Origin of the sequence: Streptomyces sp. NPDC052114, assembly GCF_040680155.1 — a bacterium.
Lineage (GTDB): Bacteria > Actinomycetota > Actinomycetes > Streptomycetales > Streptomycetaceae > Streptomyces.
The window spans coordinates 1-54193 of record NZ_JBFAWC010000026.1; the positions used below are offsets into that span (position 1 = coordinate 1).

A 54193-nucleotide genomic window follows, 5' to 3' on the forward strand; every position below is an offset into this window, starting at 1 on the left:
TACGAACGCAAGCCCGAACACTTCCTCGCGTTCACCGCCATCGCAGCAACCCTCATATGCCACCGCAGACTCACCAACTGAAATGACGTCTTAGGACCAAGCCTGTGCAGTCCACGTCGCGCTGTTAGTGCCGCGCTGAGAAGCAACGGCGAGGGCCAGGTGCTCGATCGCGCCCCAGGACTCCACGCACGGTCCGCCTGATCGGCTCCCCATGCGGCTGCAGATAGCTAGCCAACCCGTCCCGTTGAAGCAAGGCGTGCGCCGGTAGCAGCTACATCTCCTCGCGCTCCACGCAAATACAGCAACCATGGGGACAACTCCGGTTCGGACGTTTATGCTCACATACACAGAAACAGCAACGAGAGCGATGGGGCAGGGTAAATTGATCAAGAAGGTGCAATTCACTCGATTTAAGCAATTTGATCACGCATCCTTCGACTTCCGGCCATCGAACGTCACCTTCCTAGGGGGTGGAAATAATTCTGGTAAGTCATCCATACTGCACGGACTAGCGGTATGGGAGTTCTGTAAAATTGCTTCACTCATGGAACGAGGAGAAGATGCATTCCTCGCCGTGGCTGAAGGCCGGCAGGGGTTCGGGCTGGGGGACGACGAATTTTCACCCATCAATCTTCCCTCTTTGAAGCATCTGTGGACCAACCTAAAGACAGCAAAAAGTGACACAGACCCCGACGGTTACACGCTGAAGATCCGATGCGAGTGGGACGATTCAACCAAAGAGAAGCATCTCGAATTCGCCCTGTCGCTCGCAAATGACAGGCTCTTCATCAAGCCCGTTTCCAGTAATCTCCAAGCTGGAGATCACGTACCCACAGCTGCCCTACTTCCACCATTCGCCGGAATTTCTGCGCGCGAAGCTCGCATTGTTGGCGCTCTTCGACGTCGCAGGATTGGCGAAGGGCTAGCTGGAGCAGTCCTTCGAAATCTACTACTCGACATGTACCAGGCTAACCTTCGTGAGCGTGAACGCTTACGGGGAGGAAGGTCTAAAATCTCTGACAGCGACCTGCGACGGCTTCGCGAGACGGATCCGTGGGAGCTGCTCCAGGATGCACTCCGGAAGACATTCTCCGCCGAATTGATAATCGGCGACTTCCGTGAGGAGTACCACTCTTACATCAACGTGCAGGTTGCCAAGGGGGGCGTCGACGGGTACAAGCTCACCCGCTGGCCAAAGTACAACCCCAAGGATCTAATGGTGGAAGGTAGCGGATTCCTGCAATGGCTGAGCGTCTTCACCCTCGCCACAGCAGACGATGTTGACGTTCTACTCTTGGACGAGCCCGATGCCCACCTTCACCCAACTCTGCAAGCGCAGATGGTGGAGCAACTGGAAGTTCTGGCATCAAAGAAGAACAAACAGGTTCTGCTCGCCACACACTCAAGCGAGATCCTCAAGACCGTCGATCACCAGAAAATCTTCCAGGTCAGAAGAAATGGTGCAGGGTACCTCCAAGAAGACCATCAGAAAGTAGGGCTTCTTGCAGGAATCGGATCAGATTATGCACCAAAACTAGACCGCGTGCGCAGAAGCAAGAGGATCCTTTTCACTGAAGGCCCATCTGACCTTTCCGTTCTTGAGAATTTCGCACAAGTGCTCGGCATTGAATGGCATGCCGATTGGGTTCCGTGGCAGTCGACAGTCTCTCACAAAGATAGAAGTCACATATTTAGGGCGATTGGAGACGAAGTCTCAGGCTTGACTGCCTACAGCCTGAGAGACCGAGACGATGAGACTCTCGGGACTGTCGGACCCAACCTTGAAGACAAAGGGTTCACGCCCCCAGATAACTTTATGGCCAGAAAGTGGCGTAGACGGTACGTTGAAGGGTACTTGATATATCCGCGCGCCCTTGCCGAAGCGGCAGGACTGCCAGAGGACAACGTAGTGGATATACTTCGCGATGAATTCGGCATCGCAGTCGGTGAAACTTTCCGTCTAACGCACGCACCGTCAGCGATTTTGGATCTCCGCGCCAAAGAGATCCTCAAGAAACTCAACGTATCTGCCGCATCGGTAGCATCTTGCTTCCACGCAGATGAGGTGTGCGACGACATTGTGACTGTACTGAAGGAGCTGGATTCTCAGGCGAAGTAAACAATCCGGGTCGGTTGAGCGAGTTTGGGCTGGAGCTGCTTGGGGGCGAGTGATCATGGCCCCGTAAGCTTCCGGCGCGTCGGGCAGTCTGTGGACCTGCCCGGTAAAGCACGACGTTGGGGCCATGATCTTAGAGGCTCGCCCCAAAATGGCGGCCTAAAGCCGTGGAGCCGGCCGCCCCAGCCACGATGTACCCCTTCTTTGAGACCAGTTGGCCGCTAGCTCCCGTCGCGCGGCCTGGTGGACCGGGCCGGAGCGGGGCGGAGACAGGAGCGGCGGCCCGGGGAGCCGGGCCGCGCGCGGGGAGCGGAGCGCGCCGCCTTGAATCAGTAGAGAGAGTTGTAAGTCAGTCGGTCGCCTGGAAGCTGAAGTCGTCTGCACAGGCTATGAGTTCTGCCTCACTGTCGTCTGCGAGCGGCAGGAAGAGGACTGGGCGGATCGCCCATGCGATCCGTGTGCGGGCGCTGGTCATTGATGCTGTGCAGGGCTCGGCCGGAGCAGGGCTCTTCGCGTGTCGATGCGGCCCTCGTCGGCGCCCTCCCGAGTCTCGGTGGGTGCCCACTGGTTGAGTTCTCTCCCGATACTTCCCAGCGTCGTCGAGAGCCAGCCGTCCGCCTGTGCTGCCGACTGCGCCCCGAAGGCCGCCCTGCGTGCTCGTGCGCTGTCCCTGCCCTTGGGGCTCTGGCGTCCTCCGTCCAGCATTCGCACCAGAACCCGCGGGTGAGCTCTGCGGTCAGCATGAGAACTCTCCCAGTTGCGGACCCAAGAAGAGTTCCGCCGTGACCGTGTGGCCGGCGAGGCTGTCGTGGACTAACACCCGGTGTGCGAGAGCGCTCACGATGTCCAGGCCTCTGCCGTGCGTCTCCTCCTCGGCTGGGCGCTCGATCTCCGGAGCCGTCTCCGCGCCCCCGTCATCTGTGACCGAGACCGATACCACTCGCGGAGATATGGCCACCGCCAGGTGGAAGCTCCCCGACTCCTTGCCGCTCGCCGTGTGCAGGATCGCGTTCGCGCTCAGTTCGCTGACGATCAGTTCGGCGTCCTCAGCCAGGGGCGATCCCGCGAGGATGTCGCGGGTCCAGCGGCGGGCTCTGCTGACCTCTTCCGGGAAACCTGGGCAAGTGAGGCCCCAGACTCGGGCAGTGCTCGTATACTCGTGCATACAAGTTCCTTCGTGCTGGTGGGCCGCCATGTGCAGCGGGTTCGAGCTAGACGAGTTTCACGCCGTCGTGGGCGCGGATGGCCGGTGGGGATGCCGCGTCGAGTGCGTCCAGGACGCGGATCGCGTACGCCTCGTCGGCGAGTTCGGTGACTTCTTCGCGGGTGGCCCAGCGCAGAGCACGGGTCTCGGCGCCGGTCGTGGGCGTACCGTCGGCGGCTTCGCAGCGGAAGACCATGGAGACGATCAAGCCCGTCATGTTCTTGTAGATGCCGGTGAGGGTCGCGGGAAGCGCGATCTTGATGCCGGTCTCTTCGAGGACTTCGCGCTGCAGGGCCTCGGGGATGGTTTCCTCGCGTTCGAGGATGCCGCCCGGGGGTTCCCAATGGCCGTTGTCACGGCGCTTGATCAGAAGAGCCCGGTCCTGGTCGTCGACGATGACTCCGGCAACGCTCACGGAGTGCGGACGGTCAGTGCTCACAGTCCTCCTCGGCTCCCTGGGCGCGCCCTCGGATGGCTAGGCTCCACACCGTAGCAACGCGACTCATGCACTTGTCTAGATATCTAAAGGAGTACTCGTGAGCTCACTTCCGGGGCGGCTCGGCGCCGTGGACCCGACCAGTGATCGTGCGGTCTTCCGGCAGATCGCCGATCAGCTGCGCGAGGCCATCGACAGTGGGCGTTTCGCGGAGGGTGAGAAGCTGCCCTCGGAGGCCGAACTCGTCGATCACTACGGTGTCTCCCGGATGACCGTCCGGAACTCCTTCTCCGTACTTCAAGGTGAGGGCTTGGTCCATGCCGAGCACGGCAGGGGCGTCTTCGTGCGGACGCGGCCACCCGTGCGGCGGCTCGCCTCCGACCGCTTCGCCCGGCGCCACCGCGAACAGGGCAAGTCCGCGTTCATCGTCGAGGCCGACGCGGCAGGCGGCCACCCCGAGGTGGACAGCCTGGAGGTCAAAGAGGAGAAGGCCGACCAGGACATCGCCACCCGGCTCGGGTCCGTGCGAAGGGTGCTCGCTCGTCGGCGCCGGTATCTGCTCGACGGCCGGCCGGTCGAGTTCGCCAGCTCCTACCTCCCGCTCGACATCGCGCGCGGTACGCAGATCGCCGAGCCCAACCCCGGCCCCGGCGGCATCTACGCCCGCCTCGAAGAACTGGGTCACCACCTCGACCACTTCGAGGAGGAGATCCGTGCGCGGATGCCCTCGCCCGCTGAGGTGCGGACGCTGCGGCTGGCTTCCGGCGTGCCGGTCATCAGCCTGATCCGCACCGCATTCGACACCGGAGGGAGAGCCGTCGAGGTCTGCGACACCGTCATGGCCGCCGACGCCTACGTCCTGGCCTACCAGCTCCCGGCAACCTGACCCCAAGAGGCCACAAGAAGAGGCCCCCTACCTGCAGAGATCCGCAAGTAGGGGGCCAAAGAGCAACACGCCTGAGGCGTCGGGGCTACTTCTTCTTGCCCTGGTTCTTGACCGCCTCGATCGCCGCCTTCGCGGCCTCCGGGTCGAGGTAGGTGCCGCCCGGGTTGACCGGCTTGAAGTCGGCGTCCAGTTCGTACGAGAGCGGGATGCCCGTGGGGATGTTCAGGCCCGCGATGTCGGCGTCCGAGATGCCGTCCAGGTGCTTGACCAGGGCGCGGAGGCTGTTGCCGTGGGCGGCGACCAGGACCGTCTTGCCGGACTTGAGGTCCGGGACGATGCCGTCGTACCAGTACGGGAGCATGCGGACGACGACGTCCTTCAGGCACTCCGTCTGGGGGCGCAGCTCGGGCGGGAGCGTGGCGTAGCGCGGGTCGTCGAACTGGGAGTACTCGGCGTCGCGGTCCAGCGCCGGCGGCGGGGTGTCGTACGAGCGGCGCCACAGCATGAACTGCTCCTCGCCGAACTCGGCGAGCGTCTGGGCCTTGTCCTTGCCCTGAAGGGCGCCGTAGTGGCGCTCGTTCAGGCGCCAGCTGCGGTGGACCGGGATCCAGTGGCGGTCAGCCGATTCCAGGGCGAGCTGCGCGGTGCGGATGGCGCGCTTCTGGAGCGACGTGTGGACCACGTCGGGGAGCAGGCCGGCGTCCTTCAGCAGCTCACCGCCGCGGACCGCCTCCTTCTCGCCCTTCTCGTTGAGGTTGACGTCCACCCAGCCGGTGAACAGGTTCTTGGCGTTCCATTCGCTCTCGCCGTGGCGGAGGAGGATCAGCTTGTACGGTGCGTCGGCCATGACTCCGAGCGTAATCGAACCCCGGGGCGCCTCGCGCGCGCGGGCGCGGAGACAAGGGGGTGGGCGGCAGTTGACGGTTCTCGTCAATCGAGTGGCGGGGCGGGACCTCCGACCCGTAAGTTGCGCTTACTGGAAGAGACACTTACAACGTCACGTACACCCGGGGGAAAACCTATGCCGATCGCTGCCATGAGACGCGCCGTGCGCGAGAGCGTCTCCGGTCTCCCCCGCGCCTTCTGGTGGCTGTGGACGAGCACTCTGGTCAACCGGCTCGGGGCCTTCGTCGCGACTTTCATGGCCTTGTACCTGACCTTGGACAGGGGCTACTCGGCCTCGTACGCGGGGCTCGTGGCCGCCCTGCACGGGCTGGGCGGTGTCGTCTCCTCGCTCGGCGCCGGCGTGATGACCGACCGGCTCGGGCGGCGGCCCACGCTGCTCGTCTCGCAGGCCTCGACGGCCGTCTCGGTGGCGGTGCTCGGGTTCGTGGAGCACCCGATCGCCATCGCGGGCGTCGCCTTCCTCGTGGGCATGGCGAGCAACGCCTCCCGCCCCGCCGTGCAGGCGATGATGGCGGACATCGTGCGGCCCGAGGACCGGGTGCGGGCCTTCTCGCTCAACTACTGGGCCATCAACCTCGGCTTCGCGATCTCGTCGGCGGGCGCCGGCTTCATCGCCTCGTACAGCTATCGCGCCGGCTTCCTCATCGAGGCCGCCATGACGCTGGCCTGCGCGATCGTCGTCTTCGTGAAGCTGCCGGAGTCGCGGCCGGTGCGCACGGCCCTGGAGAAGGACGCCGAGCCTGCGGTCGGGCTCGGGACCGTGCTGCGGGACGGGCGGTTCATGGGTGTGGTGGGGCTGTCCTTCCTTGTTGCGCTGATCTTCCAGCAGGGGTCCGTGGGGCTGCCGGTCGCCATGGGCGAGGCGGGCTTCACGCCCGCCGACTACGGTCTCGCGATCGCCGTGAACGGCGTGCTGATCGTCGCCCTGCAGATCCCGGTCACGCGGTTCATCGAGCACCGGGATCCGCGCCGGCTGCTGGTCATCTCCTCGCTCATCGCCGGGTACGGCTTCGGGCTCACCGCGTTCGCCGGGTCGGTCGGGGTCTTCGCGCTGACGGTGTGCGTGTGGACGCTCGCCGAGATCGTCAACGCGCCGACGCAGACGGGCCTGGTCGTCCGCCTCTCCCCCACCCACGGGCGCGGGCGCTACCAGGGCATGTACACCATGTCGTGGTCCGTGGCCGCGCTGGTCGCCCCGCTGATGTCCGGTTTCATGATCGACCGGTTCGGGGCCGCGTGGCTGTGGGGGGCGTGCGCGGTGATCGGGACGGGGGCGGCGCTGGGGTACTGGGTGCTGATGCGGGGGCTGCCGGACGACTCCTCCGTCGCGGAGGCGGGGTCCGGAGCGGGGTCCGGGGCGGGGTCCGGGGCGGGGTCCGGGGCTGGGTCCGGGGCGCCGGCCGAGGTCAGCTCCGCAGAGACCGCTGCGCCTCGTGCAGATTCCGCGGGCGCACCGCGTCCGTAGTCCCGTACAGCTCCAGGCGCGCGTTCAGGTCGCCGGTGAAGTCGGGCACGTCGATCTGGTCGAACTCTCGGACGGTGTTGAGGCCGACGGTCGCGCTGGACGGGGCGAGGCCGTCGATCTTCATCAGGCCGGCGCGTTCGTTGGTGACGCGGATGTTCCAGTGGGTGAAGCGGGCTCCGAAGAGGGGGCCCGCGCTCGCGTCGCCGCCGTGGCGGCCGTTGTTGTCGACGGTGATGTCCGTCCGTACGTTCGCGAAGGGCATGCCGCGGTGGCTGTCGAACGTGCCCATCTCCATGCGGCCGCGTGACCAGACGTTGTGGGAGGAGAGTCCTTCGACGTTGATGCCGTGCAGCTGGGTGCCGACGGGGGCGGGAGTCGTGCGTTCCTCGATCACGAAGTCCTCGACGAGGTTGTCGTGCGAGCCCTCGCGGCAGAAGTACGGGTGGTGGGAGCCGCGGCCCGCCACGCGCGTGCGGCGCAGGGTGCAGGCGGAGGCGGCGACGAGTCCGAAGCCGTTGTCGACGTGGCGTACGACGACGTCGTCGGCCCAACAGTCGTACGCGCACTGGAAGGTGACGCCGTTGTGGCCCTTGTCCAGGAGGTGCGGGGACTGCGGGGTCTGGACGGCCTCCAGGGTGAGGCCCTCCACACCGGAGCCGGTCAGGGCGGTGACGTGGGTGGTGAGGCGGGGGTCCCATTCCGGGCGTACGTCGAGGGGCAGCGGCCGCTCGAAGGTGACCCTGCGCTTGTCGCGGGCGACGGCCGCGATCCGTACGGGCCACTCGTAGGGGACGTACGAGGTGAGCTTCGTCTTGTCGTCCCAGGTGTACGCGCGGGCGCCCGCGCCGTCGCCCGCCATGTGCTCCAGGAGCGTGTGACCTGCGTCGTCGGCGAGGCGCAGGAGGACGAGGTCGCCCTTGCGCAGGCGGGAGGCGTCGGCGACGGTCACCGACCAGGAGCCGCGGCGGGCGGGGCGGACGGCGGTGAGGGTCTCCCACGCGTCGCGCTTGTTGCCGGTCCAGCCCTCGAAGGGCCAGTCGCCGGCCTTGATGGCGGAGGTGAGGGAGTCCCAACGGGCCTGCGGGGCCAGCCAGATGAGGCCGCCGGCCCAGGACCAGCTGGACTTGTCGCCGCCGTAGCGGGAGCCGTAGGGGCCGATGAGTTCGGTGAGGTTCCTGGTGGCGAGGAGGGTGGTGCGGTCGCTGCCGGCGCCGCGGAGGACGACGTTGTCGTGGGCGACGCGGATGACGTCGTCGACGCGGTACGTGCCGGGCCGGAGGACGACGGTGCCGCCGCCTCGGCGGGCGGCTTCGGCGAGGGCCTCGTTGATGGCGGGGGCGGAATCGGTGTCGGTGCCGGGGCGGGCGCCGTGGTCGTGGGCGTCGATGAGGCGCTGGTGGCGGGGGAAGGGGTGCCGTCCCGTACGGAAGCCGGCTCTTCCGATGTAGGGGATCTGCGGGTGGGCGTAGGGGTTTGCGGTGAACTCTCGCCAGAGGGTGGGGGTTTGACGCGACCTCGTCGTGGCGGTGGCGGTGGGGGTGGCGGTGCCCCGGGTGCCGGTGGGGGCGGCCGTGGCGGTGCCGCCTGCGCCGGTGAGGGTGGCCGCGACGGCCGTCGCGACGGTGAGGAGGGTGCGTCGGGTGGGGTGCGCCATGGTTCCGTCGCCTTCCATGTGCATGGATGTGAACGAGGTTCATGTGTGCGATGGGCAGGGAGCATGCCATGGCGCTGCGCTGGGCGGAAGGGGTGGGGGGTCCTCTGTGTGGGGGTGGGTGCTTTCCCTGCGGGTTGGTGGGTGACGGTACTGGGCCGCCGCTGCGCGGCGGATGCTTCCCACCCACCCACCCGTTTGCCCCGCACCGAACCCCCGGAGTAGGGGCACGCAGGCGGGCTACCTACCCGACTGGGTCAGATGCGTGAACGCGTCCAGGTTGCGCGTGGATTCGCCGCGCGCGACGCGCCACTCGTACTCCTTGCGGATCGCCGACGCGAACCCCAGTTCCAGGAGCGTGTTGAAGGAGTCGTCCGAGGCGGAGAGCACCGAGCCGAGGAGGCGGTCCAGTTCCGCGGGCGTCACCGCGGCCAGCGGCAGCTTGCCGGCGAGGTAGATGTCGCCGAGGGAGTCGATCGCGTAACTCACCCCGTACAGGCGGAGGTTCCGCTCCAGGAGCCAGCGGTGCACCGCCTCGTGGTTCTCGTCGGGGTGGCGGATGACGAAGGCGTTCAGGGAGAGGGAGTGGTTGCCCACCTTCAGGGACAGCGTCGTGGAGAGCTTGCGCGTGCCCGGCAGCTTCACCACGTACGCGCCCGGCTCGGGCGACTCCCACTCCAGCTCGGCGTCGTCCAGCGTCCGCTCGATGATCGACGCGGTGTCGTCGCCCACCCGCGCCGTCCCCTCCGCCTGGTCCGCCTGGTCCGCCCGCTCAGCCATGGTGCGAGCGTACGTGACGGTGCGCGGCCCGGAAGTCGTGCATCGCCGCGGTGTAGACGTCCGCCGTCGCGGACGCCGCCGTGTCCCAGCCGAAGGACTCCGCGTGCCGCGCCGCCGCGGCCCCCATCCGGTCCACAAGCTGTGGACGGTCGGCGAATTCGCGCAGCACGCGCGCGTAGTGGGCCGGTTCGTGGTCGGGGACCAGGAAGCCGGTCACCTCGTCGCGCACGGCGACCGGCAGCCCGCCCACCGACGCCGCGAGGACCGGCGTGCCCGCCGCCTGCGCCTCGATGGCGACGAGGCCGAAGGACTCGCTGTAGGAGGGCATGACCAGGACGGACGCCGCCCTGAACCAGTCCGCGAGCTGCTCCTGGCCCACCGGCGGCTGGAAGCGGACCACATCGGAGATGCCGAGCTTCGCGGCCAGCTTCTGGAGGCCCTCGGGCTTGGCGAGCCCGCTGCCGCTCGGGCCGCCGACGATGGGGACGACGATGTTCGACCGCAGCGACGGGCGCTCCGCCAGCAGGACGGCGACCGCGCGCAGCAGGACGTCGGGGGCCTTCAGCGGCTGGATGCGGCCCGCGAAGATCGGGACGAGCGCGTCCTGCGGCAGGCCGAGCCGCCGCCGGGCCGCCGCGCGCCCGTCGGCGGGGCGGAAGCGGTCGAGGTTCACGCCCGGGTGGACGACGGCGACCTTCCCGGGGTCGGCCTCGTAGTGGCGTACGAGCTCGTCGGCCTCTTCGGAGGTGTTGGCGATGAGCCGGTCGGCGGCGCGCACGATCTGCGTCTCGCCGATCACGCGGGCGGCCGGCTCGGGGGTGTCGCCGTCGGCGAGCGCCGCGTTCTTGACCTTCGCCATGGTGTGCATGGCGTGGACGAGGGGGACGCCCCAGCGTTCGGCGGCGAGCCAGCCGACGTGGCCGGAGAGCCAGTAGTGGGAGTGGACCAGGTCGTAGTACCCGGGGCGGTGGCCCGCCCAGGCCTGCATCACGCCGTGCGTGAAGGCGCACAGCTGGGCCGGGAGCTCTTCCTTGGCGAGGCCTTCGTAGGGGCCCGCGTCCACGTGGCGCACGAGGACGCCGGGCGCCAGCTCCACGGCGGGCGGGAGCGCGCCGGTGGTGGCGCGCGTGAAGATCTCGACCTCGACGTTGATCGCCGCGAGGCGCTTGGCGAGCTCGACGATGTAGACGTTCATGCCGCCCGCGTCGCCCGTGCCGGGCTGGTGGAGCGGCGAGGTGTGCACGCTGAGCATGGCCACACGGCGCGGACGCCGGTGGGTCCCGGGGATACGGAGCCGTGAGGGTGCCGCCGGGGAGCGACGCCCGAGCCTGGACACGTACTGGCTCACGTGGCGGTCCTCCTTGCGTACGGGCATGACAACGGGGAGGGCGTACGGGTCCTCCAGAGGGGGAACACCGGAGGGCTCAGCTCCATTTCCGCTGTCGTGCCCCACTGACCCTTTTTGCCAAAGCGTTACTCCGTGCTCCTCGGCCGTCGCCCCCGCATACCCTTTCCTCATGGCCCCACGCACCGCCTCCCGCCCCGTGGGCACGGTGACGCGCGGGACCACGAACCCGAACCGGCTGCGCCGCATGGACCGCTGGATCGCCGCCGTCCACGGCGCCGCGCTCCGCCGCGCCGACGACCCCGTCGCCGTCGACCTCGGCTACGGCGCCTCCCCCTGGACCGCCGTCGAGCTGCTGCTCCGGCTGCGCACGGCGGCGCCCCGCGCGCGCGTGGTCGGCATCGAGATCGACCCGGCCCGGGTCGCCGCCGCCGCGCCCTACGCCCGCGAGGGGCTCGCCTTCCGGCACGGCGGCTTCGAGGTGCCGCTGCCGGGCAGTCCGGTGCTCATCCGGGCGGCGAACGTCCTGCGGCAGTACGACGAGGAGCAGGTCGCCGCCGTCTGGGAGCGGCTCCGCGCGCGCCTGGCCCCCGGCGGGCTGCTGGTCGAGGGCACCTGCGACGAGATCGGGCGGCGGCACGTGTGGGTGGCGCTCGGCCCGGAGGGGCCGCGCACGGTGACCTTCGCGACGCGCCTCGGCTCCCTGGAGCAGCCCTCCGACCTGGCCGAGCGACTGCCGAAGGCGCTGATCCACCGGAACGTGCCGGGCGAGCCGGTGCACGCGTTCCTGCGGGACTTCGACCGGGCCTGGGCGGCCGCGGCGCCGTACGCGTCGTACGGGGCGCGGCAGCGGTGGATCAGGGCGGTGCGGGACCTGAGCGCCGACTGGCCCGTGGCGGACGGGACTTCGCGGTGGCGGCAGGGGGAAGTGACGGTGCGGTGGGAGGCGCTGGCGCCGCGCGGGAGCTGACCTACGGCGCCATGACTCCGGCGTCATGCGGGAGCTGACTCCGGCGCCACGCGCAAGCTGGCTCCAGCCCCGCACGGGAGCCGACTCCGGCGCCGGCGCGCGAGCCGACTCCGGCCCCGCCCAGCCCCCTCCCCCGCCCGACAGGGTGAACACATGTGCCCGTGCCCACGCCGTGATCCCGGCCGCCCCGCGTGGAACGCATCGCTGTGACCTGCGGGGAACGATCCCCTCGTTCCGTACGTCACACAGGACGGGTGGGGAGATCGAAGTGTTGGCCGGGCTCTGTCGGATTGGGCGCGGTCATGGCACCATCCCGAGGGCGACCGCAAGTTACTGACGGTAAATCAGCTTTGGGGGTGGCGGAGCGTGACTGGCAAGCGATACTCGACGGCGACGGCCGTGGCGCTGATCTGCGCGGCGACGGTGCTGACCGCACCGGGGACGGCCTTCGCGAGCCCGCCGAGCGCTCCGGCGAGTCCCACGAAGCCACCGGCCGACCCGACTCCCCGTACGGACAAGTCCCTTGAGCAGGTCCGCAAGGAGATCGAGGAGCTCTACCACGACGCGGGCGTGGCCACCGACGCGTACAACGCCGCCGAGGAGAAGGCCGACAAGCAGTCCGAGCAGATCGTGAAGCTGGCCAAGGACATCGTCGAGGGCCAGGCGAAGGTCAAGAAGCTGAAGGCCCGCGCGGGCGCGGCGGCCCGCGCCCAGTACCGCGGCGGCGGCATGCCCGCCGAGGCCCGGCTAATGCTCAGCGAGGACCCGGGCCAGTTCCTGGACGGCGCCGGGCGCATACGGCAGGGCGAGAAGGCGACCAAGGGCCTGCTGACCGAGCTGGAGCGGACCCAGGACGACCTGCGGATCTACGCCAAGGACGCCACCGCGCGCTGGAAGAAGCTGGAGGCCAACCGCAAGGAGCGGGCCGCCTCCAAGAAGAGGATAAAGAAGAAGATCGCGGCCGCCGAGGCGCTGGAGTCCCGCCTGGAGAAGAAGGAGCGGGAGCGGCTGCGCAAGCTGGAGGAGGCGGCCGCCCTCAAGAAGCAGTCGGCGTGGGTGAGTTCGGGCGTGCTGAAGGACATCGGCGGCAAGGCGACGCCCGCGGGCAAGAAGGCCATCGAGTTCGCCACGGCCCAGATCGGCAAGCCGTACGTGTGGGGTGCCGAGGGCCCGGGTTCGTACGACTGCTCGGGGCTGACGTCCAAGGCCTGGGCCGCGGCGGGGAAGGGCATTCCGCGCACCTCGCAGGAGCAGTGGAAGCAGCTGCCGCGCGTCGACGTCAAGAACATGCGCCCCGGCGACCTGATCATCTACCACTCGGACGCGAGCCACGTCGGGCTGTACGTGGGCGACGGCGCCATCGTGCACGCGCCGCGCCCCGGCCGGGACGTGACGCTCGCGGGAGCGGGATCCATGCAGATCCTCGGGGTCGTACGGCCGGACAAGTAGTCCGTCCGTACGGCTGCCTCCGCGGCGGGCGGCCCCACGGGAAGGGCCGCCCGCGCGGGTGCGGGTGTGGTCCGCCCGCCCGGGTGCGGGTGTAACCCGTCCGCGCGGGCGGCGGGAGAGACCGTCCGCGCAGGTGCGGGTGTGACCCAGCGCACGCCCCCGCCCGGCGCTCAACCCTCACGACGTGATGTTCGTCATCCCTGGCGGGACCACGCCGTGCCCAAGTGCGTTCCTGGATGCGGCATATGACGGTGGCCGTTTTCCGTCCGGCATTCCAATGGAGGCACGGCTACCGCTAAGGTCCCCGTCGGTGCCGCGACGACCTGCGCGGCGCCATGCCCTCGGGGGGAGGGAAGGAACCAAGCGATGCCCGTACCCATACCGCGGCAGAGAGCGATCCCGGCCGCGGAAGGCGGTCAGGCTCACGCGGCGCCCCGACACGGGACGGCGGCGCCCGCCCATGACGCGGCCGCCCCAGACACGGCCGGCCAAGGCAACGGCGGCAGCAACGGCTCCGGACTCAGCCTGCTGGTGATCGAGGACGACCCGGCGGGCTCCCTGAGCGTGCCCGAGCTCCTCGACTCCGCGGGCAAGCCCATCCGCATCCGCACCGCCCGCAACCTCACCGAGGCCGAGCGGCTCCTCACCGACGACGTGCACTGCATCCTGCTCGACCTCGCCCTGACGGCCCCGGGCGCCGCCTCCGCGGCCGATGAGGCGGGCGCGGACGAGCTGGCCGCCCTCAGACACGTGCTGCGCCTCGCGCCCCGGCACGCCGTCCTCGCCCTCACCGCGAACGGCGACTCCGAGCGCGGCGCCGAGGCCGTACGCGTCGGCGCCCAGGACTATCTCTTCCGTGACGAGCTGGACGGACGCCTGCTGAGCCGCGCCATCCGGTACGCCGTGGAGCGCAAGCGCGCCGACGCGGCCCAGCGCCAGCTGACCGAGTCGCGGCTGCGCGCCCAGGAGAACGCCCGCCTGGAGCGCGGCCTGCTGCCGACACCGCTCCTGGAGGGCTCACCGCTGCGGTTCGCCGCCCGCTACCGCCCCGGCCGCTCCCGCGCGCTGCTCGGCGGCGACTTCTACGACACCGTGCGCACCCCCGACGGCTCCGTGCACGTCATGATCGGCGACGTGTGCGGCCACGGGCCCGACGAGGCGGCGCTCGGCGTGGAGCTGCGCATCGCCTGGCGGGCGCTGACCTTCGCGGGCCTGTGCGGCGACGAGCTGCTGTCCACGCTGCAGAAGGTCCTGGAGCACGAGCGCGCGGACGACGAGATCTTCGCGACGCTGTGCACGGTCGACATCGCGCCGGACGGCCGCAGGGCCGGACTGTGCCTGGCCGGGCACCCGTCGCCGCTGATCGCGCGCGAGGGGCGGCTCGCGGATCTGCTGCCGTACGAGGACAGCGGCCCGGCGCTCGGGTTGCTGCCGCGGGCCCGCTGGCCGCGCAAGCAGGTGGAGCTGGGCGGGACGTGGAGCCTGATGCTCTACACGGACGGCCTGATCGAGGGCCGTATCGGCCAGGGCAATCAGCGCCTGGGGCAGGAGGGCATGGTGGAGATGATCCGCCGCCAGATCGCCGCGGGGCTGCAGGGCGACGAGCTCCTGGAGGCCGCCGTGAACGAGGTCCGCGACCTCAACGGCGGGGACCTGACGGACGACGTGGCGGTCCTGCTGCTCGACCGGACGCCCGGGGGCCGCTGAGCGCCCCCGGGGCCGGGTCGCCGTGGGTCAGCGGCCGCCGTTGTACGGCCCGTACGGACCGTCGCTGCTGGAGCCGCCGCGACGGCCGCCGCCGCCACCGGTGATCTGCTGGATCGCCGGGCGCACGTCGACCATGTACACGATCGTCGCGACGAGGCCGATGATCGGCAGGAACGACAGGATCGGGAAGAGCAGGTTCACCACGAAGGCGAGCCCGAGGATGATCAGCCAGAACGGCTTGGTCTTCTTGTCCGCGGCACGATAGGCGTCCTCGCGCCGGACCGCGGCGTCGATGAGCGCGAATCCGCTGAAAACGATCAGGGCCAGCGACAGCAGCCACATGAAGTTCGCGAACCCCTGCATCAGCACAACGTCCACCACCAGTCTCGGACCATCGATTACGCGGCCACGGTACCCGCTACCCCGTCAACGGGGCGGGCACGCCGGGAGTGCCCGCCCCACTGTCCGCCTCGCGCCTACTTGGCGGGCGGCGTCGTCTTCTTCGCGGCCGGCTTGCGGGCCGTGGTCTTCTTCGTGGCCGGCTTCTTCGCCGGGGCGGCGGCCTTGGGCTCGGCGGCCGTCACGCTCTTGGGCTCCTGGGCCTCGCCGGCCGCGGGGGCGGTCTCCGGCTCGGCGTCGGGCTCGACGGTCTCGGCCAGGTCGAAGATCTCCTCGGCGGCCTCGCCGCGCCAGGACTTCACGGCCTGCTCGCCGTGCTCGGCCACCTCGTCGTACTTCTCGCGCGCCTTGACCGCGAGCTCGGCGGCCACGCCGACGCCGCGCAGGGCGAGGTCCTGGGCCGTCTCACCGAGCTTCTTCAGGTCGGTGTCGAGCGTGCCGATCACCTCGGTGACCTTCGCCTGGAGAGTCTCCTGCGCCTCCTTGGCGCGGGCGGTGGCCTTGTCCTGGACGGCCTTCGGGTCGGTGTTGCGCACCGCGTCGATGCGGGCCGGCGCCTCGGCGATCAGCTGCTCGACGAGGCCGGGCACCTTCTTCGCCTGCTGGAAGGCGAGGTCCGCGGACCCGGCGACGAAGTACGCGGGGGTGGGGTTGCTGAGGGTCTTGCGCAGGTCATCGGTGATGGCCATGAGGATGGTCCTCCCGGTTTCGCGTGAGCGTGGTCAGCTTGAGGGGTTCTGCTTCGGCTCGGCATCGCCGGCGTCGGCCGTGCGGGCGCCTTCGACGGCGGTGTCCTGCTCCGCGTACGACGAGGTCTCGAAGCCGTTCTCCTTGCGGAACGACTCGTAGATCTGCAACAGCACTTGTTTCTGGCGCTCGTTGATGGAGGGGTCGGCGAGGATGACGGCGCGCGTCTCCAGCTCGTCCCGCTCCTTCTCGTCGAGGATCCCGGCCCGTACGTACAGCGTCTCGGCGGAGATCCGCAGGGCCTTGGCGACCTGCTGCAGGACCTCCGCGCTCGGCTTGCGCAGGCCGCGCTCGATCTGGCTCAGATACGGATTGGACACCCCGGCGGCGTCGGCGAGCTGCCGCAGCGACAGCTGCGCGTTGCGCCGCTGCTCGCGCAGGTACTCACCGAGATTGCCGACGTTGAGTGATGCCATGCCTCGATGGTGCAGCACCCTTGCTAACTTTTGCAAGCGCCTGCTTGCAAAAGTGCGCCACGCCACTGACGCGGGGCCGCGGCTCCCCCGGCGACGGGCCGTCAACTCCCCTGTGCGGCATGCGGTCGCGCGGCGAACGAGGTGCGGTAGGCGCGCGGGCTGGTCGACAGGCGGGAGGCGAAGTGCTGGCGCATGGTGACCTCGCTGCCGAAGCCGGACCGGCGGGCGACCTCGGGCATGGACAGGTCGGTGCGCTCCAGGAGTTTCTGGGCCGCCGCGACGCGCTGGTCCAGGAGCCAGCGCAGCGGGGTGGTGCCGGTGGCCGCCGCGAAGTGCCGGGCGAAGGAGCGCGGCGACATGCCGGCGCGGGCGGCGAGCGCGGCCACCGTGAGCGGCTCGTCGAGACGGGCCAGGGCGAAGGCCCGCACCTCGGCCAGCGCGTCCGCGTCGCGGTCGGCCTGCGGGGTCGGCTGTTCGATGAACTGGGCCTGGGTACCGGTCCGGAAGGGCGCGGTGACCATGGAGCGGGCGATGGTCGCGGCGGCCTCCGCGCCGTGCGCGGCGCGCACCAGGTGCAGGCACAGGTCGATGCCGGCGGCGGTCCCCGCGGCCGTCCACAGATTGCCGTCCTCGACGAACAGGGCGTCCGGCTCGACCCGCACCCGCGGGTGCCGGGCCCGCAGCAGATCGGTCAGCGCCCAGTGGGTCAAGGCCCGGCGCCCGTCGAGCAGTCCCGCCTGGGCGAGCGTGAACGCGCCGCCGCACAGCGCGGCGATGGTGGTGCCCCGGGCGTGGGCGCGGCGCAGCGCCGCGAGGACGGGAGCGGGCGCCGGGGTGACGTGGTCGTCCAGGCCCGGCACGAGGATCAGTTCGGCGCGGGGCAGCCAGGCGAGGGTGCGGTCCGGCGTGAGCGCGAGCCCGCCGCGCATCGGCACCGGTCCGGGGCCCGCGGCCACCCGGCGCAGGTCGAAGGCCGGGACCCCGCGGTCGGTGCGGTCGGCGCCCCACACCTCGGTGATCACCGAGACGTCGAAGGCCCGGATGCCGGGGAAGGCGAGCAGGGCGACGCGGTGGGCCGGGGAGGGGCGGGTCATCCTGGCAGTAAACCATCGACCGCTGTCTTCCTGCCTTCTGTGCGGGCGCCCGCCCCGGCGGCAGGATCGTGGGCATGGAGATCACACAGAACGCGGCGCTGGTCGTGGTGGACGTGCAGAAGGGCTTCGACGAGGCGGAGTTCTGGGGCCCGCGCGACAACCCGGCCGCCGACGGGAACATCGCCTCGCTGATCGCGGCCTGGCAGGGCACGGACCGGCCGGTCGTCTTCGTACGGCACGACTCGGACAAGCCCGACTCGCCGCTGCGGCCCGGGTACGAGGGCAACGACTTCAAGGAGTACGTCGAGGAGCGGCGCGGCAAGGGCGGCGGCCCGGAGCTGCTCGTCACCAAGTCCGTGAACTCGGCGTTCTACGGCACCCCCGACCTCGACGGCTGGCTCAAGGCGGCGGGCATCACCCAGGTCGTCCTGGCCGGCATCCAGACCAACATGTGCGTGGAGACCACCGCCCGCATGGGCGGCAACCTCGGGTACGACGTGCTGGTCGCCCTCGACGCCACCCACACCTTCGACCTGACCGGACCGAACGGCTGGCGTCTGACGGCCGGCGAACTGGCCCGCGCGAGCGCCGTCTCGCTGCACGGCGGGGGCTTCGCCGAGGTGGTGACGACCGGCGAGCTGGTGGCCGCCGCCGGCGCCTGACGACTGGTCAGGGGTACCTCCGCCTCGTCACGCCTCGGACAGCTCGACCCGCGCCTCCTCGTGGGCCAGCGGCTGCGGCATCGGCAGGCCGCTCTTCGTGGACAGCTTCATCAGGTGGGCCCGTACCGCCGCCTCGCCGGGTTCGTAGGCGTCCTCCTTGAGGCGGCTGCTGTTGGTCCATTCGTGCACGCGGCCGTCGCAGACCGCGGCGGTGCCGCCGATCCCGTTCGTCCTGTCCCCCTGCGCCAGGGTGCTGCTGACGAACACCGGGCCGGGGGTGCCGTCGGGCAGGCAGCGGTAGGTGCCGGAGAGGGTGACGGTGCCGTCGTCGGCGACCGTGCCCGCGCCGTTCACCGTCAGGCCGTCGGCGGGGGCCCCGTGGGCGGCGGCGGGGACGGCGGCCCCGGCGAGCGTCAGGAGCAGGGCGGCGACGGCGCGATACGTGGTGGTCATGGCCCGACAACGATCTCCCGGAGGGAGGGGACACGGTACGCGGGACGGCACCGCGTCCGGGCTCCCGGGCGACGGCCCACGCGTACCCGCCCACCCGCGCACTCGCGTACCCGCCCACAAAGAGGCAAGCGCACCTTGACAATCCTCAACTGTCAAGGCGTACTTGCCCCATGACTCTTCCGGACCTGGACGATCTCATCGCGGAAGTCGACCGCCGGTGCGACAGCGCCCTTCGGGACGAGGGGCAGGAGCAGCCCGACTGGCTGGCGCTGCTGGCCGTCGCCGTGCGGGTCTCGGGGCACCTCCAGGCGCTCGCCGACGACTTGGTCGAGGACTACGTCGAGCACTGCCGGATGCACGGGGTCTCGTGGGCCGAGATCGGGGGCGCGCTCGGGGTGACCCGGCAGGCGGTCCAGCAGCGCTTCCACGCGCCGCACAAGCGCTACGGCCCCGAGACCATGTCCGACGAGCTGCGCCGGGCGATGGCCCACGTCAAGCAGGCCGCCGTGGGGCACCGCAACAACTACATCGGCACCGAGCACCTGTTGTGGGGGCTGACCGCCGAGGACAACGGCGCCACCCGCCTGCTGCGCGACGCCGGTGTCCCGCCGGAGGCCGTGCACCGCGCCGTCGGGGCCCGGCTGAGCACGGGCGCCTCCCAGGCCGCCGAGCGGATCGCCTGGACGCCCTACTCCCGCAAGGCGATGGCCCTCGCCGAGGCCCGCGCCGAGCGGAACGGCGCCGAGCGCATCGGCTGCGACGACCTCCTGTCCGGGCTCGTCCAGGTCGGCCGCGGCGTCGCTGCCGACGTCCTCACGGAGGCCGGGCTCGCCCCCGGCGCGACGGACGGTTGACCTTCACCTCGGGGGAAGCCACAGCATCGGTGGTGCCGGGCGAGGTGCCCGGCACGAGGGAGGAATCGGGCATGGGCCTGCTGACCATCGGGGCCTTCGCGAAGGCCTCGCGGCTCTCGCCGAAGGCACTGCGGCTGTACGACGAGCTCGGACTGCTGACCCCCGCCCGCGTCGACCCGGTCACCGGCTACCGCCACTACGCCCCGGAACAGCTCGACCGGGCCCGCCTGGTCGCCTGGCTGCGCCGCCTGGACATGCCGCTGGCCCGCATCCGCCGCGTCTGCGCCCTGGAGGCCGACGCGGCGGCGCAGGAGGTCCGCACGTTCTGGGCCCAGGTCGAGGCCGAGACCGCCGCACGGCGGGACCTGGCCACCTTCCTCGTCAGCCATCTGTCATGGAAGGACCCCGACATGTCCGCTGCCGACCACCGCCTGGCGATCCGCTGCGCCGCCCTGTCCGACGCCGGTCTCGTCCGCGCGAGCAACCAGGACACCGCCTACGCCGACTCCCGCCTCCTCGCCGTCGCCGACGGGTTCGGCCGCGGCGGGGCGCCGGCGAGCGCCGCCGCCGTCGACACCCTCAGGCGCCTGGAGCTCGACACCGACGGCCTCGGCCGCGTCCCCGCGGGCACGCTCCTCAACGTCCTCGAAGAAGTCGTCGCGGACGCGGGGCGCGCCGTGCGCTCGGCCGCGGGCCCCGCCCCGCGGGACGAGGCGGGCACGACGCTCACCGCCCTGCTCTGGACCGGATCGCAGCTGGCCCTCGTCCACATCGGCGACTCCCGCGCCTACCTCCTGCGCGAGGGCGAGTTCCGCCGGATCACCCACGACCACACGCTGGTGCAGTCCATGGTCGACGACGGCCGGCTCAGCCCCGAGGAGGCCTCCTCCCACCCCCAGCGGTCGCTGCTGACCCGGGCCCTCACCGACGGCGCCACCGCCGACCTGCGCCTGCACGACGCCCTGCCCGGGGACCGCTATCTGCTCTGCTCCGACGGCCTGTCCGCCGTCGTCCCCGACGACGGGCTGCGGCAGGTCGTCATGGCGGCCGACGACCCCGAGGAGGCCGTGCGCGAACTCGTCGAGCTGGCCAACCTCCGGGGCGGGCCCGACAACGTCAGCTGTGTGGTCGCCCACGTCGACCACGGGTAACCACTTTTTTGTGGGTACTTGGCGGATCGCGTTCCGGCGGCCAGTCTGGTGGGGACGACGGGGCGCCGGAGCGCGGAGAGGAACGGGATGACGATGCGTCAGGATGCTGATGGGCGTGGGGATTCCGGCTGGAACTCCACCAGCTTGTCCAGGCGCCGGTGCCCCCAGTCCGACAGCGGCTCCAGGGCCGTACAGAGGTCGCGGCCGAACTCCGTGAGGGAGTAGACGGTCTTCAGCGGACGCACGTCGTGCACCTCGCGGTGCACGAGGCCGTCCGCCTCCATCTCGCGCAGCGCCTGCGTCAGCACCTTCTCCGTCAGCCCCGGCAGCAGCCGGAGCAGCTCGCCGGGGCGGTGCGGGCCGCGCTCCAGCGGCCAGAGCAGCGCCGTCTTCCACTTGCCGTCGATCACGGCGATGGCCGCGGTCACGCCGCACACGTTCGGGTCCTGGGCACGGCTGCGCGTCATTCTCATCCCCTTTTATCGCCATTTATTCATGCCTGTACGGGAGTTGGAACATGTCCTCACCCACGGAACAGTCTGCCGTCACCGTCATCGGGCTCGGTCCCATGGGGCGCGCCCTCGCCGCCGCCTTCCTGGCCGCCGGGGTGCGCACCACCGTGTGGAACCGCACGCCCGGCCGTGACGCGGAGCTGGTCGAGCAGGGGGCCGTCAGCGCCCCCACGGCCGAAGCGGCCGTCTCCGCGAGCCCGTTGACGGTCGTCTGTGTCATCAACTACGACGCCTCGGACGCCGTCCTGCGCCGCGACGCGGTCACCGCCGCGCTCAAGGGCCGCACGGTCGTGAACCTCAGCGCCGACACCCCCGACCGGGCCAGGTCCGCCGGGGAGTGGGCCGACGCGCACGGCGTCCGGTACCTGGACGGCGCGATCATGACGCCGACCACGACCATCGGCACCCCGCACGGCGTGTTCCTGTACAGCGGCCCCGCCGGTCTGTACGAGGAGCACCGGCCCGTCCTCGACGCCCTGGGCGGCACCCCCACCCATCTCGGCGAGGACATCGGGCGGGCTGCGGCGTACGACATCGCGCTGCTCGACATCTTCTGGACGTCCATGACCGGCTACATGCACGCCCTCGCGCTCGCGAAGGCGGAGGGCATATCGGCGCGGGAGCTGGCGCCGTTCGCGTCCGGCATCGGCGCGATCCTCCCCGGGGCCTTCCAGGAGTCCGCGGTGGAGGTGGACAACGGCAGCCACTCCGGCGCGGAGAACCCGATCACCTCGGCGGCCTCGACGATGGCCCACGTCGTCCACGCCTCCGAGGCGCACGGCATCGACGCGGGCGTGATGCGCGCCGCCGAGGGCCTGGCCCGCCGCGTCATCGGGCAGGGCCACGGCGCGGACGGGCCGACCCGGATCGTGGAGCTGCTGGGCCGCCGCTGAGGGGTGTGCCCACGGGGCCCGTCACCCACGGGTCCCGGCGTCGGCGGCCTCGCTCAGGGTCGGGTAGTCGGTGTACCCCGCCGCCCCGCCCACGTACATCAGGCCCTTGTCCTGAAGGGGGTTGAGCGGTGCGCCGACGCGCATCCGCTCGACCAGGTCGGGGTTGGCGAGGAACGCGCGGCCCAGCGAGACGAGGTCCGCCCCGGCCGCGAGCAGCCGCTCGCCCGCGTGCCGGCCGCCGTCGGCGGGCAGCGGTCCGCCCCACCCGAGGACCGGGTTGGCGACGAGGGTGCCCGGCCAGCTCGCGCGGATCCGCCGGAAGAACGCGCTGTCGGGGTCGGCGAAGACGACGTGGAGGTAGGCGAGCGGGCCGCCGGGGATGCCCTTGAGGGCGTCGATCAGCTCCGGGTAGAGGGCGTCGGTGTCGCCCTCCTCGATGCCGTTGACGGTGAGGCCGGGTGCGATGCGTACGCCGACCCGCTCGGGTCCGATCGCGTCGGCGACCGCGCGGACGACCTCGACGACGAAGCGGACGCGGTGGGCGACCGGGCCGCCGTAGGCGTCGGTGCGGCGGTTGGTGTTCTTCGCGAGGAACTGGTGGAGGAGGTAGCCGTTGGCCGCGTGCACCTCGACCCCCTCGAAGCCCGCGTCGATCGCGCGGCGGGCGGCGGCCGCGAAGTCGGCGACGGTCGCGTCGATCTCCTCGACGGTCATCTCCCGCGGCTCGACAGCGGGTTGGTGGCCGCTCGGCGTGTGGATGGTGTCCGGCAGCGGCACCGGCGAGGGCGCGACCGGCGTCAGGCCACTGTTGTCGGGGTGCCCGACCCGGCCGCCGTGCTGCAGTTGCAGGAACATCCGGCCGCCCGCGGCGCGCACGGCGTCGGTGACCTGCCGCCAGCCCACGACGTGCGCGTCGTTGTGCATCGCGGTGATGTTGGCGTACGTCTGTCCGACCGCGTTGGGCGTCGACGCCTCGGCGACGATCAGCCCGGCGGAGGCGCGCTGGGCGTAGTAGGTGGCCATGACGGGCTGCGGGACGCCGTCGGCGGAGGCGCGGTTGCGGGTCATGGGGGCCATGACGAGGCGGTTGGGGAGGGGGAGGTCACCGAGGTGGGCGGGGTGGAGGAGGGGGGAGGTGGTGACGGTGGCGGGGGCGGCCCCGGTGGTGGTGGCGGTGGCGGGCGCTTCGGCGGTCGTGGTCATGACGTACTCCCTGTGCTGCGGTGCGGCGCTGCGTCCGCGTGCTCGGCTGACAGGGACGACTGTGCTCGCGAGCGCTTCGGAAGTGCTTCGGGACCGCTGACGGTGCGCTGACGGCGGGGCGGCCGGGCCCCTCCCCGATGGCTCCGCGCCACACCCCGCACCGCCCCGGTGTGGCCCCGGCCCACCTCGTCCGCCGTGGCGGGGAGCGCCCAGAATGGCGGCCCCCACACCCCCGCGGAGGTACTCATGACGTACGGAAGGTCCCTCACGAGAACCCTCAGGAAGACCCTCCCCCGCACGGCCGCCGCCTTCGCCCTCGTCCTCGGCGGCGCGGGCGGCGCCACCGCCGCCGTCCCCTCCCCCATCCCCGGTGAACTGACCGCCCACGACATCGGGTCGGCGTACGTCTCCGGCGTCTCGTCCGGCGGCTATCTCGCCGACCAGCTGCACGTCGCGCACTCCGCGACCTTCGACGGCGCGGGCATCTTCAGCGCCGGGGCGTACGACTGCGCGCAGGGCAGCGTCAACACCGCCCTGTATGCGTGCATGGACACGTACCTGCCGCGCAGGACCCCGGCCCAGCTGGAGCGGCTGACCCGGGACCGCGCGGACGCCGGCCGCGTCGACCCGGTGGCGAACCTGTCGGGCGACCCGGTCTGGCTGTACCACGGCGGCAACGACGGGACCGTCGACCGCGCGGTCAACGACGATCTCGCCGCGTACCACCGGGACTTCGGCGCGAACGTCTCCTACGACACGTCCTCGGCGGCGGGCCACGCCTGGGTCTCCCCGCTGGGCCAGGTGCCGTGCGCGAGCACCGCGTCGCCGTACCTCAACAACTGCGGCGACGACCCCGAACGCGCCATGCTCACGCACCTCTTCGGCGCCCCGGTCCGGCCCGCCACCACCGCACCGCTCGACGGCACGCTCGTCCGCTTCGACCAGAACCGCCACGCGCCCGGCGGCAGCGCGTCGGCCGTCAGCATGGGCAGGGACGGCTTCGCCTACGTGCCGAAGGCCTGCGACTCCGCCGCCGGAGGTCCGTGCCGCCTCATGGTCGCGCTGCACGGCTGTCAGCAGACGTACGGCCAGATCGGCGACGCGTTCATGCGCCAGGCGTATCTGAACGAGTACGCCGACACCAACCGCATGATCGTCCTGTACCCGCAGGCCACCACCTCCCTCGACAACCCGCGCGGCTGCTGGAACTGGTGGGGCTACGGAGGCGACACCCACTACGCCGACCAGGGCGGCAGGCAGATCGCCGCGATCATGAGCATGGTCCGGCGGCTGGGCGGCTGATCAGGCCGCCCGCTCGTTCCTCAGGCCACCAGGCGGGGGCCGGGACCGGCGTCCGCGCCGGCGTCCGGGCGGCTGAAGAACGCCCGCCGGTACTCCCCCGGCGACACCCCGACCTGCTTGAGGAAGTGGTGGCGGAGGTTGTTCGCCGTGCCGAGTCCGCTGAGCTCGCCCACCTTCTCCACCGGCAGGTCCGTCGACTCCAGGAGGCTCTGGGCCCGCGCGAGGCGCTGGTTGAGCAGCCACTGCAAGGGCGTCGAGCCGGTGGCCGCCTGGATCCTGCGGTAGAAGGTGCGCGGGCTCATGGCCGCGCGGCGCGCGAGGTCGTCGACCGTGAGCGGCCGGTCGAGGCGGGCGCGGGCCCAGTCCAGCACGGGACCGAGGCCCTCGTCGTCCGTCTCGGGCACGGACAGGTCGATGAACTGGGACTGCCCGCCGGGGCGATGGGCGGGCACCACCATGCGCCGGGCCAGCTGGTTGGCGACGTGCGCGCCGAGGTCGCGGCGGACCAGGTGGAGGCAGAGGTCCAGGCCCGCGGTGAGCCCGGCGCTGGTCAGGACGTCGCCGTCGTCGACGTAGAGGACGGAGTCGTCGACGGTCACCTTCGGGTAGCGGGCGGCCAGTTGGGCGGTGTGCATCCAGTGGGCGGTGGCCCTGCGCCCGTCGAGGAGGCCCGCCTCGGCGAGCGCGAAGGCGCCCGTGCACAGCGAGACCATGCGGGCGCCCGACTCGTGCGCCCGGCGCAGGGCGTCGGTGAGCCCCGGCGGCAGCGGCGCGCCCTCCTCGACAAAGGCGTCCGGCACCGAGGTCACGACGACGGTGTCGGCGCCGACCAGCCCGTCCAGGCCGTAGGGGGTGCGCAGGCCGAACCCGAAGTCGCCGCCACTGGCGTCCCGTTCGCCCGAGGCGCACAGCCGCAGGTCGTACCAGTGGTCGGACAGGTCGGGCTGCGGCTTGCCGAACACCGTCAGGGGGATGCTCAGTTCGTACAGATCCCAGGATGGGATCCCTATCTCATCGGCCACGACGACCGCGACGGAACCAGCGCTCATCTCCCCGAGCGTACGTCGTCGGCGCGTCCGGTGAGAGCCGTCGACGGCTGGCAGGAATTTGGTGATCGCCGTCACCACTGTCACTGTCGACGGCGCCCGCCCGCTGCGAACGTGGTCCCCATGAACGCCACCACCGGCAAGAACGCCACTCCCGTCACCGTCATCGGCCTCGGCCTCATGGGCGCCGCCCTCGCGTCCGCCCTCCTGGACCGCGACCACCCCACCACCGTCTGGAACCGCTCCCCGCAGAAGGCCGGGCCGCTGGCCGCCCGGGGCGCGCGCGTCGCCGCCACCCCCGCGGAGGCCGTCGCCGCGAGCGACCTCGTCCTCGCCTGCGTCCTCGACTACGACGCCCTGCGCACCGTCCTCGGCCCCGTCGCCGAGGCGGGCGGCCTCGCCGGGAAGGCCCTGGTCAACCTCACCTCCGGCGCGCCGGAGCAGGCCGAGGAGATGGCCCGGTGGGCGGCCTCGCACGGCGCCGACTACCTCGACGGCGGCATCATGACGACCCCGCCCGGCGTCGGCAGCCCGGAGATGATGTTCCTCTACAGCGGCTCGGAGGCCGTCTTCGAGGCCCACCGCGCCACCCTCGCCGCGCTCGGCGACCCGCTGCACCTCGGCACGGAGCCGGGCCTCGCCTCGCTCTACGACTCCGCGCTGCTCGGCCTGATGTGGGCGGCGTTCACCGGCTGGCTGCACGGCACCGCCCTGGTGACCTCGCAGGGCACGTCGGCCGAGGCGTTCACGCAGGTCGCGCTGCGCTGGCTGAACGGCGCCGTCAACGTCTTCCTGTCGACGTACGCGCCGCAGGTCGACGCCGGGAAGTACCCGGGCGACGACGCCACCGTCGACGTACAGATCGCGGCGATCGACCACCTCATCCACGCCGCGAAGGCACGCGGCATCGACAACGGCCTGCCCGAGCTCCTGAAGGCGACGATGGAGCGCACGGCCGCGGCGGGCCACGGCGGGGACAGCTACGCGAGCGTGATCGAGGTGCTGCGGGGCACCACCCCGAAGTAGCCACCGAGCGGGGGCGCCGGAGAAAGATCACCGAAAACGCCCCATTCGGCGGCGGGAGCGGAGAGGATGGATCGGAACGATTCGTCGGCCCGGGGGAAGCCATCCATGAACCGTCCGCTGCGGCACATAGCCGTCTTCTGCGGGATCCTCACGCTCGCCCTGCTGCTGCGCGCGACGTGGGTCCAGTTCGCGGAGAACGACGAGCTGGCGAACCACAAGAACAACCGCCGCGTGCAGATCGAGGCGTTCTCCCACCCCCGCGGCGACATCATCGTCGGCGGCAAGTCCATCACCGGCTCCAAGGAGACCCCGGGCTCCGACTTCACGTACAAGCGGGTCTTCAAGCAGGGCCCCATGTACGCGCCGGTGACGGGCTACTTCTCGCAGGCCCAGGGCGCCACCTTCCTGGAGGGCGTGCACAACGGCATCCTCAGCGGCAACGACGACCGGCTCTTCATCAAGCGCACCCTGGACATGCTGACCGGCAAGAAGCAGCAGGGCGGCGACGTCGTCACCACCATCGACCCGAAGGCCCAGAAGGCGGCGTACGACGGCCTGGTGAACCTGGACGCCAAGGGTGCCGTCGTCGCGCTCGACCCCCGCTCCGGCAAGGTGCTCGCCCTGGCCAGCACCCCGTCGTACGACCCGTCCGTCTTCGCGGGCATCTCGTCCGCCGAGGGCGAGAAGTTCGCGGCGCTGGGCAAGCGCAAGGACAAGCCGCTCAACAACCGCGCGCTGCGCGAGATCTACCCGCCCGGCTCCACCTTCAAGATCCTCACGGCGGCCGCCGCCCTGGAGCACGGCGTGGTGACGGACGTCGACAAGCCGACCGGCGCCCCGACCCCGTACAAGCTGCCCCTCAGCTCCACCCGCATCGGCAACGACGTGCCGGACGCCAACTGCGACAAGGTCTCCGTGAAGACCGGCATGCAGTGGTCCTGCAACAACGTCTTCCTCGACCTCGCGCACAAGCTCGGCAAGGACAAGATGCGCGAGACGGCGGAGAAGTTCGGCTTCAACGAAGAGCAGTTCATTCCCGTACGCGCGGTCGCCAGCAGCTACCCGGAGAAGCTCGACCAGCCGCAGACCGCGCTGACCGGCATGGGCCAGGGCAGCCTGACCAGCACCCCGCTGCAGATGGCGATGGTCGCGGCGGGCATCGCCAACGACGGCAAGGTCATGAAGCCCTATCTGGTCGAGGAGTTGCGCGGCCCCGACCTCTCGACGATCGAGAAGGCCTCCCCCGACACCCTGAACCAGGCCGTCTCCGAGAAGACCGCGAAGACGGTGCAGGACATGATGGAGAACACCGTCGAGAACGGCACGGCCAACAAGGCGCGGATCGACGGCGTCACGGTCGGCGGCAAGACCGGCACGGCCCAGCACGGCGCGAACGTCAGCGACGAGCGCCCGTACGCGTGGTTCGTCTCCTACGCCAAGAACGACGACGGCGAGTCGCCCGTCGCCGTCGCCGTCTTCGTCGACCCGTCCGACATGAACATCGCGCGCGAGGAGATCGCGGGCGGCAAGCTGGGGGCGCCGATCGCGAAGGCGGTCATGGAGGCGGTGCTGTCGCGGTAGCGCGGTACGGCCCCGGGCTCACGCCCGCCACGGCAGCGGCCGGCTGTGCAGGACGTCGAGCCGGGACACCGCGCGGGTCAGGACGACGTACAGCCGGTGGAGTCCGCGCGCCTCGGCCTCCGCGACGGCCGCCGGTTCGACGGCCACGACGTGGTCGTACTCCAGCCCCTTGGCGACGGAGGCGGGCAACAGCGTGACGCGGGAGCCCAGTTCGTCCGGTCCTGCGGTCTCGACACCGGCGGCGGCCAGCGCGGCGCGCAGCCGGTCGACGTCCGCGTCGGCGGCGATGACCCCGATCGAGCCCTCCCGGCCGAGCGCCCCGCGCACCGCGTCGACGGTGGCGGCGGCCACGTCCGGCACCTCCCTGACCCTCAGCTCCCCGTCCCCGCGCATCGAACGGGCGGGCGGCACGTCCACGTCGAGGCGGGCGAGCAGTTCGTTGGCGAGGGCGACGATCGCGCGCGGCACCCGGAACCCGGTGGTCAGCGGGGTCACCGTGGCGTCCGGCTTGCCGAGGTGGGCGAGCAGCTCGGACCAACTGCGCGCCGCCCAGGGGGTGGTGGCCTGGGCGAGGTCGCCGAGCACGGTCAGCGAGCCGAAGTCCGCGCGCCGCGCGATCGCCCGGCACTCCATGGGCGAGAGGTCCTGCGCCTCGTCGACGACGATGTGGCCGTACCCGGCCGGGCGCTCCAGGAGGCCCTCGACCTCGTCGAGCAGGATCAGGTCGGCGGCGCTCCACTTGGCCGACTTGTACGAGCGCGGGGGCTTCGCCCACAGGAGCGCCCGCTGCTCCGCGGCGTCCAGGACACCGTCCGCCGCCGCGGCGAGCGCGTCCGCGTCGGTGAACAGGGCGGCGAGCACCTCGTCCGCCCGGACCCTGGGCCAGGCGGCGTCGACGAAGGCGCTGACGGGGCGGGCCCTGCCGATCTTCTGGAGCCAGGTGTTGTTCCGCGGCCCCGACCGGCGCTCGGCCTGCTCCTGGATGGCCCGTACGACGCGGTTGCGCACGCGCTCGCGCCCTACGGCGTAGGGCGGTTCCTCCTCGCGTACGTCCTCGATGATCCGCTCCAGTTCCCCGAGCGGCACCCGCCAGCGGTACGAACCGTCCGGCACCGCGAGCGAGTCGGCGGGCGCCGCCACCCGGGAGTAGAGCGCGCGGCGCAGCACCTCGGCCGTCCGGGCGTCGTGCTTGACGGCGGCGGTGGCCTCGTCGTCGTGGGCGCGCACCGGGTGGCTCCCGAACTCGTCCTGGACGGTCGACTGCCGTACGCCGGTCTCGCCGAGGGAGGGCAGCACCTCGGCGATGTAGCGGAGGAAGGTGCGGTTGGGTCCGAGGATCAGGAGCCCGGAACGCTGCACGCGCTGGGGGTGGGTGTAGAGGAGATACGCGGCGCGGTGCAGGCCCACGGCGGTCTTGCCGGTGCCGGGGGCGCCCTGGACGCAGACGGAGGCGGCGAGTTCGCCGCGGACGAGGTCGTCCTGCTCGGGCTGGATGGTGGCGGCGATGTCGCGCATGGGGCCGACGCGGGGCCGCTCGATCTCACCGGCGAGGATGCGGCTGTGGGCGGTGGGGGCGGCTTCCGTCAGGAGCTCGTCCTCCATGCCGGTGAGGTCGGCGGAGTCGCCCCTGCTGCCGGGGGCCCAGCCGAACCGGCGGCGTACGGCGACGCCTTGGGGGTCGCGGGCGCCGGCCTGGTAGAAGGCGCGGGAGACGGGGGCGCGCCAGTCGACGACCAGGGGCGGGGCGGAGGGGTGCTCGGTCACGCGCAGCCGCCCGATGTGATAGCGCTGCCCGCGGTGATCACCGGCGCGCGCCCCTTCGGCCCCGCCGTCCGCGAAGTCCAACCGGCCGAAGAACAACGGCCCTTGGGGCAGCTCGCGCATGACCTTGGCCTGGCTGCGGAACTCGTAGCCGAGGACTTCGGCGTCGGCGCCGGACGCGGAGACGTCCGACCCTCCGACGACCCGCTCCTCCACCCCTTCGATCATGCCGGTGAGGGCGGCGCGGCAGGCGTCGTGGTAGCCGCGCTCCTGGGCGAGGGCGTCGGGGGCGTGGCCGTCGGCGGCGTGACCGTCGGAGGCCCGGGCGGAGGCGTCGGTCGGCTGGGCGGCGGGAGCATCGGGCGTCGTCGTCATGCCGACCAGAATAATGTAACCGAGTTAAATTTGTAACCCGGTTCCATTGAGGCCTACACTTCCCTCCATGGACAGCGAGAGCGGCAAGGGCAGCGTCGACACGAGTGCGCGCACCGGCACCGCAGCCCCTCCGGCGGAGGGGCTGCGGGCACGCAAGAAGCAGCGCAGGTACGAGGTGATCTCGGAGACGGCGATCGCGCTGTTCCTGGAGAAGGGCTTCGAGAAGGTGTCGGTGGCGGAGGTGGCGGCGGCGGCCGAGATCTCCAAGCCGACCCTGTTCCGCTACTTCCCGTCGAAGGAGGACCTGGTCCTGCACCGCTTCGCGGACCACGAGGACGAGGCGGCCCGCGTGGTCGCCGGCCGCCCGGCCGAGCGCGCCGCGCTCGACGCACTTCAGCGGCACTTCCTCGACGGCCTGGAGCGCCACGACCCGGTGACGGGCCTCAACGACCACCCCGGCGTCCTGTCCTTCCACCGCCTCCTCTACGGCACCCCGTCACTGGTGGCCCGCCTCCACGGCTACCAGGACCGCTCCGAACAGGCCCTGGCCGCAGCCCTGGTGGACGCCCACGGCGGCGACACGCTGGAGGCCCGCATCGCCGCCGCCCAGATCGTCGCCGTCCAGCGCGTCCTCGCGAGCGAGAACTGGCGCCGCATCGCGGCGGGCGAGCCGGCGGACGAGGTCCTGGCGGACGCGGTGACGTCGACGAACCGGGCGTTCGGCCAGCTGCGGTCGGGGCTTGCGCGGTACGCGTGAGCGGGCGCGGTGGCAGGCCGGGCCCGAGCCGTCCGGCTCAGCCCTCGCGCCGCCCCCGCGGCCCCTCCAGCGACACGGCCACCCCGTCCAGCACCCGTTCGAGCCCGAACTCGAACTCCGCGTCCGCCGCGTCCGCCTCGCCCAGCGCCCCGGTCCCGAGCAGTCGCCGCAGCATGGGGAAGCGGTCGGGGGCGGTCGCGGTCAGGGCGTCGACCGTGCGTTCGTAGCGCCGCATGACCTCATCCGGCGCGAGGCCCTCCGCCCGCATCGCGGCGTCGAGGTCGGCCATGAGGGAGACCTCGCTGCGGACGTAGCCGCCGACCAGCATCAGTACGGAGATCATCCAGCCCTCGTCCATGCCGCTGCCGTCGAGGGTTTCGAGGCCGCTCTCCATCCACTCCAGGCCGTGCGGCGTCGCGGGCGGTGAGCTGACGGGCATGCGCAGCAGCCACAGGTTCCGCTGGAAGACGGAGCGCTGCTCCCGGGCCCACCACGCGAGGCCCGCGCGCCAGCCCGCCGCGGACTCCGGACGCCGCGGCGGCACCCCCGTCGCCTCGTCCTGCATCAGGACGTACAGCTCGTCCCTGGCGGAGACGTACCGGTAGAGGGACATCGTCGAGACGCCGAGTTCCTTGGCGATCCGCCCCATGGACACCGCCCCGATGCCCTCCCCCGACGCGACGGCGATGCCGGTGGCGACGATGCGGTCCAGGGTGAGTCCGGGCCTGGGCCCCTTCGAGGGGCGTTCGCGCAGCCCCCAGGCCGTTTCGAGCACGGCGGTCAGCCCCGTGGATCCGACAGGGGGGCCCACGACCGGCCCGGGGGCGGACTCGGCGGACAGCCCGGAGCCGGACCCGGCAGGACGCCCCGGGGCCGGCCCCGCGCCTTCACCCTTGTCGCCCGCCACACCCGATCCCTTCGCCCTCTCCCCGGTCACGCTTGACGCACATCCTAGTTCTGCGTAACCCTTAAACAGTAATGCGTATGCCTTACGCAATAGCTGAGGAGTACCCATGCGTCCAGCCATCGAGGCCACCGGCCTCCACAAGACCTACGGCGCCGTCTCCGTCCTGCGCGGCGTCGACCTGTCCGTGCCGCCCGGCACCGTCTTCGCCCTGCTCGGCCAGAACGGCGCGGGCAAGACCACCACCGTCCGCATCCTCGCCACCCTCACCGAGCCCGACGCGGGCACGGCGCGGATCGCGGGGCACGACACCCGCACGCACCGTCGGGCGGCCCGCCGCGCGCTCAGCCTCACCGGGCAGTACGCGGCCGTCGACGAGAAGCAGACCGGCGCCGAGAACCTCCGGATGATGGCGCGGCTCGCCGGCCTGTCCCGCCCCGCGGCCCGCGCCCGCGCCACCGCGCTCCTCGCCCGCTTCGGGCTCACCGACGCGGGCGACCGCCTGGTCGGCACGTACTCGGGCGGCATGCGCCGCCGCGTCGACCTGGCGGCGGGGCTGGTCGGCGACCCCGAGGTGATCTTCCTGGACGAGCCGACGACGGGCCTCGACCCGCGCAGCCGCCAGGAGATGTGGACGGTGGTCCGCGAGCTGACCGCGCAGGGCACCACGGTCTTCCTCACCACCCAGTACCTGGAGGAGGCCGACCGCCTTGCCGACCACATCGCGGTGCTCCACGAGGGCCGGGTGGTCGCCGACGGCACGGCGGACGCGCTCAAGTCACGCGTGGCGGGCCACCGCGTGGACCTCACGCTCACCACGCAGGCCGCCTACCTCCGCCTGACGGACCGCGCGGTCCACCACGCCCCCGACACGCTCACCCTCGGCATCCCGACCGACGGCACCGCGCCCCACGTACGCGCCCTGCTCGACGAACTCGACCCGCACCGCACGGACATCGCGGACTTCGCGGTCCGCACGGCGACGCTGGACGACGTCTTCCTCGCGCTCACGGGCCCCACCGCCACGCACTCCGCCAAGGAGCCCGCCCATGCCTGAGACCCTGCGCCTCCCCCTGCCCCACGCCCTCACGATGACCGGCCGCTCCCTGCGGCTGAGCAGCCGCAACACCGACGCACTGATCACGGCGCTCGCACTGCCGGTGATGCTGCTCCTGATCTTCGTGTACTTCTTCGGCGGGGCGATCGAGACGGGCACGGCGTACGTCACGTACGTCGTCCCCGGAGTCCTCCTGCTCTGCGCCGGCTTCGGCTCGGCGAACACGGCCATCGCCGTGACCGAGGACCTCAAGGGCGGGATCGTCGACCGCTTCCGCTCGCTCGACATCGGCGGGGCCGCGTTCCTGACGGGACACGTCCTGGCCTCCACGGCCCGCAACCTCGTCGCGACGACCCTCGTCCTCGGCGTGGCCTACGCGATCGGCTTCCGTCCGGCGGCGACCCCGTCGGGCTGGCTCGCGGCGGCGGCCGTGCTCGTCGCCTTCGTCCTCGCGCTGTCGTGGCTCTCGGCGACGGTGGGCCTGCTCGCCCAATCCCCCGAGGCGGCGGGCGGTTTCACGTTCTTCGTGAGCTTCCTGCCCTACCCCAGCAGCGCCTTCGTCCGCACCGACACGATGCCGTCGTGGCTCGCGGCCTTCGCCGACCACCAGCCGGTGACCCCGGTCATCGAATCCCTGCGGGGCCTCCTCCTGAACCAGCCGGTGGGCCACACCCCGTGGCTGGCCCTGACGTGGTGCGCGGGCATTCTCCTGGTCTCCGTCGCCCTCTCCGCCGTCCTGTTCAGGAGGCGTTCCCGGTAGGGAGGGGCGAGGACACCGCCCACAGCGCGTCGAAGTAGTCCTGGCGCTGCGTGATCTTCTCCCGGCCCGCGGCGCCCGACGCGGAATGCCAGCGGGTGAGGATCGCGTGGTAGCCCATGAGGTCGAGCACCTGCCGCTCCGGACCCGTGCCGGCCGGCCGCTCCTCCAGCTTGTCGTAGATGCCGTCGAAGAGTTCCTCGCGGTCGATCAGGCAGAACTTCAGCCCCGGCGTGATGCGCAGGGCGCGGAACTCCGCGTCGAGGTCGGCCCGGTCCTGGTGCCGCAGCCGCCGGGCGAGATCCTTCATCGTGGACTCGTACTGCTGGACCTTGCGCAGCAGTTCGGCGCGGAACAGCGGGTCGTCCACGGCCCTGCCCCGCTCGTCCAGCATGCCGGGTATCGCCATCTCGGCCGTGAAGTCCGGCACGAGGATCCGCAGCGTCACCACGCGCCGCGCGCCCGCGTCGAGGACCTCCAGGCTGCGGCTGATCGGATACAGCACGGTCTCACCGGTGAATCCGACGGCGTCGATCCGGGTCCTTCTGTCCCTCTTCCGCGCCGCCAGCGCACGGTCGAAGTACTCTCCCAGGTCCGCGGTCGGCACCTCGTCCCTGACCGCGGGCCTCAGGGCGTCCTTGAGCCCCCGCAGCTCGCCGTAGAGGACGAAGGCGACCAGGCTGAGGAGGGCACCGCCGAGAAACGCCTTGCCCTCCAGGGCGTCCCCCACCGGCTGCACGAACTGCGCGACCAGACCGAGGACGAACACACCGAGCAGCGCCGTCTTGGTGACGAAGCTCTCCGCCCTGGCCCAGCTCTCCGTGGGCCGCGTCCCACGTCGACCACCCGCCATCACCAAACCTCCCCGCAGTCAGGTGAGTTGAGCGGTACGCCCAACAGCCAGGCCATGGTGCCCGGTGCCCGCGCGGTCAGGAAGAGCGCCGACGGATCAGGGCGCCTTCGGTGCGCGCAGCACCCCGAGCAACGGTTCGAGCGAGCGCAGGACGAGGTCGGCGCCCGCCGCGCGCAGCGCCGACTCCTTGCCCTCGTTGCGGGCGTAGCCCACGAAGAGGACCTTGGCGTCCCGCGCCGCGCCCAGGTCGGTCGCCGTGTCGCCGATCATGAGCGCGTCGGCGGGCTCGGCACCCAGCCCGCGCAGGGCGCGTTCGAGGCTGTCGGGGTGCGGTTTGAGGAGGTCGGGGCGGTCCGTACGGCCGTAGATGTGCGGGCCGAAGGCGTCGGTGAGGCCGTGCCGGTGGAGGTGGGCGGCGACGGCGCGCGGCGCGTTGTTGGTGACGACGGCGATCCGCGTGCCCCGCGCCCGCAGCGCGCGGACGAGCCGGTGGGCGCCGGGGGTGGGCAAAGCCGTGAGCGCCGCCGTCGCCTCGCCCGCCGTCAGGAGCGTCTCGAACTCGGCGAGCAGGGCGCGGTCCGCAAGGGCCCGGTCCATGGCGCGCAGTACGTCGTGGGGGTCGATGGACCCCTCTTCCTCGGGCGTGAGGACGCCGTCGATGCCGTGGCGCCGGGCCAGCTCCCTGAGGTCGTCGGCGACGCGCTTGGAGGACCCGTCGGGGAAGAGCCGGCAGAGGGGGCCGTCGAAGTCGAAGAGCACACAGCCGTCGGCGGGGACCGCCAAAAGGCGCCGCACCTCTCGCAGTTCATGCGTCAAGGCCCGCTCCGCGCGGCCCGCGGCACCCCCGGCGTGCCCCTCGGCGGCCGCCTCCTGCCCCTCGGCACCCGTCACGTCTCTCCGGCCCCGTCCGTCGGCGTCATCGGCGGCGTCACCGGTCCCGCTCTCCGTCCGGCGCCCCGCCCCGTCGCTCAGGGCGCGGCCGAACGGCCCCTCGTACCAGTCCCGCAGGGCCCGTGCCGCCCGGCCCTCGTCGGGCACTTCCTCCAGCTTCAGGGGTTCGGCCGCGCGCCGCAACGCCCGGCAGACCCGGACGGCCGCGCCCGCGTAGTCGGCCGCGTCCGGCACACCCGGCAGCACGGTCAGGCCCAGGGCGGCCCGCATGACGTCGGGGAAGACGGACTGGGCGTACTCGAAGTCCAGGTAGACCGGCAGATCGGCGTCGAGCCCCGCCGTCATGTCCTGGTGGCCCGCCCGCTCCATCGCCTCGGCCCACAGCCGCGTCATCGCGGTCTGCTCCTCCTTGGCGTAGTCCATGCGGACAAGATGGGTGGCGAGGTCGTGCACGGGGTCGCCGTACATCGCCGCCTCCCAGTCGATGACGGCGATCTGTTTGCGGTCGACGACGACGTTTGCGCGATGCACATCGGTGTGGAGGAGACAGAAGCTGCGCGGTGTCAGGGGCGGGCGTTCCGGGTCGTCCCGGAACGCCGTCATGATGTCCGGGCGGATGCCGACGGCCGTGAAGAGGTCCTCGAACCGCCAGCGGTTCGGTCCGTGCACACGGTCCTCGGCGAAGTCGATCAGCCAGTCGAGGAACCGCTGGCTCTGCCGGTTCTCGGGCCAGCCGGCGGGTCTGGGCGGCAGTTCCTCCTCGGGCACGGCCGCCGTCCTGGCGAAGAACTCGGCGAACCGGCCCATGATCTGCTCGCCGACGGGCCCCTCGGGGTGGGCCTCGGAGAGCACCGTGCCCGCCCGGTAGGAGTGCAGCGACCAGTCCCCGAAGTCCCGGAAGCAGCGCGGGACCTCCTTGAGGTGCCGGCTCACGACCGTGAGGAGCTTCGCCTCGCTCGGCCAGATGCGCGGCACCACCTCCACGGCCTCGCGCGGCATCCGGCACTTGACCCGCGCCCGGAACGGCATCGTGTGCAACAGCAAGGCGAGCGACCAGCCGAGCGGCACCACGTAGTTGATGTTGTGGTGACCGGTCACCACTTGGCGGTCCGGGTGGTTCCTGTGCGTGTCGGCGAGGCGTCGGATCCACGACTCACGGCGACCGCTCTTCGGCGCCCCGTGGGGAATGCGGGGCGGAGATGACGGCATGAGCGCAGAGGTTAGCCGTTCAACGGAACCGTTCCTGCCACATGCCAGGATGTGGACATCGGCGTGCCGTTTTACCGCGTCCGGCCCCTCCTTTTCTCCGTCTTGTGTTCGCCTACCTCGCCTTGTGTTCGCCTGCCGCGTGGACGACCCTCAGGACGGGTTCGAGGGACGAGACCAGCTCGCGTGCGCCCGCCTCGTGCAGCAGGGTGGCTTTGCGCTTGTTACGCGCGTAACCCAGGAAGCGGACGCCCGCGCGCCGGGCCGCGAGGTAGTCCGACGGCGCGTCGCCGATCATCAGGGTGCGCTCCGGGTCGGCGCCCATCGCGCTCAGGGCGCGGTTCACGCAGTACGGGTGGGGCTTGAGCAGGCTGAGGTTGCCCGTGCGGCCGTAGATGTGCGGGGCGAAGCACTTCAGGAGGCCGCGCGATTCGAGGTAACGATTCACCGGGCCCGGGGCGTTGTTGGTCGTCACGGCGAGCCGGGTGTCGATCGCGTCCCAGGTGCGGATCAGCGGGTCGACGTACGCGGTGGGCCAGGCGGAGGCCGCGGCATCCAGTTCCTGCTGGGTGAGCCACCTCTCCAGCTCCTCGACCAGATCGCTGCGGGGATGGCGGCGGTCGACGGCGCGCAGCACGATGTACGGATCGGCCTCCACCCGCTCCTCGGGGGTGAGCAGGCCGCGCAGGCCCCGCCCCGCCAGCCGCTGCACCAGGTCCTTCGCCACGTCGTCGGCCCTGCGGCCCGCGAAGAGACGGCAGATGGGACCGTCGAAGTCGAAGAGCGCGAAGCGAACGGGTTCGATCAGATTGCGTAGCTTCTCGCTCGATTCATCGATCATCTCGGGCCATGTCGAGTCATAGTGCGTCGAGTCTGAGGTCACCTAAGAGAGTGTCAGGTCCGTCGTGATGGTTGCCCAGAGTGCGTCGAACCACTTCTGGGACTCTTCGACGAACATGGCGTCGCGCGAGGAGGGACCGAGCCTCTCGAACGAGAACAGCGGCGCCTTGATGCCCCCGGCGTCATAGGAGTTCACCACCTCGCTCTCGCTCGCGTCGTCCGCCTCCAGCTCCACCTGGTCCCTGCCGATCGTGTAGTACGCGAGCAGCGCCTCCCGCCCGTTCAGGAGATAGAGCTTGACCGGCGTGGTGAACGGCAGGGCGCGGAAGCTCACGGAGACGTCGATGCCGTGCGAGGAACGCAGGGCACGGAGGTTGTGGCGCAGCACCTGGCCCTGCGTGTTGCGCTGGGCCAGCCAGCGCCGGTGGAGCCGGTCCGCGCTCTGGGCGTCCTCCTCGATCGGCACGGGGAAGGCCAGCTCTATGTCGCTGCTCGGCAGCAGAATGCGCACCTTGATGGACTCGGGGCGGATCCGGCCCTCGTGGATGAGCCGCACCGGCTCCCCCAGGGCGATCATCAGCGTCTCCGCGGTGTACGACACCACGTCGATCCGCACGTCCGCCTCCCCGAAAGCCGCCGCCAGCCGCGGCGCAAGCGCCACCATCGAGGGCTGCGGGCCCGTGTTCGCGGCGGCGGGAGCGGGGGCCGAGTCCGCGACCCGCGGCGGGCTCCCCTTGCTCACGTTGGAGAGGAGACCTTCGCTCTGGAGCCTCTTCATCGCCTGGCGCACGGTGCCGCGTTCGACGCCGAACTCGTCGGCCAGTTCGGCCTGGGTCGGCAGGCGGTCGCCCGCCTTGAGCTCGCCCGCACGGATGCGTTCGCGGAGCGTGTCGGCGATGTCCTGGGGTGAGCGTTTCCTGCTGCCGTTCACTGCCACGTTCTCCTGAGTCACGACCAGACGATACAACTGACCGCCATCTCGCGGGAGTTGCAGGGAAGTTGAAGGTGAGTTGTTTATGCCCTCATACCAAGTGGGGACCACTCAAGGAGAGTTGGTTGCCAACTGGCTCAAGATGGCAGTAGGAGGAACCACCATGCCCGTTCTCGCCCTCCTCGCCGCCCTGGCCGCCGTCGCCGTGGAGCCGCTCGTGCGGTGGACGTACGGACCGCTCGGCATCGTCGGCCTCCTGCTGCTGGCCATCGGCGTCAAGGCGAAGAGCCCCACGTGCAGCTCCGTCGGTGCCGCCGTCCTCGCCCTGATGATGACGGGACCGGCGAGCTGACCGAGTCGGCGGAGGTGCCGGAGGCCCCTCGGCGGAGACCTTGGCCCTCCGTCGCCTCCCCCGGCCCTCCGCCGGCTCCTCCCCCTGGCCCCCCGCGGGCCCCCCGCGCGGCACCGGATCCCCCTAACCCGGCGCCAGCTCCAGGTCCTGGCTGATCGTGCTCCACAGCGCGTTGAACCAGAGGTGGGACTGCTCCACGAACGTGGTGTCCCGCAGCCCGTCGCCCTGCTGGAACGGAAACAGCATCGACTGCGTGCCCTGCGCGTCGTACATCTCCAGGGACGCCTGCCCTATCTCCTCGTCGCGCTTGGTGAGCGTGTAGTACGCGAAGAGCGCCTCGGAGCCGTTGATCAGGTACAGCTTCACCGGCGGCGTGAACGGCAGCGCCCGGAACTGCACCGACACGTCGATGCCGTGCGAGGCCCGCAGCGCGAGGAGGTTGTGGCGCAGCACCTGCCCCTGCGCGTTGCGCTGGTCGAGCCAGCGCCGGTGCACCTGGCCGCCGTCCTCGTGCCGCACGTCGACGGGGGCCGGGAAGGCGAGGTCGATGTCGCGGCTCGGCAGCAGCACCCGGACGTCGACCTTGGCCGGTTTCCGCTGCCCCGCGTGGATCCGCCGCAGTGGCTCGCCGATGGCCATGGTGAGGGAGACAGAGGTGAGACAGAGGGCGTCTATCTCCACGTGCGGCACCTCGAAGGCGGCGGCGATGCGGGGCGCCAGGCCGACCATCGTGGGCTGCGGCCGCACCGCGCCGGCCCCGGCCAGCGCGCGCTCCGAGGCCTCCGCGACCGTGGCGGGGCTGCCCTTGGACACGTTGGACAGCAGATGCTCGCGGTGCAGTATGCGCAGCGCCTCGCGCACCGCGCCGCGCTCCACACCGAACTCGTCGGCCAGCTCGGCCTGCGTGGGCATGCGCTGACCCGCCCGCAGCGACCCGGATCTGATCCGGTCGCGCAGCACGTCGGCGACGTCACGGTGGGACCGCTGCGCCCTCTTCCGCCCGTTGACGGCGGCATGTTCCGCGCTCACAACCAAACAGTACAACTTCGCGCCATCTTAGGGGAGTTGCAGGAAAGGTGGTTATGAGTCGACTCTCAGCGGAGATAAGTCAGTTGAAGTTGGTAGCCAACTTTGGCGACCTGGTCACACCCTCCCGGGGTTGGCCACCAGCCATCCGCCGCCACCGCGAAGTGCCGGTACGTGGCAGCCATGTCGGCCACCGACCAACGGGGTCCGCAGCCCCGATCCCGAAGGAGGAAACGTCATGCCGCTCATCGCCATCGTCGTCGCCGCCCTCGCCATCGGTTTCGAGCAGCTGGTCCAGTGGAAGTACGGACCGCTCGGCATCGTCGCCTTCGTCCTGCTGACCGTGGGGATCAAGGCCAGGAACACCAAGCTCAGCGGCGTCGGGGCCGCGCTCCTCATCCTGCTTCTCGCCCAGTCGGGCTGACCGGCGGGACCGACAGACCCGGCTGGCCGGGCTCCCATCCGGAGGGGAGCCGGGAGTCCGGCCAGCCGTCACCAACCGAGCCCCGGTCCCCTGCTACGGGGGGACCGGGGCTCGTCAGGAGGCAGCACGGACCCGGAGAGGCGTCACGCGCACTCCGGGGAGCCTCACGTCAGCAGATCGTCGACCTGCGCCTCGCCCTCGCGGTACCGCCGCGCGATCTCCGCGCTGCAGTCGTCCGTCGTCCGCTGGAGCAGCTGGCGGCGCCGGGACACCTGCTGCTCGTAGCGGACGAGGCGGCCCATGGCCGTGTGCAGCTCGTCGTCCGTCCGCGCCGCCAGGTCCGAGAGCTCGACCTCGGCGAGCATCTCCGAGGCGAGACGGCGGTACTCCTCGCCGTGCGGGGTGCCGAGCGTGACGTGCCGGGCCGAGGAGCGGTGCCGGGCCGGGGCGTCCGTGAGGATCTCCGGGAGGCGCTCCACGAGCGGCGCCGCGGGCCCCGGCGCCGGCGACCCCGGCCCCCTGCGGCCCGCGATCTCGGCCCGCAGGATGTCGATGCGCCCCTGGAGCAGCCGCCGCAGATAGCTGAGGTCCGCCTCGTCCTGCTGGGCGGACCTGCGCAGCTCCCGCAGCTCCGGCAGGCGCAGCGCCGCCAGATCGTGCTCGGGCACGTCGGGCAGCAGCCGCTCGCCGGTCCGCTGCGCGGGCGGGCGCGGAACCGGCGTACGGCGCAGCGAGATGCGGCCGGGCGCCTGCCCGGTGCTTGGTGTACTCATGTGGTTCTACCCGTCCCCTCGACCGGCCCACGCGGAGCACCGCGTGTGAGCATGGTGCCACCCCGAGTGGCCGCTATGTGAACGAGTGCCCGGAATCGGCCCCAGATGGGGGGATCCTGGGCATCCGGAACACGCCGTCCGGGCGCCTCCGACGGCAGGGCATGATGGCCGTATGCGAGCAGTGGTACAGCGCGTCGACGGCGCGAGCGTCGTGGTCGACGGCGAGACGGTGGGCGAGATCAGCGGCGAGGGCCTGTGCGTCCTGGTGGGCGTGACGCACGACGACACCAAGGAGAAGGCGGCCCAACTGGCCCGCAAGCTGTGGTCGTTGCGCATGCTGGCCGAGGAGAGGTCGTGCAGCGACATCGACGCGCCGCTGCTGGTCATCAGCCAGTTCACGCTCTACGGCGACGCCCGCAAGGGCCGCCGCCCCACCTGGAACGCGGCCGCCCCCGGCGATGTCGCCGAGCCCTTGGTCGACGAGGTGGTCGCCCGGCTGCGCTCGCTGGGCGCGACGGTGGCGACGGGCCGGTTCGGCGCCCAGATGCGGGTGGGGCTCACGAACGACGGCCCGTTCACGGTGCTCCTGGAGATGTGAGCCCCGGGGCCGGGTGGGCCCCGGGGGCCGGCCGGAGAGGGCCGGGGCCGGTCAGGGCTCGACCACGACTTCCTGGGCCGCCGCCGTGTCGCCGGCGATCAGCTCCGCGTCCACCGGCACATTGCGCTTGACCAGGCCGAGGGCGATCGGGCCCAGCTCGTGGTGGCGTACGGCCGTGGTGACGAAGCCGAGCTTGCGGCCCTCGGCGCCCTCGCTCGCGAGGTGCAGCGGCGTGCCGTGGGCCGGCAGGTGGACCTCGCTGCCGTCCAGGTGCAGGAAGACCAGGCGGCGCGGCGGCTTGCCCAGGTTCTGCACGCGGGCGACCGTCTCCTGCCCGCGGTAGCAGCCCTTCTGCAGGTGCACGGCGGTGCCGATCCAGCCCAGCTCGTGCGGGATGGTGCGGTGGTCGGTCTCGAAGCCGAGGCGGGGCCGGTGGGCCTCCACCCGCAGCGCCTCGTACGCGAGGAGGCCGGCCGCGGGGCCGTTCGCCGCGGCGAAGGCCTCCAGGCCGGTGCGCGGCAGGAACACGTCGCGGCCGTACGCCGTCTCGCGCACGACGGAGCCCTCGGGGGCCGCGGCGATGGAACCGGCGGGCAGGTGGACCACGGCGAACTCGTCCGTGCGGTCGGCGACTTCCACGCGGTAGAAGAACTTCATGCTCTCCAGATACGCGATGAGCGCGTCCCGGGTGCCGGGCTCGACGTGCGCCCAGACCGTCTCGCCGTCGTCGACGAGGGCGAGGTGGTGCTCGATGTGGCCGTTGGCGGAGAGGATCAGCGCCTCGGTGGCCTGTCCCGTCGGCAGCTCGCTGACGTGCTGGGTGAGCAGCAGGTGCAGCCAGCTCAGCCGGTCGGACCCGGTGACCGTGACCACGCCGCGGTGCGAGAGGTCGACGAAACCGGTGCCTTCGGCGAGGGCGCGCTGCTCACGGAACAGTTCGCCGTAGTGGGCGGCGACGCCTTCGTCCACGCCCTCGGCGGGGACGGCGCCGGGCAGGGACAGCAGGGGGCTCTTCATGTTCACAAAGACTACGACCCGGTAGCGCGTGGATTTATTTCTGGGCGGCCTTCGGAGCGGTCTCCGGGTCGGCCTTCGGGGCGACCTTCGAGTCGGCCTTCCCCGCGGCACAGTCCTCGCACTGCCCGAAGATCGCGAAGTGCTTCAGGTCGGTGTCGAAGCCGAAGGTCTCCCGCAGCTTGGCGGTGAAGTCCGCCGCGACCTCGGTGTCGGCCTCGATCACGTTCGTGCAGTCGCGGCAGACCAGGTGGAGGTGGTGGTGCCGGTCCGCCAGGTGGTACGTCGGGGCGCCGTGCCCGAGGTGGGCGTGGCTGACCAGGCCCAGCTCCTCCAGGAGCTCCAGGGTGCGGTACACCGTGGAAATGTTGACCCCCGACGCCGTCTTCCGCACTTCGCAGAGGATGTCGTCGGGGGTCGCGTGCTCAAGGGTGTCGACGGCTTCGAGGACAAGCTGGCGCTGCGGGGTCAGGCGGTAGCCGCGCTGCCGCAGGTCGCTCTTCCAGTCGGTGCTCACCACACCTCAGAGTCTAGGTCTACTTGAAGAAGGCGATGCCGTCGTCCGGCAGATCGCCGAGGTTCCGCGCCATGTCGGCGACCTCCTCGGGCGTGACGACCTTCTTGAGCTGCGCCGACATGTACGGGCGCAGCGGGACCTCGGGGGTCTGCTTCTCGCCGACCCACATCAGGTCGCCCTTCACATAGCCGTAGAGCCGCTTGCCGCCGGTGTAGGGGCCGGAGGCCGCGGTGCGCGCGACGGCGTCCGTGGCCAGGTCGATCTGCGGCTTCTGGTCGGCCAGCTCGCCGTACCAGACCTCGACGACGCCGTCGTCGCGGACCATCACGACCTCGACCTTGCGGTTCTCGTCGATCCGCCAGTAGCCCGACTCGGACTCCAGCGGCTTGACCTTGTTGCCCTCGGCGTCGAGCACCCAGGTGTACGAGCGGTACTCGATGAAGTCCCGGCCGTCGTGCGTGAAGGAGACCTCCTGGCCGAAATTCGCCTTCTCGGCGCCGGGGAAGTCGGTGACGCCCGCGCCCGCCCAGTTGCCGAGGAGGAAGGCGAGGGGGACGAGGGAGGGGTTCAGGTCGGACGGAATCTCGATCATGGGATGCTCAGGCGATCTGTGGAGGGGTGAGTGCAGCGCGCGAAGCGCACCATCAGGGGTGGTGGTCGGGCGACGGGTGGGCGGTCAGCGCTGGCCCTGGTACAGCTTCTTCACGGTCAGGCCGGCGAAGGCGAGAACGCCGACGCAGACGAGAACCAGCAGGGCGGAGAAGAAGGCCTCAAGCACGGGGTGCTCCTCGGTGAGCTGTTGGGGCAGGTATTCAGAGCCGCTCCCACTGTAGTCGGGCGGCGCCGGTCCCTCTCTGTGAGGGGCCTTACGGCGTACGCTTGATGTATGTACGCGCGCAGGCGCCATGTGTACTTCGCCATGATGGGCACGTGCATCGCGCTGTTCGTCCTGGCCTGGGGCGTGGTGCGGCTCTGGTCGATTCCCGTGGCCGTCGGGATGTGCGTGGTGGCGATGGTGATCCCGCCGCTGGCCGCGATGGCGGCGAACCGGCGCGGTCCCGAGGACCGCTGGTGGGACGACCCCAGCGGGGACCCGAAGTCCGACGAGTGGTGGGACGAGCTGGACGGCAAGCGCAGGCGTTAGCCGAAGCGGCGCCCACGGCGGACAGCGGACAGCGGACAGCGGACAGCGGACAGCCGAAGGGCCGCACCCCGTCCAGTGGCGTCCAACCCCTGGGGTGCGGCCCTTCAGCCGTTCTCGGCGCGGCGGTGGATCAGACCGCGATCGCGACCTCCGCGAGGCCGCCCGTCTGGGCGACGACCGTGCGGTCGGCGGTGCCGCCGGGGATCAGCGCCCGGACGGTCCAGGTGCCCTCGGCCGCGTAGAAGCGGAACTGGCCGGTGGCCGAGGTCGGGACCTCGGCGGTGAACTCGCCGGTCGAGTCGAGCAGGCGCACGTAGCCGGTGACGGGCTCGCCGTCGCGGGTCACCTGGCCCTGGATCGTGGTCTCACCGGGCTTGATCGTCGAAGCGTCGGGGCCGCCGGCCTTTGCTCCACACATGGGTACTCCTCGGGGGGATGAAAGGGCGGTCGGTCTTACTTGTTGGCACCGAGCTCGATCGGCACGCCGACGAGCGAGCCGTACTCGGTCCAGGAGCCGTCGTAGTTCTTGACGTTGGCCTGGCCGAGCAGCTCGTGCAGGACGAACCAGGTCAGGGCCGAACGCTCACCGATGCGGCAATAGGCGATGGTGTCCTTGGCCAGGTCGACCTGCTCGTCCTCGTAGAGGGCCTTGAGCTCGTCGTCCGACTTGAAGGTGCCGTCGTCGTTGGCGTTCTTCGACCACGGGATGTTGCGGGCGGACGGGACGTGGCCCGGACGCTGCGACTGCTCCTGCGGGAGGTGGGCCGGGGCGAGCAGCTTGCCGCTGAACTCGTCGGGCGAGCGCACGTCGACCAGGTTCTTCGAGCCGATGGCCGCCACGACGTCGTCGCGGAAGGCGCGGATCGAGGTGTCCTGGGCCTTGGCCTTGTAGTCGGTGGCGGGCCGGTTCGGGACCTGCGCGCCGTCGACCAGGTCGCGGGAGTCGAGCTCCCACTTCTTGCGGCCGCCGTCGAGGAGCTTCACGTCCTGGTGGCCGTAGAGCTTGAAGTACCAGAAGGCGTACGAGGCGAACCAGTTGTTGTTGCCGCCGTAGAGGACGACGGTCGAGTCGTTCGCGATGCCCTTCGCCGACAGGAGCTTCTCGAAGCCCTCCTGGTCGATGAAGTCACGGCGGACCGGGTCCTGGAGGTCCTTGGTCCAGTCGATGCGGATCGCGTTCTTGATGTGGTTCTTGTCGTACGCGGAGGTGTCCTCGTCGACCTCGACGATGACGACCTTCGGGTCCTCGATGTGGGCCTCGACCCAGTCGGCGTCTACCAGGACGTCGCTGCGGCTCATGCTGATCTCCTCCGGGGCAGTTGCGGCGGTGCGGCTGTGCTGCGGTGCACGAGGGGGCGGCCGGTACGGGCCGGTGGTGCGGGGAGGCACGGGTGGCGTACGTACGGCGCGGTGCGGCCGGTCGGATGGGCATCGACAGGCCTGGGGAAGCGGGAGTGGGAGCTCCCGCTAGAAGGTGCGACAGAGCATGGCGGCGACGCGGCACAGGTCCACTGCCCGCCGCTTCGTGAGATCCGCCTGTCGTTGCATGCGTCCGATCGTAGGGACGGAGGGGCGGCTGTGTCACCGGTGCTCCGCATGATGAGACGCGATCATCCACATAGTGGGAATCGTTGAAGCCCGGAGCCGCCCCGGCGGGGCCCCGGGCCCGGTGTAGCCGTCGTCACATCCGCCCGCCGGACGCCCGCGTCTCGTACTGCGGACGTGCCCCGGCGATTCCGCTTCCTCAGCCGGTCAGGCTGACGTTCGTGCCCGTCACGGACATGTCCACGCCGTCCGGCGCCGCCTCGACCTTCTCCAGCCGGATCCCGGCCGGCAGGTCGTCGATCTTCTGCTCGAAGTCGGTGACGTCGCGGACCATGCCCTCGGGCAGCGGGATGGAGACGCCGAGGACGTCCAGGTTCTTCGGGATCCGGTCGGCGTGGACCTTGATGGTGTCGCCCTCGACACGGACCGAGCTGAGCACGTGCACGGGCTTCGGCAGCTTCGCGCCGCCCTTGCTGACCTCGACCTCGACCTTGATCTTGCCGTTGCCCCCGTCGGAGAGGCCGACGACCTTGCCCTTGGCGCCCAGCGGCAGCTCGACCGGCTCCGACTCACTGGCCTTCAGGAGCTCGTCGTACGAGACGCGCGCGGTGCCCGAGGCGGTCGCGGCGGTCGCGGAGCTGTAGTCGCCGGAGAACTTCACGCCCTTCATGTGGGCGGTCAGGTCGGCGATGCGGATCGAGTCGGAGCCCGACCTGGCGTCGTAGTCCTTGATGCCGACCTCGACGTCGTCGAGCTCGCCGCCGACGACCTGGGTCAGGAAGGGGAAGCCCTTGATCGAGACGTCGGGCGTCTCGCCGAGGCCCTCGCTGGACCGCAGCTTGTCCGCCGCCTCGCTCTCGGCGAAGCTCACGGCGAGCCGGTCGGCCGCCACGAAGAGGCCTCCCAGGATCACGACGACGATCAGCAGTATTCGTACGGCGCGCTTGCTCATGTCCGGTGTTCCCCCACCTTGGTTCCCCCGACTTCGGCTGTCGTTCCGCGAGCCTAAAGGACAGGTCCCCGGCCGAAGGGGTCGGCCGGGGACCTGTCGATCACCTGTGACGATCGCTCGCGCGGGCGCTCAGCCGATGGCACGGCCCAGGACGTAGACGGCCGGGGCGGCGGCGGCGAGCGGCAGGGCGACGCCCGCCGTCATGTGCACGAACCGGGACGGGTAGTCGTAACTGGCGACCCGGTGGCCGATCACCGCGCAGACCCCGGCGCCGAGGGCGAGCAGCGCCCCCTTGCTGCCGTAGTCCGTCATGCCGCCGACGGCGACACCGGCACCGGCCGCCGCGAGCAGCGCGACGGCCACGGAGGCCGGCGTGGGCAGCGGCAGCGCGCGGGCGAGGATCGCGACGGCGACCCCGACGGCGCCCACGGTCACGGCGTCGGACGCGGCGGCGAGGTGCCCGGTCGCGATGATCGCGAGCGCGGCGGAGACGACGGTGGCCATCAGCCCGTACATCCGCTCGTCGGCACCTGCGTGGCTGCGCAGCTGGAGCACGAGGACCAGCAGCACCCAGACGCCGAGGGTGCCGAGGATGGCGGCGGGCGCGTGCTCCTTGCCGACGCCGAGCAGCGCGACGTCGGCGACGACACCGCCGAGGAAGGCGAGGGCGATGCCCTGCCGGGCGGGCCACATGCCGTTCAGCCGGAACCATCCCGCGGCGGTCACGGCCTGGAGGATCACCAGCGGTACGAGCAGCGCGAACTGCCCGACGGCGGCGCCCCCGGCGAGCAGCAGCGCAAGCAGCGCGGTCAGCGCGGCGGGCTGCATCCCGGGCTCGATGATCGGCGACCGGCCCTCGGCACGGGCGCGCTGGGCGTCCGTTATGCGCGGGTTTCCGGTGGTGGTGGCGGGTCCGTAGGTGGGTCCGTCGGAGGCCGCGCCGGTGTCCGGGGCGGCGGCCCGCGCCGGTTCCGGATGGGCGGGCGGCGGCTGGTTCGACGGGGTCTCCGGGGGCAGGGACTGGCCGTACGCGGCGTTCTGCGTCGGCAGGTAGGCGGTTTCTGTCACGTCCACCGCGGGTGGCGCCGGCTGTACGGACGTCTCCCACGTGTGCCCCTGCCACTGCTGGGCGTAGGGGTCCTGGGCGTACTGCTGGGGCTGTGCGTGGCCCTGGGCCTGCGGCTCGGCGTAGTACCCCTGGTCCGGGTAGGGCGCGGCGTACTGCTGCTGCTCGGGGTACGGGTTCTCCCCGTACTGCGGCTGCGGCTGCTGGGGCTCCCCGTACGGCTGCTCCCCATACGGCTGCTGCCCGTACTGCTGTTGCTGCCCGTACTGCTGCTGGTACGGGTCATACCCTTCGTACGGCTCGTACGGCTGATTGGACATGGCGCTCATCCTCCTGCGAACGGCGGGAGCACCTCGACCGTGCCGCCCTCGGCCAGCCGTACGGTCTCATGCCCGCGGGTCCCGACGGGATCGCCGTCGACGAGGAACGAGCAGCGCTGCAGGACGCGGACGAGCTCGCCGGGGTGCCGCTCGCGGGCGGCCTCCAGCGCGTCGGCGAGCGTCACCGCGGCGTACGGCTCCTCCGCGACGCCCGCGGCCGCCTTGGCCGCGGCCCAGTAGCGAATGGTGCCGTTCACCATGCGACTCCCCTTTCAGTCGGCGGTCGCCGATGTCTCCTCGGCGGTTGCCGACGTCCATGATGCCGTGACCCACGCGGCGATCCGCCCGACGAGGTCGTCGGAGGCCGCGTGCTCCGCGTGCCCCATGCCCTCCTCCAGCCACAGCTCCGCCCCGCCGTCGGCGGCGGCGGCCAGCATCCGGGGGTGATCGACGGGAAAGTACGGGTCCCGGTCGCCGTGCACGACGAGCAGCGGCGTCGGGGCGATGAGGGGGACGGCCCCGACCGGTGAGAGGGGGACGGGGTCCCACTCGTGCGGGTGGATTCTCGTGCCGAGTCCGAAGCGGCCGACGACACGGCCCGCGGGACGCGTCACGAGCCAGTGGATCCGCCGCATCGGCGCGGTCCCCCGGTAGAACCAGCGGGCCGGGGCGCTCACCGCGACCACGGAATCGGCGCGCGCTTCCGTGCGCCCCCTGTGCAACGCGGCGTGCCGCAGCACCACCGAGCCGCCCATCGAGAAGCCGACGGTCGCCACCCGCGTGTACCCCAGCGAGCGCGCCCACTCCACGGCCGCCGCCAGATCGAGCACCTCGCGGTCGCCGACCGTGGAGTGCCCGCCGGAGTTGCCGTGCCCCCGGAAGGAGAACGTGATCACGGCCGCACGCTGGGCGAAGACGCCCGCGATCCGACGCACGTGCGGTCGCGCCAGATGCCCCGTGATCCCGTGCGCGACCACGATCGCGACCTCTCCCTCGGGGTCGGGCCCGGGGTCGTGGGCGGCCTCGACGACCACCCCGTCGGCTGTACGAAGCATTGCGTGCTGCTGAACGCGACCCTGCCCCCGAGTGATCGGAGGCACAGAAGATCGCGCCGCTTGACCTGCCGGACCGGAACCCATGTCGGCTATTCTGCTGCGCAGAGGATCCGGGCAGCGAAGCCCCCGGGTCCTTTCGTGCTTTCGGGAGCGCTGTATACGACGGCGCTCGACGGCCCCGGGCGCGGGCCCCGAGGGCACCCGTACGAAGCAGTGCCGCAACGTCCTCGCAGGGACCGAGGAGGAACCGACGTTATGGGCGAGCGAACCGTGCACGAACGATGGACGACCCGGGCAGGTGGGGCGCGATGAGCTCTCTGCTGCTCCTGACCAATGCCCTCCAGCCGTCGACGGAGGTGCTCCCCGCCCTCGGCCTGCTCCTTCACCACGTGCGCGTCGCCCCGGCGGAGGGCCCCGCCCTCGTCGACACCCCCGGCGCCGACGTCATCCTCGTCGACGGCCGCCGCGACCTCCCGCAGGTGCGCAGCCTCTGTCAGCTGCTGCGCTCCACCGGACCGGGCTGTCCGCTGGTCCTCGTCGTGACGGAGGGCGGCCTCGCGGCCGTCACCGCGGACTGGGGCGTCGACGACGTGCTGCTCGACACCGCGGGGCCCGCCGAGGTCGAGGCGCGGCTGCGGCTGGCGATGGGCCGCCAGCAGATCACCGCCGACGACTCCCCCATGGAGATCCGCAACGGCGACCTCTCCGTGGACGAGGCGACGTACAGCGCGAAGCTGAAGGGCCGGGTCCTCGACCTGACCTTCAAGGAGTTCGAGCTGATCAAGTACCTGGCACAGCACCCGGGCCGGGTCTTCACGCGGGCCCAGCTGCTCCAGGAGGTCTGGGGCTACGACTACTTCGGCGGCACGCGCACGGTCGACGTGCACGTGCGGCGGCTGCGGGCCAAGCTCGGCGTCGAGCACGAGTCGCTGATCGGCACCGTCCGGAATGTCGGTTACCGCTTCGTCACCCCGGAGAAGGTCGAGCGCGAGGCCGACGAGGCGGCGGCGAAGGCCGCGACCCCGAAGGCGGAGGGCGCGCCGAAGGACACGGCGCCCGCGCGGGTGCCCACCGGGAAGTCCGCACCCAAGGAAGCTGCCGTACGCCCTGCCCAGCGGTAGTTCCATCCGCGTAGACTCCGCGCGTGGCCAAGGTGACTCGGGATGACGTGGCACGACTTGCGGGTACTTCGACCGCGGTCGTCAGTTACGTCATCAACAACGGACCCCGGCCGGTCGCCCCGGCCACGCGCGAGCGTGTCCTCGCCGCGATCAAGGAGCTGGGCTACCGCCCGGACCGGGTCGCCCAGGCCATGGCGTCCCGCCGCACGGACCTCATAGGCATGATCGTGCCGGACGCGCGCCAGCCCTTCTTCGCGGAGATGACGCACGCCGTCGAGCAGGCGGCGTCCGAGCGCGGAAAGATGGTCCTCGTCGGCAACTCCGACTACGTGGAGGAGCGCGAGACCCACTATCTGCGCGCCTTCCTCGGCATGCGGGTCTCCGGCCTCATCCTGGTCAGCCACGGTCTGACCGACCAGGCCGCCGCCGAGATCGACGCGTGGGACGCCCGCGTGGTGCTGCTGCACGAGCGGCCCGAGGCCATCGACGACGTCGCGGTCGTCACGGACGACCTCGGCGGCGCCCAGCTCGCCACCCGCCACCTCCTGGAGCACGGCCACGAGTACGTGGCGTGTGTCGGCGGCACCGCCGAGACGCCGACCGTCGGCGACCCCGTCTCCGACCACGTCGAGGGCTGGCGGCGCGCGATGCGGGAGGCCGGGCGCTCGGTGGAGGGCCGGCTCTTCGAGGCCCCGTACAACCGCTACGACGCCTACCAGGTGGCCCTCGACCTGCTGTCGCGGCCCGACCGGCCCACCGCGATCTTCTGCTCCACGGACGACCAGGCGATCGGCGTCCTGCGGGCGGCGCGCGAGCTGCGCATCGACGTGCCGGGCGAGCTGGCCGTCGCCGGGTTCGACGACGTCAAGGAGGCGGGGCTCACGGACCCGCCGCTGACGACGGTGGCCTCGGACCGGCCCGCGATGGCCCGCGCGGCGGTCGACCTGGTCCTGGACGACGGGCTGCGGGTCGCCGGGTCGCGGCGGGAGCGGCTGAAGCTGTTCCCGTCCCGGCTCGTGGTGCGCCAGTCCTGCGGCTGCCAGTAGCCCCCGCCCCGGGCCCGGAGCCGGCTTTATATCGGGCATACGCACTTCTGCCGGGCTTCTCAGGACGTACTCAGCCGCCTCTCATGTACGCCGGACAGTCTCGATGACATGACCGAGACCTTCCGCCCCAGCGGCGAGTACCCCCAGCAGCAGTCGTCAGCGCCTGTGCACCACGGCGGTACGCAGGGCGCGTACGCACACGGCGCGTACCCGCCCCCGCCCGCCTTCGCGCCGGAAGCACCTCAGGCGCCCGCCCCCGGGCGGCGCCGCCGCGCCAAGGGCCCCGTGGCCCTCCTCGCCGCCGTCGCCATCGCGGCGGCCGCGGTCGGCGGCGGCACCGCCTACGCCGTGCAGACCCTCACCGACCGGGACGGCGGCACCTCCGCCACCAGCACGGACGTCGTGCCGACCAGCAAGAAGGGCACGGTCTCCGGGGTCGCCGAGGCGGTCAGCCCCAGCATCGTCGAGATCAGCGCCACCACGGGCCAGGGCAAGTCGACCGGCTCCGGCGTGATCACCAAGAGCGACGGCGAGATCATCACCAACAACCACGTCATCGCCGGCGCCACCTCGATCAAGGTGCGCACGAACGACGGCAAGACGTACGACGCCGAGGTCGTCGGCACCGACAGCAAGAAGGACCTCGCGCTCATCCAGCTCAAGGGCGCCTCCGGGCTCAAGCCCGCCACCCTCGGCGACTCCGACAACGTCAAGGTCGGCGACGAGGCCGTCGCCATCGGCTCCCCCGAGGGCCTGACCGGCACCGTCACCAGCGGCATCATCTCCGCGCTCGACCGCGACGTCACCGTCTCCACGGACGAGGGGCAGCAGCCGCAGGACCCGCAGGGCGGCTGGCCGTTCGAGTTCGGCGGACAGCAGTTCAACGGCGACACCGGCTCGTCGAAGACCACGTACAAGGCGCTCCAGACCGACGCCTCGCTCAACCCCGGCAACTCCGGCGGCGCCCTCATCGACATGAACGGCAACATCATCGGCATCAACTCCGCGATGTACTCGCCCAGTTCGTCGCAGGGCGGCTCGGAGTCGGCGTCCTCCGGCAGCGTCGGCCTCGGCTTCGCCATCCCGATCAACACCGTCAAGGACGACCTCGGCAAGCTGCGGTCGGGCTCGAAGACCTGACCTTCACGGACGTCCACTCCAGGAGGCCGCCATGTCCGGCACCCCGCACCCCTCCCTCACCTCCGTCGCCGTCAACCGCGCCCGGCACGCCCTCGCCGTCACCGTCGGCTGGGGCCGCCCCGCCACCGATCCGGCCGGGCTCGGCCTGCCCCTCGCCGTGGCGCGGGAGGTGCACGCCGCGCAGTCGGCCCGCACCGGCCGCGCCCGCGTGCGAGGCTGATACCGGCCCCCGTTCCGCCCCCTGACCCGAGGAAGACCGAAGCCGATGAGCCCCGCCGAAGGCGACCGCACTGGTGACCGCGAGCAGCTGCGCATCCTGATCGTGGACGACGAACCCGCCGTGCGGGAGGCGCTGCAGCGCAGCCTCGCCTTCGAGGGCTACGGCACGGAGGTCGCGGTCGACGGCGCCGACGCGCTGGAGAAGGCCGCCGCGTACCGGCCCGACCTCGTCGTGCTCGACATCCAGATGCCCCGCATGGACGGCCTCACCGCCGCGCGCAGGCTCCGCGCCACCGGGTCGACCACCCCGATCCTGATGCTGACCGCCCGCGACACCGTCGGCGACCGCGTCACGGGACTCGACGCGGGCGCCGACGACTACCTGGTCAAACCCTTCGAGCTGGACGAGCTCTTCGCCCGCATCCGGGCGCTGCTGCGCCGCAGTTCGTACGCCGCGGCGGCCGGGCAGGCCGAGGAGGGCGACGTCCTCGCCTTCGCCGACCTGCGGATGGACCTCGCCACGCGCGAGGTCACGCGGGGCGCGCGGACGGTCGAGCTGACCCGCACCGAGTTCACGCTCCTGGAGATGTTCCTGGCGCATCCGCGCCAGGTCCTCACGCGCGAGCAGATCCTCAAGGCGGTGTGGGGCTTCGACTTCGAGCCGTCCTCCAACTCCCTGGACGTGTACGTCATGTACCTGCGCCGCAAGACGGAGGCGGGCGGCGAACCGCGCCTCGTGCACACGGTGCGGGGCGTGGGCTATGTGCTGCGGGGCGGGGAGTGAAGGGGATCCTACGGCGCTTCCGCGGCCTGCCGTTGCGCTCGCGGCTGGCGCTGCTGGTGACGGTGGCGGTGGCGTTCGCGGTGGCCGCGAGCGCGGTGGCGTGCTGGTTCGTCGTGCGGAACGTGCTGATCAGTTCGTTGGACGACGCGTTGAGCGAGGCCAAGGTGAACCCGGCCGACGTCTCCGCCTTCGTCAAACCGGACGGACAGTGCGCGCGCACGATCATCAGGGGCGGCGCCGACAGCCCCGACATCTTCAAGTCGACCATTCAGGTCGTCGACGCGAGCGGCGGGCACTGCGTCATCGTCGGGAAGCAGTCCCTCGAAGTCCTGTCGGCCGACACGGACGTCGCGCGGGGCAACGCCACGCAGGCATTCCACAACGCCACCGCGTCCAACGGCGACAAGTACCGCGTCCTGACGTACCCGTTGGACGGCCGCCCCGGCCTCGCGATCTCCCTGGCCCGCCCCCTCAACGAGGTCGACGACACCCTCAACAACCTCGTCCTCGT

The 54193-nt window shown here is 71.3% G+C and carries 57 protein-coding genes and 1 pseudogene (1 of these 58 cut by a window edge); 26 read left to right on the forward strand and 32 right to left on the reverse strand.

Annotated features, from left to right (window positions below):
* The first annotated feature begins 307 nt into the window (after positions 1-307).
* Complete coding sequence (locus AB0L89_RS37085; RefSeq protein WP_365151619.1) at positions 308-2119, forward strand: AAA family ATPase; 1812 nt, start codon at positions 308-310, stop codon at positions 2117-2119.
* A gap of 733 nt (positions 2120-2852) precedes the next feature.
* Here the strand turns inward: AB0L89_RS37085 and AB0L89_RS37090 are convergent.
* Together AB0L89_RS37090 and AB0L89_RS37095 are read right to left on the reverse strand one after the other, a co-directional pair.
* Positions 2853-3281: an ATP-binding protein gene (locus AB0L89_RS37090; RefSeq protein WP_365151621.1), complete on the reverse strand. Its 429-nt coding sequence runs from the start codon at positions 3279-3281 to the stop codon at positions 2853-2855.
* 46 nt (positions 3282-3327) lie between these two features.
* The gene (locus tag AB0L89_RS37095) at positions 3328-3735 is read right to left on the reverse strand and encodes an NUDIX hydrolase (protein ID WP_365151810.1); all 408 of its coding nucleotides are present in this window, start codon (positions 3733-3735) and stop codon (positions 3328-3330) included.
* Between the two features lie 121 nt (positions 3736-3856).
* On the opposite strand from AB0L89_RS37095, the gene AB0L89_RS37100 reads away from it, so the two are divergent.
* Complete coding sequence (locus AB0L89_RS37100) at positions 3857-4642, forward strand: GntR family transcriptional regulator (RefSeq protein WP_365151623.1); 786 nt, start codon at positions 3857-3859, stop codon at positions 4640-4642.
* Positions 4643-4727: 85 nt separating this feature from the next.
* Here AB0L89_RS37100 and AB0L89_RS37105 read toward each other — a convergent pair whose 3' ends face one another.
* Positions 4728-5489, reverse strand: coding sequence for a phosphoglyceromutase (locus AB0L89_RS37105; protein ID WP_365151625.1), 762 nt, complete (start codon positions 5487-5489; stop codon positions 4728-4730).
* Between the two features lie 174 nt (positions 5490-5663).
* On the opposite strand from AB0L89_RS37105, the gene AB0L89_RS37110 reads away from it, so the two are divergent.
* The gene (locus tag AB0L89_RS37110; protein ID WP_365151627.1) at positions 5664-7013 is read left to right on the forward strand and encodes an MFS transporter; all 1350 of its coding nucleotides are present in this window, start codon (positions 5664-5666) and stop codon (positions 7011-7013) included.
* On the opposite strand, the gene AB0L89_RS37115 is transcribed toward AB0L89_RS37110, so the two are convergent.
* The 3 genes from AB0L89_RS37115 to mshA all read right to left on the reverse strand — a co-directional run bounded on the left by AB0L89_RS37115 (position 6955) and on the right by mshA (position 10792).
* Positions 6955-8667: a glycosyl hydrolase family 28-related protein gene (locus AB0L89_RS37115; protein ID WP_365151629.1), complete on the reverse strand. Its 1713-nt coding sequence runs from the start codon at positions 8665-8667 to the stop codon at positions 6955-6957. The genes AB0L89_RS37110 and AB0L89_RS37115 overlap by 59 nt on opposite strands.
* A gap of 237 nt (positions 8668-8904) precedes the next feature.
* Entirely contained in the window at positions 8905-9444 is a 540-nt protein-coding gene (locus AB0L89_RS37120; RefSeq protein ID WP_365151631.1) for a YbjN domain-containing protein, read from the reverse strand.
* Positions 9437-10792 (reverse strand): D-inositol-3-phosphate glycosyltransferase, encoded by a 1356-nt coding sequence (mshA, locus tag AB0L89_RS37125; protein WP_365151633.1) that lies wholly within the window; start codon positions 10790-10792, stop codon positions 9437-9439. The genes AB0L89_RS37120 and mshA overlap by 8 nt, the downstream gene beginning before the upstream one ends.
* Before the next feature lie 169 nt (positions 10793-10961).
* On the opposite strand from mshA, the gene AB0L89_RS37130 reads away from it, so the two are divergent.
* The 3 genes from AB0L89_RS37130 to AB0L89_RS37140 all read left to right on the forward strand — a co-directional run bounded on the left by AB0L89_RS37130 (position 10962) and on the right by AB0L89_RS37140 (position 14915).
* Entirely contained in the window at positions 10962-11759 is a 798-nt protein-coding gene (locus AB0L89_RS37130) for a class I SAM-dependent methyltransferase (RefSeq protein WP_365151635.1), read from the forward strand.
* 366 nt (positions 11760-12125) lie between these two features.
* Complete coding sequence (locus AB0L89_RS37135; protein ID WP_365151637.1) at positions 12126-13208, forward strand: C40 family peptidase; 1083 nt, start codon at positions 12126-12128, stop codon at positions 13206-13208.
* A 366-nt stretch (positions 13209-13574) separates the two neighbouring features.
* A complete protein-coding gene (locus AB0L89_RS37140; RefSeq protein WP_365151639.1) occupies positions 13575-14915 on the forward strand; it encodes a fused response regulator/phosphatase in 1341 nt (446 codons plus the stop codon).
* A 27-nt stretch (positions 14916-14942) separates the two neighbouring features.
* On the opposite strand, the gene AB0L89_RS37145 is transcribed toward AB0L89_RS37140, so the two are convergent.
* The 4 genes from AB0L89_RS37145 to AB0L89_RS37160 form a co-directional block, all read right to left on the reverse strand.
* Positions 14943-15278, reverse strand: coding sequence for a DUF2516 family protein (locus tag AB0L89_RS37145; RefSeq protein ID WP_365151640.1), 336 nt, complete (start codon positions 15276-15278; stop codon positions 14943-14945).
* A 113-nt stretch (positions 15279-15391) separates the two neighbouring features.
* Entirely contained in the window at positions 15392-16003 is a 612-nt protein-coding gene (locus AB0L89_RS37150; protein WP_365151642.1) for a hypothetical protein, read from the reverse strand.
* Between the two features lie 33 nt (positions 16004-16036).
* Positions 16037-16477: a helix-turn-helix transcriptional regulator gene (locus AB0L89_RS37155; RefSeq protein ID WP_365151644.1), complete on the reverse strand. Its 441-nt coding sequence runs from the start codon at positions 16475-16477 to the stop codon at positions 16037-16039.
* A gap of 101 nt (positions 16478-16578) precedes the next feature.
* A complete protein-coding gene (locus tag AB0L89_RS37160; RefSeq protein WP_365151646.1) occupies positions 16579-17571 on the reverse strand; it encodes a helix-turn-helix domain-containing protein in 993 nt (330 codons plus the stop codon).
* Between the two features lie 74 nt (positions 17572-17645).
* Here AB0L89_RS37160 and AB0L89_RS37165 point away from each other — a divergent pair, with 74 nt between their 5' ends.
* Positions 17646-18233: a cysteine hydrolase family protein gene (locus tag AB0L89_RS37165; RefSeq protein ID WP_365151648.1), complete on the forward strand. Its 588-nt coding sequence runs from the start codon at positions 17646-17648 to the stop codon at positions 18231-18233.
* A 27-nt stretch (positions 18234-18260) separates the two neighbouring features.
* On the opposite strand, the gene AB0L89_RS37170 is transcribed toward AB0L89_RS37165, so the two are convergent.
* Positions 18261-18686 (reverse strand): DUF6299 family protein, encoded by a 426-nt coding sequence (locus tag AB0L89_RS37170; RefSeq protein WP_365151650.1) that lies wholly within the window; start codon positions 18684-18686, stop codon positions 18261-18263.
* Positions 18687-18856: 170 nt separating this feature from the next.
* Between AB0L89_RS37170 and AB0L89_RS37175 the strand changes: the two genes are divergently transcribed.
* Together AB0L89_RS37175 and AB0L89_RS37180 are read left to right on the forward strand one after the other, a co-directional pair.
* Positions 18857-19540 (forward strand): Clp protease N-terminal domain-containing protein, encoded by a 684-nt coding sequence (locus AB0L89_RS37175; protein ID WP_365151652.1) that lies wholly within the window; start codon positions 18857-18859, stop codon positions 19538-19540.
* A gap of 71 nt (positions 19541-19611) precedes the next feature.
* Positions 19612-20691, forward strand: a complete 1080-nt coding sequence (locus tag AB0L89_RS37180; protein WP_365151654.1) for a MerR family transcriptional regulator — start codon at positions 19612-19614, stop codon at positions 20689-20691.
* Positions 20692-20789: 98 nt separating this feature from the next.
* Here AB0L89_RS37180 and AB0L89_RS37185 read toward each other — a convergent pair whose 3' ends face one another.
* Positions 20790-21158, reverse strand: coding sequence for a helix-turn-helix domain-containing protein (locus AB0L89_RS37185; RefSeq protein WP_365151656.1), 369 nt, complete (start codon positions 21156-21158; stop codon positions 20790-20792).
* 50 nt (positions 21159-21208) lie between these two features.
* On the opposite strand from AB0L89_RS37185, the gene AB0L89_RS37190 reads away from it, so the two are divergent.
* Positions 21209-22096 (forward strand): NAD(P)-binding domain-containing protein, encoded by an 888-nt coding sequence (locus AB0L89_RS37190; protein WP_365151658.1) that lies wholly within the window; start codon positions 21209-21211, stop codon positions 22094-22096.
* Positions 22097-22117: 21 nt separating this feature from the next.
* Here the strand turns inward: AB0L89_RS37190 and AB0L89_RS37195 are convergent, their stop codons facing one another.
* Positions 22118-23299, reverse strand: coding sequence for an alkene reductase (locus AB0L89_RS37195; RefSeq protein ID WP_365151660.1), 1182 nt, complete (start codon positions 23297-23299; stop codon positions 22118-22120).
* Between the two features lie 246 nt (positions 23300-23545).
* On the opposite strand from AB0L89_RS37195, the gene AB0L89_RS37200 reads away from it, so the two are divergent.
* Positions 23546-24601 carry a PHB depolymerase family esterase gene (locus AB0L89_RS37200; RefSeq protein WP_365151662.1) on the forward strand — a complete coding sequence of 352 codons (1056 nt, stop codon included), beginning with the start codon at positions 23546-23548 and terminating at the stop codon, positions 24599-24601.
* Positions 24602-24621: 20 nt separating this feature from the next.
* Here AB0L89_RS37200 and AB0L89_RS37205 read toward each other — a convergent pair whose 3' ends face one another.
* The gene (locus AB0L89_RS37205) at positions 24622-25650 is read right to left on the reverse strand and encodes a helix-turn-helix domain-containing protein (protein WP_365151664.1); all 1029 of its coding nucleotides are present in this window, start codon (positions 25648-25650) and stop codon (positions 24622-24624) included.
* 120 nt (positions 25651-25770) lie between these two features.
* Here AB0L89_RS37205 and AB0L89_RS37210 point away from each other — a divergent pair, with 120 nt between their 5' ends.
* Positions 25771-26673: an NAD(P)-binding domain-containing protein gene (locus AB0L89_RS37210; RefSeq protein ID WP_365151666.1), complete on the forward strand. Its 903-nt coding sequence runs from the start codon at positions 25771-25773 to the stop codon at positions 26671-26673.
* Positions 26674-26778: 105 nt separating this feature from the next.
* A complete protein-coding gene (locus AB0L89_RS37215) occupies positions 26779-28254 on the forward strand; it encodes a penicillin-binding protein 2 (protein WP_365151668.1) in 1476 nt (491 codons plus the stop codon).
* 18 nt (positions 28255-28272) lie between these two features.
* On the opposite strand, the gene AB0L89_RS37220 is transcribed toward AB0L89_RS37215, so the two are convergent.
* The gene (locus AB0L89_RS37220; protein ID WP_365151670.1) at positions 28273-30390 is read right to left on the reverse strand and encodes an AAA family ATPase; all 2118 of its coding nucleotides are present in this window, start codon (positions 30388-30390) and stop codon (positions 28273-28275) included.
* A 67-nt stretch (positions 30391-30457) separates the two neighbouring features.
* Between AB0L89_RS37220 and AB0L89_RS37225 the strand changes: the two genes are divergently transcribed.
* Entirely contained in the window at positions 30458-31147 is a 690-nt protein-coding gene (locus tag AB0L89_RS37225; protein WP_365151672.1) for a TetR/AcrR family transcriptional regulator, read from the forward strand.
* 37 nt (positions 31148-31184) lie between these two features.
* On the opposite strand, the gene AB0L89_RS37230 is transcribed toward AB0L89_RS37225, so the two are convergent.
* A complete protein-coding gene (locus AB0L89_RS37230) occupies positions 31185-31922 on the reverse strand; it encodes a TetR/AcrR family transcriptional regulator (RefSeq protein ID WP_365151674.1) in 738 nt (245 codons plus the stop codon).
* A 238-nt stretch (positions 31923-32160) separates the two neighbouring features.
* On the opposite strand from AB0L89_RS37230, the gene AB0L89_RS37235 reads away from it, so the two are divergent.
* Together AB0L89_RS37235 and AB0L89_RS37240 are read left to right on the forward strand one after the other, a co-directional pair.
* Positions 32161-33108 (forward strand): ATP-binding cassette domain-containing protein, encoded by a 948-nt coding sequence (locus AB0L89_RS37235; RefSeq protein WP_365151676.1) that lies wholly within the window; start codon positions 32161-32163, stop codon positions 33106-33108.
* Positions 33101-33868: an ABC transporter permease gene (locus tag AB0L89_RS37240; protein ID WP_365151678.1), complete on the forward strand. Its 768-nt coding sequence runs from the start codon at positions 33101-33103 to the stop codon at positions 33866-33868. The genes AB0L89_RS37235 and AB0L89_RS37240 overlap by 8 nt, the downstream gene beginning before the upstream one ends.
* On the opposite strand, the gene AB0L89_RS37245 is transcribed toward AB0L89_RS37240, so the two are convergent.
* The 4 genes from AB0L89_RS37245 to AB0L89_RS37260 all read right to left on the reverse strand — a co-directional run bounded on the left by AB0L89_RS37245 (position 33849) and on the right by AB0L89_RS37260 (position 38613).
* Positions 33849-34718 carry an ATP/GTP-binding protein gene (locus AB0L89_RS37245; RefSeq protein ID WP_365151680.1) on the reverse strand — a complete coding sequence of 290 codons (870 nt, stop codon included), beginning with the start codon at positions 34716-34718 and terminating at the stop codon, positions 33849-33851. The two genes, AB0L89_RS37240 and AB0L89_RS37245, sit on opposite strands and share 20 nt — an antisense overlap.
* A 96-nt stretch (positions 34719-34814) precedes the next feature.
* Complete coding sequence (locus tag AB0L89_RS37250) at positions 34815-36707, reverse strand: HAD family hydrolase (RefSeq protein ID WP_365151682.1); 1893 nt, start codon at positions 36705-36707, stop codon at positions 34815-34817.
* 223 nt (positions 36708-36930) lie between these two features.
* Positions 36931-37656, reverse strand: coding sequence for an HAD family hydrolase (locus tag AB0L89_RS37255; protein ID WP_365151812.1), 726 nt, complete (start codon positions 37654-37656; stop codon positions 36931-36933).
* A 42-nt stretch (positions 37657-37698) separates the two neighbouring features.
* Positions 37699-38613 carry a winged helix-turn-helix domain-containing protein gene (locus AB0L89_RS37260; RefSeq protein ID WP_365151814.1) on the reverse strand — a complete coding sequence of 305 codons (915 nt, stop codon included), beginning with the start codon at positions 38611-38613 and terminating at the stop codon, positions 37699-37701.
* Positions 38614-38749: 136 nt separating this feature from the next.
* Here AB0L89_RS37260 and AB0L89_RS37265 point away from each other — a divergent pair, with 136 nt between their 5' ends.
* Positions 38750-38938: a hypothetical protein gene (locus tag AB0L89_RS37265; RefSeq protein ID WP_365151684.1), complete on the forward strand. Its 189-nt coding sequence runs from the start codon at positions 38750-38752 to the stop codon at positions 38936-38938.
* Positions 38939-39061: 123 nt separating this feature from the next.
* On the opposite strand, the gene AB0L89_RS37270 is transcribed toward AB0L89_RS37265, so the two are convergent.
* The gene (locus AB0L89_RS37270) at positions 39062-39967 is read right to left on the reverse strand and encodes a GntR family transcriptional regulator (RefSeq protein ID WP_365151686.1); all 906 of its coding nucleotides are present in this window, start codon (positions 39965-39967) and stop codon (positions 39062-39064) included.
* 235 nt (positions 39968-40202) lie between these two features.
* Between AB0L89_RS37270 and AB0L89_RS37275 the strand changes: the two genes are divergently transcribed.
* The gene (locus AB0L89_RS37275) at positions 40203-40388 is read left to right on the forward strand and encodes a hypothetical protein (RefSeq protein WP_365151688.1); all 186 of its coding nucleotides are present in this window, start codon (positions 40203-40205) and stop codon (positions 40386-40388) included.
* A gap of 164 nt (positions 40389-40552) precedes the next feature.
* On the opposite strand, the gene AB0L89_RS37280 is transcribed toward AB0L89_RS37275, so the two are convergent.
* Positions 40553-41161, reverse strand: coding sequence for an ABC transporter substrate-binding protein (locus AB0L89_RS37280; RefSeq protein WP_365151690.1), 609 nt, complete (start codon positions 41159-41161; stop codon positions 40553-40555).
* 172 nt (positions 41162-41333) lie between these two features.
* Here AB0L89_RS37280 and dtd point away from each other — a divergent pair, with 172 nt between their 5' ends.
* Entirely contained in the window at positions 41334-41759 is a 426-nt protein-coding gene (gene dtd / locus AB0L89_RS37285) for a D-aminoacyl-tRNA deacylase (RefSeq protein WP_365151692.1), read from the forward strand.
* A 51-nt stretch (positions 41760-41810) separates the two neighbouring features.
* Here dtd and AB0L89_RS37290 read toward each other — a convergent pair whose 3' ends face one another.
* Genes AB0L89_RS37290 through AB0L89_RS37300 form a run of 3 tightly spaced genes read right to left on the reverse strand, consistent with a single transcriptional unit; the run spans position 41811 to position 43882 of the window.
* On the reverse strand, positions 41811-42776 hold the full coding sequence (locus AB0L89_RS37290; RefSeq protein ID WP_365151694.1) for a folate-binding protein: 966 nt from the start codon (positions 42774-42776) through the stop codon (positions 41811-41813).
* Between the two features lie 34 nt (positions 42777-42810).
* A complete protein-coding gene (locus tag AB0L89_RS37295; protein WP_365151696.1) occupies positions 42811-43293 on the reverse strand; it encodes a transcriptional repressor in 483 nt (160 codons plus the stop codon).
* A gap of 16 nt (positions 43294-43309) precedes the next feature.
* Positions 43310-43882 carry an FABP family protein gene (locus AB0L89_RS37300; protein ID WP_365151698.1) on the reverse strand — a complete coding sequence of 191 codons (573 nt, stop codon included), beginning with the start codon at positions 43880-43882 and terminating at the stop codon, positions 43310-43312.
* Between the two features lie 312 nt (positions 43883-44194).
* Between AB0L89_RS37300 and AB0L89_RS37305 the strand changes: the two are divergent.
* Positions 44195-44434, forward strand: a pseudogene (locus tag AB0L89_RS37305) (DUF3099 domain-containing protein); the annotation flags it as partial.
* Between the two features lie 130 nt (positions 44435-44564).
* Here AB0L89_RS37305 and AB0L89_RS37310 read toward each other — a convergent pair.
* The 7 genes from AB0L89_RS37310 to AB0L89_RS37340 all read right to left on the reverse strand — a co-directional run bounded on the left by AB0L89_RS37310 (position 44565) and on the right by AB0L89_RS37340 (position 49372).
* Positions 44565-44852, reverse strand: a complete 288-nt coding sequence (locus tag AB0L89_RS37310; protein WP_030784848.1) for a DUF1416 domain-containing protein — start codon at positions 44850-44852, stop codon at positions 44565-44567.
* Positions 44853-44887: 35 nt separating this feature from the next.
* Positions 44888-45733: a sulfurtransferase gene (locus AB0L89_RS37315; protein WP_365151700.1), complete on the reverse strand. Its 846-nt coding sequence runs from the start codon at positions 45731-45733 to the stop codon at positions 44888-44890.
* A gap of 168 nt (positions 45734-45901) precedes the next feature.
* Complete coding sequence (locus AB0L89_RS37320) at positions 45902-45982, reverse strand: putative leader peptide (protein ID WP_351007875.1); 81 nt, start codon at positions 45980-45982, stop codon at positions 45902-45904.
* A gap of 196 nt (positions 45983-46178) precedes the next feature.
* Positions 46179-46931, reverse strand: coding sequence for a DUF2993 domain-containing protein (locus tag AB0L89_RS37325; RefSeq protein ID WP_365151702.1), 753 nt, complete (start codon positions 46929-46931; stop codon positions 46179-46181).
* Positions 46932-47060: 129 nt separating this feature from the next.
* Positions 47061-48317: a hypothetical protein gene (locus AB0L89_RS37330; RefSeq protein ID WP_365151704.1), complete on the reverse strand. Its 1257-nt coding sequence runs from the start codon at positions 48315-48317 to the stop codon at positions 47061-47063.
* Positions 48318-48322: 5 nt separating this feature from the next.
* Positions 48323-48577: a MoaD/ThiS family protein gene (locus AB0L89_RS37335; RefSeq protein ID WP_055700327.1), complete on the reverse strand. Its 255-nt coding sequence runs from the start codon at positions 48575-48577 to the stop codon at positions 48323-48325.
* A 12-nt stretch (positions 48578-48589) separates the two neighbouring features.
* Positions 48590-49372, reverse strand: a complete 783-nt coding sequence (locus AB0L89_RS37340; protein ID WP_365151707.1) for an alpha/beta fold hydrolase — start codon at positions 49370-49372, stop codon at positions 48590-48592.
* A gap of 308 nt (positions 49373-49680) precedes the next feature.
* Here AB0L89_RS37340 and AB0L89_RS37345 point away from each other — a divergent pair, with 308 nt between their 5' ends.
* From AB0L89_RS37345 to AB0L89_RS37370, 6 genes are all read left to right on the forward strand, one after another.
* Positions 49681-50493: a response regulator transcription factor gene (locus AB0L89_RS37345; RefSeq protein WP_365151709.1), complete on the forward strand. Its 813-nt coding sequence runs from the start codon at positions 49681-49683 to the stop codon at positions 50491-50493.
* A 23-nt stretch (positions 50494-50516) separates the two neighbouring features.
* Positions 50517-51539: a LacI family DNA-binding transcriptional regulator gene (locus tag AB0L89_RS37350; RefSeq protein ID WP_365151711.1), complete on the forward strand. Its 1023-nt coding sequence runs from the start codon at positions 50517-50519 to the stop codon at positions 51537-51539.
* A 108-nt stretch (positions 51540-51647) separates the two neighbouring features.
* Entirely contained in the window at positions 51648-52679 is a 1032-nt protein-coding gene (locus AB0L89_RS37355; RefSeq protein ID WP_365151713.1) for a trypsin-like peptidase domain-containing protein, read from the forward strand.
* A gap of 31 nt (positions 52680-52710) precedes the next feature.
* Positions 52711-52899 carry a hypothetical protein gene (locus AB0L89_RS37360; RefSeq protein WP_365151715.1) on the forward strand — a complete coding sequence of 63 codons (189 nt, stop codon included), beginning with the start codon at positions 52711-52713 and terminating at the stop codon, positions 52897-52899.
* A 45-nt stretch (positions 52900-52944) separates the two neighbouring features.
* A complete protein-coding gene (locus AB0L89_RS37365) occupies positions 52945-53682 on the forward strand; it encodes a response regulator transcription factor (protein WP_069885132.1) in 738 nt (245 codons plus the stop codon).
* Positions 53679-54193: the start of a HAMP domain-containing sensor histidine kinase gene (locus tag AB0L89_RS37370; RefSeq protein ID WP_365151718.1), read on the forward strand. 958 nt of this gene lie beyond the right edge of the window; the window shows 515 of its 1473 coding nt (coding positions 1-515); the start codon lies at positions 53679-53681; its stop codon lies beyond the right edge, outside the window. Before AB0L89_RS37365 ends, AB0L89_RS37370 begins: the two co-directional genes overlap by 4 nt.

Excerpts from the sequence above, each read along its gene's own strand:
- AB0L89_RS37345 (WP_365151709.1), top strand. The coding sequence starts at position 49,681 with ATGAGCTCTCTGCTGCTCCTGACCAATGCCCTCCAGCCGTCGACGGAG.
- AB0L89_RS37160 (WP_365151646.1), bottom strand. The coding sequence starts at position 17,571 with ATGACCCGCCCCTCCCCGGCCCACCGCGTCGCCCTGCTCGCCTTCCCC.
- AB0L89_RS37115 (WP_365151629.1), bottom strand. The coding sequence starts at position 8,667 with ATGGCGCACCCCACCCGACGCACCCTCCTCACCGTCGCGACGGCCGTC.
- AB0L89_RS37300 (WP_365151698.1), bottom strand. The coding sequence starts at position 43,882 with ATGATCGAGATTCCGTCCGACCTGAACCCCTCCCTCGTCCCCCTCGCC.
- dtd (WP_365151692.1), top strand. The coding sequence starts at position 41,334 with ATGCGAGCAGTGGTACAGCGCGTCGACGGCGCGAGCGTCGTGGTCGAC.
- AB0L89_RS37175 (WP_365151652.1), top strand. The coding sequence starts at position 18,857 with ATGACTCTTCCGGACCTGGACGATCTCATCGCGGAAGTCGACCGCCGG.
- AB0L89_RS37120 (WP_365151631.1), bottom strand. The coding sequence starts at position 9,444 with ATGGCTGAGCGGGCGGACCAGGCGGACCAGGCGGAGGGGACGGCGCGG.
- AB0L89_RS37150 (WP_365151642.1), bottom strand. The coding sequence starts at position 16,003 with ATGGCCATCACCGATGACCTGCGCAAGACCCTCAGCAACCCCACCCCC.
- AB0L89_RS37265 (WP_365151684.1), top strand. The coding sequence starts at position 38,750 with ATGCCCGTTCTCGCCCTCCTCGCCGCCCTGGCCGCCGTCGCCGTGGAG.
- AB0L89_RS37240 (WP_365151678.1), top strand. The coding sequence starts at position 33,101 with ATGCCTGAGACCCTGCGCCTCCCCCTGCCCCACGCCCTCACGATGACC.
- AB0L89_RS37255 (WP_365151812.1), bottom strand. The coding sequence starts at position 37,656 with ATGATCGATGAATCGAGCGAGAAGCTACGCAATCTGATCGAACCCGTT.
- AB0L89_RS37140 (WP_365151639.1), top strand. The coding sequence starts at position 13,575 with ATGCCCGTACCCATACCGCGGCAGAGAGCGATCCCGGCCGCGGAAGGC.
- AB0L89_RS37085 (WP_365151619.1), top strand. The coding sequence starts at position 308 with ATGGGGACAACTCCGGTTCGGACGTTTATGCTCACATACACAGAAACA.
- AB0L89_RS37195 (WP_365151660.1), bottom strand. The coding sequence starts at position 23,299 with ATGACCACGACCGCCGAAGCGCCCGCCACCGCCACCACCACCGGGGCC.
- AB0L89_RS37165 (WP_365151648.1), top strand. The coding sequence starts at position 17,646 with ATGGAGATCACACAGAACGCGGCGCTGGTCGTGGTGGACGTGCAGAAG.
- AB0L89_RS37220 (WP_365151670.1), bottom strand. The coding sequence starts at position 30,390 with ATGACGACGACGCCCGATGCTCCCGCCGCCCAGCCGACCGACGCCTCC.
- AB0L89_RS37320 (WP_351007875.1), bottom strand. The coding sequence starts at position 45,982 with ATGCAACGACAGGCGGATCTCACGAAGCGGCGGGCAGTGGACCTGTGC.
- AB0L89_RS37200 (WP_365151662.1), top strand. The coding sequence starts at position 23,546 with ATGACGTACGGAAGGTCCCTCACGAGAACCCTCAGGAAGACCCTCCCC.
- AB0L89_RS37170 (WP_365151650.1), bottom strand. The coding sequence starts at position 18,686 with ATGACCACCACGTATCGCGCCGTCGCCGCCCTGCTCCTGACGCTCGCC.
- AB0L89_RS37325 (WP_365151702.1), bottom strand. The coding sequence starts at position 46,931 with ATGAGCAAGCGCGCCGTACGAATACTGCTGATCGTCGTCGTGATCCTG.
- AB0L89_RS37245 (WP_365151680.1), bottom strand. The coding sequence starts at position 34,718 with ATGGCGGGTGGTCGACGTGGGACGCGGCCCACGGAGAGCTGGGCCAGG.
- AB0L89_RS37330 (WP_365151704.1), bottom strand. The coding sequence starts at position 48,317 with ATGTCCAATCAGCCGTACGAGCCGTACGAAGGGTATGACCCGTACCAG.
- AB0L89_RS37335 (WP_055700327.1), bottom strand. The coding sequence starts at position 48,577 with ATGGTGAACGGCACCATTCGCTACTGGGCCGCGGCCAAGGCGGCCGCG.
- AB0L89_RS37190 (WP_365151658.1), top strand. The coding sequence starts at position 21,209 with ATGTCCTCACCCACGGAACAGTCTGCCGTCACCGTCATCGGGCTCGGT.
- AB0L89_RS37225 (WP_365151672.1), top strand. The coding sequence starts at position 30,458 with ATGGACAGCGAGAGCGGCAAGGGCAGCGTCGACACGAGTGCGCGCACC.
- AB0L89_RS37090 (WP_365151621.1), bottom strand. The coding sequence starts at position 3,281 with ATGCACGAGTATACGAGCACTGCCCGAGTCTGGGGCCTCACTTGCCCA.
- AB0L89_RS37340 (WP_365151707.1), bottom strand. The coding sequence starts at position 49,372 with ATGCTTCGTACAGCCGACGGGGTGGTCGTCGAGGCCGCCCACGACCCC.
- AB0L89_RS37155 (WP_365151644.1), bottom strand. The coding sequence starts at position 16,477 with ATGGCATCACTCAACGTCGGCAATCTCGGTGAGTACCTGCGCGAGCAG.
- AB0L89_RS37130 (WP_365151635.1), top strand. The coding sequence starts at position 10,962 with ATGGCCCCACGCACCGCCTCCCGCCCCGTGGGCACGGTGACGCGCGGG.
- AB0L89_RS37355 (WP_365151713.1), top strand. The coding sequence starts at position 51,648 with ATGACCGAGACCTTCCGCCCCAGCGGCGAGTACCCCCAGCAGCAGTCG.
- AB0L89_RS37290 (WP_365151694.1), bottom strand. The coding sequence starts at position 42,776 with ATGAAGAGCCCCCTGCTGTCCCTGCCCGGCGCCGTCCCCGCCGAGGGC.
- AB0L89_RS37215 (WP_365151668.1), top strand. The coding sequence starts at position 26,779 with ATGAACCGTCCGCTGCGGCACATAGCCGTCTTCTGCGGGATCCTCACG.
- AB0L89_RS37105 (WP_365151625.1), bottom strand. The coding sequence starts at position 5,489 with ATGGCCGACGCACCGTACAAGCTGATCCTCCTCCGCCACGGCGAGAGC.
- AB0L89_RS37310 (WP_030784848.1), bottom strand. The coding sequence starts at position 44,852 with ATGTGTGGAGCAAAGGCCGGCGGCCCCGACGCTTCGACGATCAAGCCC.
- AB0L89_RS37280 (WP_365151690.1), bottom strand. The coding sequence starts at position 41,161 with ATGAGTACACCAAGCACCGGGCAGGCGCCCGGCCGCATCTCGCTGCGC.
- AB0L89_RS37110 (WP_365151627.1), top strand. The coding sequence starts at position 5,664 with ATGCCGATCGCTGCCATGAGACGCGCCGTGCGCGAGAGCGTCTCCGGT.
- AB0L89_RS37360 (WP_365151715.1), top strand. The coding sequence starts at position 52,711 with ATGTCCGGCACCCCGCACCCCTCCCTCACCTCCGTCGCCGTCAACCGC.
- AB0L89_RS37205 (WP_365151664.1), bottom strand. The coding sequence starts at position 25,650 with ATGAGCGCTGGTTCCGTCGCGGTCGTCGTGGCCGATGAGATAGGGATC.
- AB0L89_RS37180 (WP_365151654.1), top strand. The coding sequence starts at position 19,612 with ATGGGCCTGCTGACCATCGGGGCCTTCGCGAAGGCCTCGCGGCTCTCG.
- AB0L89_RS37235 (WP_365151676.1), top strand. The coding sequence starts at position 32,161 with ATGCGTCCAGCCATCGAGGCCACCGGCCTCCACAAGACCTACGGCGCC.
- AB0L89_RS37185 (WP_365151656.1), bottom strand. The coding sequence starts at position 21,158 with ATGACGCGCAGCCGTGCCCAGGACCCGAACGTGTGCGGCGTGACCGCG.
- AB0L89_RS37315 (WP_365151700.1), bottom strand. The coding sequence starts at position 45,733 with ATGAGCCGCAGCGACGTCCTGGTAGACGCCGACTGGGTCGAGGCCCAC.
- AB0L89_RS37145 (WP_365151640.1), bottom strand. The coding sequence starts at position 15,278 with ATGCAGGGGTTCGCGAACTTCATGTGGCTGCTGTCGCTGGCCCTGATC.
- AB0L89_RS37275 (WP_365151688.1), top strand. The coding sequence starts at position 40,203 with ATGCCGCTCATCGCCATCGTCGTCGCCGCCCTCGCCATCGGTTTCGAG.
- AB0L89_RS37365 (WP_069885132.1), top strand. The coding sequence starts at position 52,945 with ATGAGCCCCGCCGAAGGCGACCGCACTGGTGACCGCGAGCAGCTGCGC.
- AB0L89_RS37210 (WP_365151666.1), top strand. The coding sequence starts at position 25,771 with ATGAACGCCACCACCGGCAAGAACGCCACTCCCGTCACCGTCATCGGC.